We start from the raw sequence: 55657 nt of genomic DNA on the forward strand, positions 1-55657 counted from the left end.
GGGCCGGCCTGCACGCCTTGGCGCACACTTTGTACCCATGACCCCCATCGACACCTTTCATGCCGCCGTGCGGCAACTCCCGCTCGTTGCCATCCTGCGTGGCCTCACGCCTGAAGAAGCGCCGGCCGTCGGCAATGCCTTGGTCGACGCCGGCTTCCGCCTGCTCGAGGTGCCGCTGAATTCGCCCCGGCCGCTGGAAAGCATCGCGCTGCTGCGCCAGCGCTTCCCCGACGCGCTGGTCGGTGCCGGTACGGTGCTCAGCGCGCAACAGGTGCGCGATGTGCACACCGCTGGCGGCGCGCTGATCGTCTCGCCCAACTTCCATGCCGAGGTGGTGGCCGAAGCGTCGCGCCTCGGCCTGGTGAGTCTGCCGGGCGTGGCAACGCCGACAGAGGCCTTCGGCGCGCTGGCGGCCGGCGCCACCGGGCTCAAGCTGTTCCCGGCCGAGGCGGCCTCGCCGGCAGTGCTGAAGGCCTGGCTCGCCGTGCTGCCCCAGGGCACGCCGCTGATGCCGGTCGGCGGCATTTCACCGACCAACATGGACGCCTGGCGGACCGCCGGCGCGACCGGTTTCGGCATCGGCTCGGCCTTGTACAAGCCGGGCAAGAGCGCCGCCGCGGTGCGCGATGCCGCCTTGCAATTCGTCGCCGCCTGGCACGCCGCGATCCGCAACTGAAGAGGCACCTGAAGACGCACGCCATGCAAGACACCGCCCGCCCCCTCGCCCTGCCCGAGAGTCCCGACGCGCAGTACGCCGCACCGCGTGTGCGCCGCCTGCGCGAAGACCTCGCGCTGGCCCTGCGCGCCGCGGCGCACCACGGCCTCTCCGAGGGCGTGTGCAACCACTTCAGCGTGGTCCTGCCCGGCGCACAGGACCGCTACCTCATCAACCCGCGCGGCCTGCACTGGAGCGAGGTCGGTGCCGACGACATCGTGCTGATCGACGTGCGCGGCGCCGTGCTGGCCGGCCGGCACCGCGTCGAGCCGACCGCCCTCTTCATCCACGGCGCGATCCACCGCATCACCGGCCACGCGGTGGTGCTGCACGTGCATTCGCCGTATGCGACCGCGCTCACGCTCACGACCGACCGTGCACTCGACCCGACGCTGAGCCAGAACGCCATGCGCTTCATGGACCGTCTCGCCATCGACGCCGAGTACAACGGCCTCGCCCTCGACGATGCCGAGGGCGAGCGCATCGCCCGCGCGATGGCCGGCAAGGACGTGGCCTTTCTCGCCAACCACGGCGTCGTGGTGGCGGGCGCCACCCTCGCGCATGCCTACGACGACCTCTACTACCTCGAGCGCGCCTGCCTGCACCAGGTCATCGCGCAATCCACCGGCCGGCCACTCGCGCCGGTGAACACGGCCCTGGCCGCGCGCGTTGCCGCGCAGGTGCAGAGCGAGCGCGAACAGTCGGACCTGTTCTTCGAAGCGCTGCGGCGGATGCTGCCGGCGCCGGCAGCCTTCCGCTGAGCGCCCGCCGTGTTGTGGATCAGGCCGCGTAGGCCGGCGTCGCCGACGACAGGCTCTGCTTGATCTGCTTGCTGATGTCGTCGGCCAGCACCTCGAAGGCACCGGCCTCCACGCCTTCCAGCGTGACGCGCGCGACATCGGCCGGCGACGACTTGGGCGCATCGAGCCCGCGCGTCATGTCGGTGTCCATGTAGCCGACATGCAGCGCGACCACCTGCGTGCCCTGCGCGCGCAGCTCGTTGCGCAGGCCATTGGTGAGCGACCAGGCGGCCGACTTCGATGCGCTGTAGGTGGCCACGCTCGGGAACGACACCCAGGCCAGCGCCGACAGCACGTTCACGATCGCGCCGCCACCGTTGGCCTTGAGCACCGGCGCGAAGGCACTGGCCAGGGCCCATGGGCCGAAGAAGTTGACCTCGAACTCGGCACGCGCCGCGGCGATCGCATCAGGCGACGCCAGGAAGCTCGACCCCATCGAGATGCCGGCGTTGTTGACCAGCAGCGTGACGTCGCTGCAGTCGCGCACGGCGGCGGCGACTTGTTCCGCATTGCCGACGTCGAGCTGGATCGGCACCACGCCCGGCAGCGTGACGCTGGCCGGGTCGCGTGCGGCCGCATAGACCTTGCGCGCGCCGGCCGCGAGGGCGGCTTGCGCGAAGGCGAGTCCGAGGCCGCGGTTGGCGCCGGTGACGAAGACGACGGAGTCCTTGAGTTGCATGGTGCGCTTTCAGTGTGAGCAAAGGAACGAGGAAGAAGTGCGGCGCATCACGGTTGCGCCAGGCGTTGCATTAGCCGCGACGGGGTGCGCGGCCAGCCCACACGGCCGAACCAGCCACCGCCCGCGATCGCCGATGCGATGACCACGCCGTAAACGACGAGCGCCACGCCCTGCGCGACGAAGACATGGCCGAGCTCGCCGCTCAGCCGCAACGCGAGCCAGCCGCCGGCCCCGGCAACCGCGAGCCGCAGCAGGTTGCCGATCACCGGCCACAGCAGGCGCCCTGCACCTTGCGAGGCGAAGTACAGCACCAGCCCGACGCCGAAGAAGCCGTAGAGCGGCCCGACCGCGCGCAGGTACTGCGTGCCGGCCTCGAGCATCGCGGGGTCGTTGCCGAAGAGCAGCAGCCAGGGCCGCGGGAACAAGGCGGCGGCGAGGCCGATCGCCTCGGCCAGCAGAAAGGCGATGCCCGCGCCGGCCCAGGTCGCGCGCAAGGCCCGCTCGCGCTGGCCGGCCCCGATGCAGGTTCCCACCATGGCGAGCAACGGCGCGCCGAGGCCGAAGATGAGCGGCACCAGCAGGTACTCGAGCCGCGAGGCCGTGCCATAACCGGCGATGGCGCCGGGGCCGAAATGGCCGGCCAGTGCCGTCGCGATGCCGATCGACAGGTTGGTCGACACCGTGGCGATCGACGAGATCAGGCCCACGCGCAGGATGCCGCGAAAGATCGGCCAGCGCAGCCGCACGCTGGAGAACGACAGCTTGAGCAGGCTGCGGCTCGACGCCATGTACATCAGCAGCGCCACGATGCCCAGCAGGTAATAGAGCAGCAGCGCCACCGCGCCGCCCGCGATGCCCATGCCAGGAATCGGGCCCCAGCCGAAGATCAGCAACGGCGACAGCGGGATCAGCACCACCACGCCGGCGACCGTGACGTTGGCCGGCACCGACATGTTGCCGGTGCCGCGGATCACGGCCGCAAGCGAGTTGAAGATCCACACCAGCACCGCGCCGGCGAACACGACGTGGGAGTACGTCAAGGCCGCTTCGAGCGAGGCACCGGTGCCGCCCATCAGCGCATACAGCCAGCGCCCGCCGAAGAGCAGCGCGAGCATGAAGACGATGCCGAAGCCTGCGGCGATAACCATGGCATGCACCGCCACCGCGTCGGCCTCGTCGCGCCGCTGCGCGCCCAGCGCGCGCGCCACGGCGGACGCGATGCCACCGCCCATCGCGCCAGCCGAGGTCATCTGCATCAGCATGACGATCGGGAACACCAGCGCCATGCCGGCCAGCGCATCGGTGCCCAGCTTGCCGACGAAGTAGGTTTCGATCAGGCCGACCGCCGCCTGCGCGACCATCACCAGCACGTTGGGGGCGGCCAGGCGCAGCAGCGTGGGGACGATGGGCCCTTCGAGCAGCATGCGCGTGCGCGGTGCGATCGGGGGGGCCGGGCGTGCGGCGGCGGGTGCAGTGGCGGTGTTCATGGCGACCTCAGGCGCGCGACGCGACAGGTGACGAGGACCGGACGCCGCCGGACACGGCCGGGCGGCGGATGACGAGCACCAGCACCGCCGCCAGCAAGCAGGCGGCACCCGCCACATACAGCGCCGGCGTGTAGGTCAGCAGCAGGGTGCGGGCGAAGCCGGCGCCGTAGGCCGCGGTGGCCGCGCCGAGCTGGTGCGCCGCGAACACCCAGCCAAAAATCAGGCCGGCCTTCTGCGGACCGAAGGCGGCACCGGCGAGCTTGACGGTGGGCGGCACGGTGGCGATCCAGTCGAGCCCGTAGAACATGGCGAACAGGCCGAGGCCGTAGATCGTGAAGTCCGAATGCGGCAGCCAGAACAGCGACAGTCCGCGGAGGCCGTAATACCAGAAGAGCAGCTTGCGGTTGTCGTAGCGGTCCGACAGCCAGCCCGACAGGATGGTGCCGACGAAGTCGAAGGCGCCCATCATCGCCAGCACCGACGCGGCCGGCACGGCGCTCATGCCGTAGTCGCCGCACAGCGAGATGAAGTGCGTCTGCACCAGCCCGTTGGTGCTGAGCCCGCAGATGAAGAAGGTGCCGGCGAGGATCCAGAAGGTGCGGCTCGACGCGGCCTCGCGCAGCACCAGGAAGGGCGTGCGCCAGTTCATGGCCGTGGCGGGCGCGGTCGGCATCGCGGCCGCCTCCTTCGCGGTCTGGCCGAAGGGGCGCAGCCCGAGATCCGACGGTCGGTTGCGCACGAAGGCCAGTGCCAGCAGCCCGATCACGATCGCGCCGACGAACACCGGGACCACGGCGGAGCGCCAGCCCCAGTGCTCGATCATCCATGCCGCGATCGGCAGGAAGGCCAGCTGCCCGGTGGCCGAGCTGGCCGCCAGCGCGCCGACGACCAGCCCGCGGCGCGCCACGAACCAGCGGTTGGCCACCACCGCGCCCAGCACCAGCGCCGTCAGGCCGGTGCCGATGCCCAGCATGAGGCTCCAGACGATGAAAAGCTGCCAGAGCTGCGAGGCCATCGTGACCATCGCCATGCCGAAGCCGACCAGCGCGAGGCCGGTGCACATCACGGCGCGCAGGCCGTAGCGTTCCATCAGCACCGCGGCGAACGGGCCCATCAGGCCGAACAGCGCAAAACGCAGGGCCAGGGCCGACGAGACCTGCTCGGTGCTCCAGCCGAATTCCTTGCCGAGCGGCTGCATCATCGCGCCGGGCAGGCCCAGCGCCGCCGACATCATCAGCATGGTGAGGAAGGTGACGGCAGCAACGATCCAGCCGTAGTGGATGCCGCGGCGCTGCAGCCAGGCGGAAACTTGGGGGGCGAACATGGTCGTGCGGTTTGAAAGGGGACGGACGGAGAAAGCGGAAGAGGTCGGGCAGGACGTGCGAACGCGTCAGTCCGGTTCCTCCGCATCGGGCGCCAGCAAGGCCAGCGAATCGTCGATGAGCGCGTGCAGCGCGGCCACGCGTTCGATGCCCAGTTGCGCGTTGAGCTTCTGCTGCGCCGCCTTCCAGTGGCGCTGGGCTTCCTGGCGCTTGGCGACGCCGGCCTCGGTGGCCTGCACCAGGCGGCTGCGCGCATCGGCACCCGGCGCCAGCACCAGCCAACCGGCAGCGACCAGCGGCTGCAGATTGCGACTCAGGGTCGAGGGCGTCATCTTCATCCGGGCCGCCAGATCGACCGGCCGGATCGGACCCAGGGCCACGGCATGGCTCAGCAGCGAGTACTGGGTCGTCTTCAGCCCGCATTGCATCACCTCGGCGTCGTAGTGCTGGGCGAGGCGGCGCGCAAGCTGGCGCACCTTGGAACTGGTACAGCCTTGGGGTTTGACATCGGTGCTCATGGGATATTATTGTATCTGCAACTATTGCATATACATCAACAAGGAGATTCGATGGCAGACACCCTCACCCTCGACAGCTGGATCGCCGAAGAGCGCGCCGCCCTTCAGAAGCTCGAAGCCGGCCCCGGCCCGGGCGTGGCGCGCTTCGAGGCGATCGCCGGCAAGACCGGGCTCGAGTTGATGCAGGCGATGATCGACGGCGAACTCCCCTACGCCGCGATCGCCAAGACGCTGGACTTCACGATCATCGAAGTCGCTCCCGGCCGCGCGGTGTTCCAGGGCTCGCCGCTGGCACAGCACCTGAACCCGCTGGGCACGGTCCACGGCGGCTGGGTCGCCACCCTGCTCGATTCGGCCCTGGGCTGCGCGATCCACACGACGATGCCAGCCGGCCGCAGCTACACCACGGCCGAGCTGGGCGTGAACTATGTGCGCGCCGTCACGCCGAAGGTGCTGCGGGTACGCGCCGAGGGCAAGGTGATCCACTGCGGGCGGCAGTTGGCCACCGCCGAAGCGCGCCTGGTGGGTCCCGACGGCACGCTGTATGCGCATGCCACCACGACCTGCCTGGTGTTCGATCTCGTCCAACGCTGAGTCGGGCCGCTGTCCGAGGTGGCCGCGTGCGAATAACCCCGCAGCCCCAAGCTCAATCGGCGTGGGCGGCCCCCGCTGATTGACTATTATTCGTATCGGCACCGGACTGCCGATACCGCGACGGCCTTGCGCCGCCCTTGCCCCCCCAGGAGAGACATCCTTCATGACCGCCCGCCCCCTCGTGATCGGCCGCAGCACCTTGCGCGCCCTGCGTTGTTCCACCCTGGCCGCCTGCTTCGCCGGTGCAGCCCTGTCTGCGCAGGCCGCGGAATCGCTCACGCTCTACACGACACGCGAGCCGGGCCTGATCCAGCCGTTGCTGTCGGCCTTCACGGCGCAGACGCAGATCCAGGTGAACACCGTGTTCGTGAAGGACGGGCTACTCGAGCGCGTCAAGGCCGAGGGCGCGCGCTCGCCAGCCGACGTGCTGATGACGGTCGATGCCGGCAACCTGCTCGACCTGGTCGAAGGTGGCGTGACGCAGCCGGTGAAGTCGGCCGCGCTGGAAGCGGCGATCCCCGCGAACCTGCGGGGTGCCGACGGCCAGTGGTTCGGCCTGTCGATGCGCGCCCGCGTGCTCTACGCCGACAAGGGCCTGAAGCTGGGCAACTTCCGCTACGAAGACCTGGCCGATCCGAAGTGGAAGGGCAAGGTCTGTATCCGCGCCGGCCAGCATCCCTACAACACCGCGCTGATCGCCGCCATGATCGCGCACGACGGCGAGGCCAAGGCCGAGCAATGGCTGCGGGGCGTCAAAGCCAACCTGGGCCGCAAGGCCACTGGCGGCGACCGCGACGTGGCGCGCGACATCCTCGGCGGCATCTGCGACATCGGCCTGGCCAACTCCTACTACGTCGGCCAGATGAAGTCGTCGAAGGAAGGCAGCGACGCGCGCAAGTGGGGCGATGCCATCCAGGTGCTTCGGCCGACCTTCGGCCCGGCCAAGAGCGGCGGCACGCATGTGAACATCAGCGGCGCGTCGGTCGCGAAGAACGCGCCGCAGCGCGCCAACGCGGTCAAGCTGCTCGAGTTCCTGGTGTCGGAGCCGGCCCAGGCGCTCTATGCCCAGGCCAACTACGAATACCCGGTGCGCAAGGGCGTGGCGCTCGACCCGATCATCGGCCAGACCATCGGTGAACTGAAGGTCGACCCACTGCCGCTGACCGAGATCGCGAAGTACCGCAAGCAGGCCAGCGCGCTGGTCGACAAGGTCGGTTTCGACCAGTGACCGCGATGCCGCGCGGCCTGCGCGCGGCCGGCCCGCTCTGGCGCATCGCCACGCTGCTCGTGGCTCTCGGCGTGCTCGCGCCGGTCATCACGCTGGCCTGGCTGGCGCTCGGCGCCGACTTTTCCCACTGGACCCATCTGCTGCGCTACGTGTTGCCGCAGGCGGTGCTCCACACCGCCGTGCTGCTGGCGGGGGTGGGCGCGGTGGTGCTGGTGATCGGCACCGGCTGCGCCTGGCTGGTGAGCAGCTGCGACTTCCCGGGCCGGCGCGTGCTGCACTGGGCGCTGCTGCTGCCGCTGGCGATGCCGACCTACATCGTCGCCTTCGCCTACCTCGATCTGCTGCACCCGATCGGGCCGGTGCAAGGCGCGATCCGCTGGATGCTCGGCTACGACAGCCCGCGCCAGTTCCGCCTGCCCGACCTGCGCTCGATGGGCGGCGCGATCTTCGTGCTCGGCTTCGTGCTCTACCCCTACGTCTACATGACGGCGCGCGCGATGTTCATGACGCAGCCGGCCCACCTGATGGAAGCCGCGCGCACGCTCGGCGAAGGCCGCTTCGGTGCCTTCCGGCGGGTGGCGCTGCCGCTGGCACGGCCTGCACTGGCCGTCGGCCTGAGCCTGGCGCTGCTCGAGACACTCAACGACATCGGCGCTTCCGAATTCCTGGGCATCCAGACGCTCACCGTCTCGGTCTACACGACCTGGATCACCCGCTCCGACCTGGCCGGCGCCGCGCAGATCGCCTGCGCCATGCTGGTGGTGGTGCTCGCGCTGGTGCTGCTCGAGCGCCACGGACGCCGGCACCAGCGCTTCGGTTCGACGCAGCGCATGCGTGCGATGCAACCGCAGCCACTGCACGGTGCCGCCGCCTGGATGGCGACGCTGGCAACGGCGCTGCCGGTGCTGATCGGCTTCGTCGCGCCGGCCGCCTACCTGCTGTGGGAAAGCGCCAAGCGCCTGCGGCTGGGCCACGGCATTTCCCGCGGCCTGGTCAGCAGTCTGGGCAATACGCTCGCGCTGGCCCTCGGCGTCACCGTGCTGGCCCTCGCCGCCGGGCTGGTGGTGGCATGGACCACCCGCCGCACCGGCAGCGCGCCGAACCGTGCCCGCTGGCAATCACGCACCGCGACCCTCGGTTACGCGCTGCCCGGCACCGTGCTGGCGATCGGCCTGCTGACGCCTGCGCTGGCCGTCGACGCGCAACTGGCCGGCTGGTTCGGCTGGCCCGGCCTGCCGCTCATGGGTGCGGGCGTGGTGCTCGTCGTGGCCTGCGTGATTCGCTTCCTGGCGATGCCGGTCGGCGGTATCGAGTCGGGCCTGGCACGCATCCCGCCGGCGCTCGAACAGGCGGCGCGCCTGCTCGGTGAGACCGCGGCCGGCACGCTGCGCCGCGTGCACCTGCCGCTGCTGCAGCCGGCCATCGGCGCCAGCGCGCTGCTGGTGTTCGTCGATGCGATGAAGGAACTGCCGGCCACGCTGCTGCTGCGGCCCGCCAATTTCGACACCCTCGCCACCTGGCTCTATGCCGAGGCCGCGCGCGGCACCTACGAGGAAGGCGCCATCGCGGCGCTGGCCATCGTGGTGGCCGGGCTGCTGCCGGTGCTGCTGCTGGCGCGCACGCAGTTCGCCGCCGGCGCCGCCCCACGAGGCCGAAAGGAATCCCCATGAGCGCAGCCCTGCACATTGAAGACCTCCGGCTGGCCTACGACGGGCCGCGCGGCCTGCACACGGTGGTCGACGGCCTGTCGCTCGCGCTGGAGGCCGGCCGCATCGGCTGTCTGCTCGGCCCGTCCGGCTGCGGCAAGACCACGGTGCTGCGCGCCATCGCCGGCTTCGAGCCGGTGCGCGCCGGCCGCATCCGGCTGGGGGATGTGCTGCTCTCCTCGCCCGACACCCACCGGCCACCCGAGCAGCGCCGGGTTGGCATGATGTTCCAGGACTACGCCCTGTTCCCGCACCTGACGGCGGCGCAGAACGTCGGTTTCGGCCTGCGCCGTGCGACGGCTGCGGAGCGACACGCTCGGGTGGTTGCGATGCTGACGCTGGTGGGCCTGGCCGATGCAGGCGAGAGCTTCCCGCACGCGCTGTCGGGCGGTCAGCAGCAGCGCATCGCGCTCGCACGGGCGCTGGCGCCGGCCCCTTCGCTGCTGCTGCTGGACGAGCCGTTTTCCAACCTCGATGGCGCCACACGGGAGCGGCTTACCCTCGAGGTGCGCGACATCCTGCGCCGGGCCGGCCAGACCGCGGTGCTGGTCACGCACAACGAGCGCGAAGCGCAGGCCATGGCCGATCGAATCGGCACGATGCATGGCGGTCGGCTGACGCGCTGGTAGAAAAAAACAGCGGTCTTCCGTTGTACACGGCGTGTTGGCCGACAGCATCGCCCGCGGGTTTCCCCGAACATAATGGTGACTTTCCTCTCACATTGCCAACTTTTTTCTGACATTGCCGATCATCCAAGGGGTCTGCATGAAAATTCGATTTCTGACGGCGGCGGACACCCCGCTGGCCAACCCGGACAATTCCCAGCTCGAAGCGCTGCGCAGCGCCATCCTTCCTCAATCAGGCGTCCGCGAGGCCGCGACCCTCGAGGAAGCCGACGCGCTGGTGCTGCACGAGCCCTGGGCCTTCCGGGAGCGGCGCTACATCGACCGACTGGTGGCCGACCCGGTGGTCGGGCGATGGCCATACAAGGTTTACACCCTGAACAGCGACGATGCGGCCTCGGGTCTGCTGCGGGGTCTCTACACCTGCCTGCCGCGCAGCCGTTTCGACGCCCAGCTACACGCCCCGGTGCCGTTCCTGGCGCAGCCCAACGAGGAAGTGGTGGCCCAGGCCGGGACGCCCCGCCCCCCGGCGAACTACCTCGGCACCTGGCGCGGCAACCCGAAGTCGAACCGCCGACTTCGCCAGAACCTGCTCGACCTGTGTGCCCGCTGGCCCGCCTTCAAGGTCGAATCGACCGAGAGCTGGCTCAACCATGGGCCGGACGAAAAGCGGCACTATGTTGAATTGCTGCGCTCGGGCAGGTTCTCGCTCTGCCCTGGCGGCTGGGCGCCGGCCTCGATCCGCATCTTCGAAAGCATGGCGGTGGGCGTGGCACCAGCCATCATTGCCGACGAATTCGTCGAACCGCCTGGCCCCGACTGGTCTGCCGTGTCGGTGAGGGTGCCGGAAGCCGAACTTCCGTCGCTCCAGGCCAAACTCGAGGCCCGCGTCGGCGACGCACCGGCCATGGGCGATGCTGCCTACCAGGCCTGGCGCGAGCACTTCCACCCCGAGCGGATCTTTTCGTACTACGCCGACGCGCTGCTTCGCCTGATCCGCGAGAACGCCGGTGGCGGTTCGGTGGAGGAAGAGGTCGCCCGCTGGCGCTCCCACCGGATGGCCAAGCTCAACGGCTGGACGCTGCCCCAGCGCGTGGCCAACAAGCTGCACCGGATGCTCGAACCGAGCGTCGGCTGATCAGCGGGCGTGCGCCTCGACCCAGCGCACGCGGTGAATCGGCCTCTGCGATGCGCCAGTCGGGCCGGCGTCGGACAATCGGCGTTCTCGAAAAACAGCGGACCCCAAGATGCGACTCCTCCACACCATGCTGCGCGTGGGCAACCTGCAGCGCTCCATTGATTTCTACACCCAGGTGCTCGGCATGCAGTTGCTGCGCACCTCGGAGAACACCGAATACAAGTACAGCCTGGCCTTCGTCGGCTACGAAGGCAATCCGGCCCAGGCCGAGATCGAGCTGACCTACAACTGGGACACCGATCGCTACGAGATGGGCACCGCCTACGGCCACATCGCGCTCGGCGTGCCGGATGCCTACGCGGCCTGCGAAAAGATCAAGGCGGCCGGCGGCAACGTGACGCGCGAAGCCGGCCCGGTGAAGGGCGGCACCACCGTCATCGCCTTCGTGACCGACCCCGATGGCTACAAGATCGAACTGATCGAGCGCAAGGACGAGGCCGGCGGCGGCGGGCTGCGCTGAACCGGCTTCAGCAGCCCAGCAGGTCGGCCAGCGCGCCGATGTCCCGCGCGTGCAGCGTGTTGTCCGGATGTGGCGACACATCCTTCGGATGGGCCGCGCCGAACTCCTCCGGCCGCTCGATGTAGGCGGTGCGCAGCCCGCAGGCACGCGCCGCCGCGAGGTCGTCGTGGTGCGCGGCGGCCAGCATGACCTGCCCGGGTGTCGCATCGAACACCGCGGCCACGCCGAGGTAGGTGCGCGGGTCCGGCTTGTAGGCCTTGAAGACTTCGGCCGACAGCACGCAGTCCCAGGGCAGGCCGGCGTGCTTGGCCATCTCGGTGAGCAGGCCGATGTTGCCGTTCGACAGGCTGCAGACGATGTACTTCGACTTCAGCCGCATGAGGCCGGCCACCGCATCCGGCCAAGCCGGCAGCCGGTGCCAGGCCCGGTTGAGTTCGCGCTTCTGCGTCGCATCGAGCGGCGCCACGCCGAAATTGCGCAGCACGCCGTCGAGGATGCTCAGGTGTAATTCGTCCAGCAGCGTGAAGCCGCCCTCGCCCGCCGCGATGCGCGCCATCACCGCCCGCATGGCCGGCTGGTAGCCGGCGCGCCAGGCCAGCGCAAACGCACTGCCATCGATGCCGGGCAGCAGGCGCTCGGCCTCGGCCGCGATGCCGCCGTGCCAGTCGACCACCGTGCCGAAGACATCGAACGCGATGACCTTCAGGTCGTCAGGAGCGGCCCCGCACTGCATGAGCTTCAGCGCGGCAGCTTCGTTGCTTCGCGCGCCAATTGCTCGATGCGCGCCCAGTCGCCCTGCTGGATGGCGTCGGTCGGAACGATCCACGAACCGCCCACGCAGGCCACGTTCGACAGCGCCAGGAATTCCACCGCATTGCCGGCATGGATGCCGCCGGTCGGGCAGAAGGTGACGTCGCCGAACGGGCCTTGCCAGGCCTTGAGCATCGGCAGGCCACCGGCCTGCATGGCCGGAAAGAACTTGAGCTGCTGGTAGCCGTCTTCCTGCGCCGTCATGATCTCGCTGCCGGTCGCCACGCCGGGCAGCAGCGGCAGGCCGAGGTCGCGGCAGGCCTTGCCGACCGCAGACGTGTAGCCGGGGCTCACGCCGAACTTCGCGCCGGCCAGCACCGAGGCCTGCGCGTCGGACGCACTGCGGATGGTGCCGGCACCGGCCACGGCCTCGGGCACGTCGCGGGCGATGGCCTCGATGCATTGCAGCGCCTGCGGCGTGCGCAGCGTCACCTCGAGCATGCGGATGCCGCCGGCCACCAGCGCGCGCGCCAGCGGCACGGCATGCGCCACGTCGTGCAGCACGATCACCGGGATCACCGGTGCGTCGCGCATCACGTCGAGCGCGGTGAGTTTGTCTTTGTCTACAGCCACGAGCAGGCTCCTTCTTCAGCGGTGAGCGCGTTGCGGCGCATGCCGGCGAACAGTTCGCGGCCCAGGCCGCGGCCGTTGGCCATGCGTTCTTCGGGGGGCATTGTCGCCGTCTCGCGCTGCGCCCATTCGTCGTCGGGAATCAGCACTGCGAGCGTGCCGGCCACGCCGTCGAGACGGATGACATCGCCGTCGCGTACCTTCGCGAGCGGACCGCCGGCCGCCGCTTCGGGCGACACGTGGATGGCGGCCGGCACCTTGCCCGACGCGCCGCTCATGCGGCCGTCGGTGACCAGCGCCACGCGGAAGCCCTTGCCTTGCAGCACCGACAGCGGTGGCGTGAGCTTGTGCAGTTCGGGCATGCCGTTGGCCTGCGGGCCCTGCCAGCGCACCACGCACACCACATCGCGATCGAGCTCGCCGGCGGTGAAGGCCTTCTGCAGCGCGGCCTGCGAATCGAACACCCGTGCCGGTGCTTCGATCACATGGCGGTCGTCGGGCACCGACGACACCTTGATCACGCTGCGGCCGAGGTTGCCCTGCAGCAGCTTGAGGCCACCGGTGGCGCTGAACGGTGCGGACACCGGACGCGCGACCGCGTCGTTCTTCGACGGCGCCGCCGAATGCCAGTGCAGCACGCCTTCGGCCGAAGGCTCGCCCTCCATCGTCGGGATGTTGGCGAACTCGGCGATGCCCCCGGCGCGCACGGTGAGCACGTCGGCATGCATCAGCCCGGCAGCGACCAGCTCGCCGATCACATAGCCGGGGCCGCCGGCCTCCTGGAAGGCGTTGACGTCGGCGCTGCCGTTGGGATAGACCCGTGTGAGCAGCGGCACCACGTCGGACAGGTCGGAAAAGTCGTTCCAGTCGATCACGATGCCGGCCGCGCGGGCCACCGCGACCCAGTGGATCAGGTGGTTGGTCGACCCGCCGGTGGCGAGCAGCGCGGCCATCGCGTTGACGATGGCGCGCTCGTCGACCAGCCGGCCGATGGGCGGGCACTGGAACGCCGTCGCCGACGCCTTGCCGAGCACCGTGCGCACCGCCTCGCGGGTGAGCGCCTCGCGCATCGAATCGCCGGGCTGAATGAAGGCGGTGCCGGGCACATGCAGGCCCATGGCTTCGAGCAGCATCTGGTTGCTGTTGGCCGTGCCGTAGAAAGTGCAGGTGCCGGGCGCGTGGTACGCGGCCATCTCGGCTTCCATCAGGCCCGCGCGGCCGACCAGGCCCTGCGCCGCCTGCTCGCGTACCTTGGCCTTGTCGCTGTTCGACAGGCCCGAAGGCATCGGGCCGGCCGGCACGAAGACGGTGGGCAGATGGCCGAAGTGCAATGCGCCGATCAAGAGGCCGGGCACGATCTTGTCGCACACGCCGAGCATCAGCGCAGCGTCGAACATGTCGTGCGTGAGTGCGATGGCCGTGCCCATCGCGATCACGTCGCGGCTGAACAGGCTCAGCTCCATGCCTGGCGTGCCCTGCGTCACGCCGTCGCACATGGCCGGCACGCCGCCGGCGACCTGCGCGGTGGCGCCGAGGCGGCGGGCCTCGTGCTTGATGATGTCCGGATAGCCCTGGTACGGCGCGTGGGCCGAAAGCATGTCGTTGTAGGCCGTGACGATGCCGATGTTCGGCGCGCGCTCGGCGACGATTCTCAGCTTGTCGTTGCTCGGCACGCCGGCGACCGCATGGGCCACGTTGGCGCAGCCCATGCGGTCGGAACCGCGGTCGCGGTGCCCGTAGGCGTCGATCTGTTCCAGGTAGGCGGCGCGGGTGGGCGCGCTGCGTTCACGGATGCGCCGGGTGACGGCTTGGACGGTGTCGTGGAGTGGCATGCGGGGGCTGTGGAATGCGCCGGCTGGCTGGGGCTTCATCGTAAACCCTGCCCTTTCGGCGCGTGCAGGAGAAAGAAGCATGGCGCTCCTTTCCCTGCGGAGTGGAAGGCCTTACTTGCCGCGGACCTGCAACACGGCCGCGTTGACCGAATCCCAGGTCTCCTGGCCGACCGACTTGGCGATGCCACCGTTCACGGCGACGAGCTTCTCGCGCATGCGATTGGCTTCGGCGGCGGGCAGTTCGTTGACCTGCATGCCCTTGGTCTTGAGCTCCGCGAGGGCCTTGGTGGCTTCCTCGCGCGTGTCCTTGCGTTCGAAGTCGCGGCTCTTGACCGCAGCCTCCTGCAGCACCTTTTTCTCGGCCGGGCTCAGGGTGTCCCACCACTTCTTGCTGACAGTGACGATCCAGGGACTGTAAACGTGGTTGGTGACGGTCAGGTACTTCTGCACTTCGTAGAACTTGCTCGACAGCACGGTGTTGAACGGGTTCTCCTGGCCATCGACGGCGCGGGTTTCCAGCGCGGTGAAGAGTTCCGAGAACGGCAGCGGCACGGCGTTGGCGCCCAGCGCCTTGAAGCTGTCGAGGAACACGTTGTTCTGCATCACGCGCAACTTGATGTCGTTCATGTCCTCCAGCTTGTTGACCGCGCGCTTGCTGTTGGTGAGGTTGCGGAAACCGTTCTCCCAGTACACCAGGCCGACCATGCCCTTGGGCTCCAGCTTGGCCTTGACCTTCTCGCCCACCGGTCCGTCGAGCACGACGTCGGCTTCCTTCACGTTGCTGAAGAGGAAAGGCGTGTCCCACACGGCCATCTCGGGCACGATGCCCACCAGCGTGGCGGTCGAGCCGACCATCATCTCCTGCGCGCCGCCGATCAGCGCCTGCTGCATCTGCGTGTCGGAACCGAGGGCTGCATTGCCGATGCCGCGCACCTTCATCTTGCCGCCGGAAGCCTTCTCGACTTCCTGCGCGAACAGGCGCACCGCCCGCCCCTGGTTCGAGTTTTCGACCAGGCCGTAACCGAAGCGCACGATGCGCGGCTTGAAGTCCTGGGCCTGAACGGCGCCGGCGGCGGCGAGTGCGGCCACCAGGCCGGCGAGAGCAAAACGAATGCGCATGAAGGTCTCCTGAGTAAAAAGGGAACGAGAAGAAAGAATTGAGGGAAGCGCGGAACCGGGCCTCAGGTCAGCCACGCCAGCGGCGTGGTGATGAGCGAGGGGAACAGCACGAACAGCACGGCGAGCAGCACATACATGAGCAGGAAGGGCGTGGTGCCCTTGATCACGGTTTCCATGCGCAGATTGCCGACGCCGGCCACCACGTTCTGCACGGTGCCGACCGGCGGCGTGATGAGGCCGATGCAGCCGACATAGATGAACATGAAGCCGAAGTACACCGGGTCGATGCCGGCTTTCACGGCCAGCGGCGCGCACACCGGCCCGAAGATCAGGATGGTGGGCGTCAGGTCCATGGCGGTGCCGACGACCAGCAGGAACAGCATCATCAGCGCCATGAACAGGATCGGGTCGCCCATCACGCCCGAGAAGCTGTCGGCCAGCAGGTTCGGCAGGTCGGCGAGCGTGATCATGTAGGCCGTCACGGTGGCGGCGCCGCAAAGGAACATCACCACGGCGGTGGTCTTGCCGGCGTTCAGGAAGACCTCGTAGAGCCCAGCCCAGGTCAGCTCGCGGTAGACGAACATCGAGACGACGAGCGCATAGACGGCGGCCACCACCGCCGCCTCGGTCGGCGTGAAGACGCCGCCCTTGAGGCCACCCAGGATGATGACCGGCATCATCATGGCCCAGAAGCTGTGCAGAAGCGCCTTCATGCGGGCGCCCCACGCCACCCGCGTCATGGCGGGCAACTGGTGCTTGCGCGCGATCCACCACCAGGCGCCGATCAGGAACACGCCCATCATCAGACCGGGGAACACGCCCGACAGGAACAGCTTGCTGATCGAGGTGTTGGTCGTCACGCCGTAGATCACGAAGGGCATCGACGGCGGGATGATCGGCGCGATGATGCCGCCCGACGCGAGCAGGCCCGCGCTGTAGCTGGGCGGATATTTCTGGTCGCGCATCATGGGCAGCAGGATGGTGGCGAGCGCGGCGGTGTCGGCAATGGCCGAGCCGCTCATCGACGCCAGCAGCACCGCGGCGCCGATGGCCACGAAGCCCAGGCCGCCGGGGATGTGACCGACGAACGCACGGGCCAGGTCGATGATGCGGCGCGACAGGCCGCCGGCATTCATCAGTTCGCCGGCCAGGATGAAGAAGGGCACCGCCAGCAGCGGGAAGTTGTCGAAGCCGGCCTGCAGGTTCTGCGCCAACAGCTGGGCATCGAAGAAGTCCAGGTGCCACATCAGGGCAACACCGGTCAGCACCAGTGCATGGGCGATCGGCATGCCGATCACCATGCCGCCGATGAGCACGATCAGGAAGATGGCGGTCACGATCATGGCGCGCTCCTCACTCGATCTCGCCGGCGCCGCCGGCGGTCGCGGGCGGCTCGCCGCGCAGGAGGTCGAACACCAGCGCCACCAGCAGGCCGGCCGCCAGCACCAGCGTGGCCGCAGCACCGATGGCCAGCGGATAGCCCAGCACCGTGCTGAAGCTGTCCATGCCGGCCACCACCTGGCCCCAGGAGCCCTTGAGCAGCAGCAGCATGCAGCCCGCCACCAGGATCTGGCTGACCCAGAACAGGCCCTTGCGCGCACCGCCCTTCAGTCGCGAAGTCAGCATGTCGAAGCCCAGGTGCTTGCCCTCGAAGGCGGCAACGATGCTGCCCACCGCCACCAGCCAGACGAACAGCAGGCGCGAGATCTCTTCGTACGACACGATGCTGGTGCCGAAGGCATAACGCAACACCACGTTGATGAACACCGCCACGACCATGCCGGCCAGCGCCAGCACCATGAAGAGTTCCGCCAGCCGCTGAAGGCGGGGTTTCGGGCGGGCCGGCAGGGTAGAAGGAGGATGGCTCATGCGATGTCTCCGGGCGATGGATCTCGCCCTGTGGGTGGAACAGGAAGGCTCCTGGAGGGCGAGGCCCAGGCTGCGACGGCATCGACCAGCGAGGTCACCGGTCGGGTGGCGTCCAGCACCAGCACCCCCGGCTCGCCGCGGGGGGATTCGAGCGTGGCGAACTGGTTGGAGACCAGGGCGGGCGAAAAGAAATGTCCAGCACGCTCGCTCACGCGCGCCAGTGCAGCGTCGTAATCGAGTTCCAGAAAAACGAAGCCGAGCCGGGGCGAGGCCTGGCGCAGGCGGTCGCGGTAGCGACGACGCAGCGCCGAGCAGGTCAGCACCACGCCGGCACCGTCGGCCGGCGCCGCCAGCAGGTCGGCCAGGCGATCGAGCCAGCCAGCTCGGTCGAAGTCGGTGAGCGGCGTGCCGACGCGCATCTTGGCAACGCTCTCGGGCGCGTGGTACGCGTCGCCTTCGTGCAGCACCCAGCCCAGGGCGTCGGCACAGGCCGCACCCACACTCGACTTGCCACAGCCCGAGACGCCCATCACCACGATGGCCGAGGGCTGAAAGGATGGGATAGCGCTGTCCATTGAAATTCAAAAAAATCGGCCCGACCGAAAGTCGGGACCGTGTGACTCGAAGGCGCCTTTCCGGCGCGTCTTACGGGGCATTTCATGGCTCAGCACCAACTGCGACCACGAAGAGCCCGCGGGCTTCTTCTTGTTAACCCTGTGAGGGATAGCGCTATCTTAGTAAACAATGGTTCTCCTTCCACTCCGGATTAACCCTTGACCGATGTGACCCGACGCTCCCGCCGATCCAGCGGCCGCATGACGCTCGACGATGTGGCCAGTGCCGCGTCGGTCAGTCCCATCACGGCCTCTCGCGCGCTGCGGGGCGAGCGCAGCGTCGACCCGGTCCTGGCACAGCGGGTTCGCGAGGCGGCCGAGCGGCTCGGCTACGTCCCCGATCCGGCGGCGCGCGCGCTGGCGTCCCAGCGCAGCAGCCAGGTGTTGGTGCTGGTGCCGATGCTGTCCAACACCTTGTTCGTGGATCTGCTGGAAGCCGTGCACCGCACGCTGTTTCCCGAGGGCTATCAGCCGTTGATCGGCGTCACCCACTACGACAGCGCGGAGGAAGAGCTGCTGCTGCGCACCTACCTGCCCCATCGGCCGGCCGGCCTGCTGGTGACCGGTTTCGACCGCAGCGAGGCCGCCCGCCAGCTCATCGGCCGCAGCGCTGTGCCCTGCGTGCACCTGATGGAGACCAGCAATTTGCCCGGCATCCCGTGCGTGGGGTTCTCGCAGACGGATGCCGGTGCGGCCATGACGCGCCACCTGCTGGATCGTGGCCGCCGCCGCATCGCCTTCTGCGGCGCACAGCTCGACCCGCGGGTGATGCAGCGCGCCGAGGGCTACCGCCGCTGCTTGCGCGAAGCCGGCCTGTACGACGCCCGGCTGGAAATGCTGAGCCCGGAGCGCTCGTCCATCGCGCTGGGCGCACGCCTGTTCGAGGAGATGCTGCAGCGCATGCCCGACATCGATGCGATCTTCTTCTGCAATGACGACATCGCCCAGGGCGGGCTGCTGGCAGCCAACCGCCTGCAGGTGCCGGTGCCGGGCCGCATCGCCATCGCCGGCTTCAACGACCTGGCGGGCAGCGACCAGATGGTGCCGCCGCTCACCACCGTGCGCACACCGCGCAGCGAAGTGGGCCGGGCTGGCGCAGGCATGCTGCTGGGCATGATGCGCGGCACGCTGTTGCCCGGCTGCGTCGAACTGGACTACGAGCTGGTCGTGCGCGGCAGCACCTGAGGCGCGCACCGCCCAAGAAAAAGCCCGATCGAAACCGGGCCTGCCTGCGAAGCGTCTGGCGCAGCTCAGTCGAGCAACTTCACCTCGACGCGCCGTGCCTCGGCGTCGTTGCCCGAACCGGCGCTGACGGCCGGCTTCTGCAGGTCGACCTTGTTGGCGGCGACGCCCAGGCCCACGAGCACGTCGCGCACCGTCTGCGCCCGCAGCTTGGCCAGCTCCTCGTTGATCTTTGCGTCACCCGTGGTGTCGTGGAATCCCGAGATCACCGCCTTGCGACCGCCTTCGACGCCCTGGATGACCAAGGCCAGCGCCTCCGCTGCCCCCGGCGCCAGGTCGGCGCTGCCGGTGGCGAAATAGAAGTTCACGACGCCGCCCACCACCCGGATGCTCGCGCCTTCGGGCACGACGGCGGTCACGGTTTCGGTGGTCAGGGTGCTGCCCCGCGCGGGCACCGGCGCCGGCGCTTCAGCCGATTCCACCTGTATGACGGGCAAGCCGCTGTCCCGCGCGCTGAGTGGCGTCGCGCCGCCCATGCCGTAATTGAAGACCGACACCCCCACCACGGTGAAGACCACGAGCGCGATCAACGCGAAAAGGAATCCGAGGGCAAAGCGCTGCTGGCTGTCCTCGTCGTTGCTGGATGACATCCGATGTTCTCCGTAGGAAAGGGGGCGGTAAATAATGGGCGGGTGATCCATGACCGCGAAATTGTAGGTGCCCCGGTCGATCCGGCCTGCGGCGACCCCGGCCCGATCGGCCTTGACCCGCTGCCGCGCGCGCTGCGCGACCCGCAGCCGATGCTCGAACGCACCATCGCCGACTGGGGTGGCCACGACGACCTTTGGCTGTTCGGCTATGGCTCGCTGATCTGGCGGCCCGACTTCGATTTCGTGGAGCGGCGGCCGGCCCAGGTGCACGGCTGGCACCGCGCGCTGAAGATGTGGAGCCGCGTGAACCGCGGCACGGTGCAGAACCCGGGCCTGGTCTTCGGCTTGCTCTCTGGCGGCAGTTGCCGGGGCATGGTGTTCCGCATTCCGGCGGCCGACGGCTTGGAGACACTCGGCCGGCTGTGGCTGCGCGAAATGCCCACCGGCGTCTACGACCCGCGCTGGCTCGACTGCGCGACACCCGGCGGGCAGGTGCGCGCGCTGGCCTTCACCCTCTCCCGGCGCAGCCCGAACTTCACCGGCGAGTTGAGCGATGCGCGCTACCGGCAGATCTTCCAGACCGCGACCGGTCGCTACGGCACCTCGCTCGACTACGCACGCCAGACGTTGCTCGAGTTGCAGCGCCATGCGATTCATGACCGGGCGCTGGCACGGTTGGTGCGACTTGCAGAAGCCGAGCTGTCGGCGTCGGCCGATTGCGGCGTCGCGCCCGGGCCGCTATACCCGGGAACGTCTGCGACGCAGACGGCCCCCGACCACCTCCAGGAGAAACCATGACCCTTCGTTTCCGTATGGCCGCCCCGGCCACGCTGGCTGCCGCCTTGTTGGCCGGTTGCGCCTCCATGTCCGGTGGCACGGGCGCCGTCGCCAACCTCGTGCCGACCGCGGCGATCACGCCGAACCCCACCCTGGGCAAGGTCACGTTCAGCTCGCTCGAGCACGGCCTGCGGGTCGCAGGCGAGGTGCGCGGCCTGCCGCCGAACACCGAGCATGGCTTTCACATCCACGAGAAGGGCGACTGCGGCGACAACGGCAATGCTTCGGGCGGCCACTTCAACCCGGCCGGCGGTGTGCATGGCAAGTTCGCCGCGCCCGGCAGCCATGCCGGCGAGTTGCCCAGCCTGGTGGCCGATGCCAGCGGCGTGGCGCGCTTTCGCGTCGACGTGCACTCGATCTCGCTCACCGACGGCGCCGCCAACAACGTGATCGGCCGGGCGCTGGTGGTGCACCGCGACCGCGACGACTTCACGACGCAGCCGGCCGGCAACTCCGGCCCGCGCATCGCCTGCGCGGTCATCGCGAAGGGTTGAGTCCCCACGCTTCCAGCAGCGCTTCGGCGGCGGCCAGGTCGGCCAGGGTATCGATGTCGGTCACGATGCCGACGTCGTCGAGCGCCAGGTCAAGCACCGCGCCGCGCGCGCGCAAGGCCTGAAGCACCGGCGCCGCGCCGCGCTCGCCAGACAAGGCCATCAACGCAGCGCGCCCACCGGCGGAGAACCCGACCGGGTGGCCGCGCCGGCCCTGGTACTGCGGCTGGACGGCCTCGGCATCGGCACGCAGTGCCGCCGCCACGGCGCGCAGGCTGGCCGGCTGCACCAGCGGCAGGTCGGCCGGCAGGATGAGCCAGCCGGCGGCATCGGCGGTCGCCCGGACCGCGGCGGCGATCGAATCGCCCATGCCCGGATGACCGGCATCCTCGAGATGCCACGGCAGGCCACTCGCGCGGACCGCGTCGAGCGTGCGCTCGCGCACCGGCCGGCCGGCGAGCGGTGCCGCCAGCTTGTGCAGCGTGCCGCCCGAAGCGCGGAAGCGCTCGCCGCGGCCGGAGGCCAGCACGATGACGGTGGGCAGGGGCGCGGCGCAGGAGGCAGTCATGCGCGGAGTATCCCGCGCCGCCGTCGGCGCCATCGGACTGCGCGGACAATCGCCCGATGACCTCTCCGAACGACACCCTCGCCGCGCTGCGCAAGAGCTACGAACGCGCCGAACTCGACGAAGTCCGCAGCGACGCCGACCCGCTGCGCCAGTTCGAGCGCTGGCTCGGCGAAGCCATCGATGCCCAGGTGCCCGAGCCGAATGCGATGACGCTGGCCACCGTCGGCAGCGACCTGCGCCCGTCGACCCGCATCGTGCTGATCAAGGGCTACGACGCCCGTGGCATGGTCTGGTACACCAACTACCAGAGCCGCAAGGGCCAGGAACTGGCCGGCAATCCGTACGCGGCGCTGCAGTTCCATTGGGTCGAACTCGAGCGTGTGGTGCGCATCGAGGGTCGTGTCGAGAAGGTCGACGCCGCCCAAAGCGACGCCTATTTCGCCAGCCGCCCGCTCGATTCCCGCATCGGCGCCTGGGCCAGCCCGCAAAGCGAAGTGATCCCCGGGCGCGAGGTGCTGGTGAAGAACGCTGCTGTCGCCGCGGCGCGACACCTGCTCGCCCCGCCGCGGCCGCCGCACTGGGGCGGCTACCGACTGGTGCCGGACCGCTGGGAGTTCTGGCAGGGTCGCAAGAGCCGATTGCATGACCGTCTGCGCTACCGGCTTGACGGTGCCTGGGTGCGCGAGCGGCTGGCGCCCTGAACGCGACAGCGTCCGGCGCGGCGCACGCCTACACCGGATCGCGCCCAGCCGGGCGGCCGGGGGGGCGGCCGCAAGTTCCTAGAATGCGCGGTCCTGCCGCTTTTGCCTCCCCCACGTGTCCGATCGCCTCCCTGTTCTCCCCCAGTACCTCCTGCCCAAGCAGGCGCTGACCTCGTTCGCCGGTTGGGTCGCCGGCAAGGAGCGCGGGGCGGTCACCACCTGGATCGTGCGGCGCTTCGTCGCCAAGTACGGCGTGAACATGGCCGAGGCGCTCGACAGCGACATTGCCAGCTACGCCAGCTTCAACGACTTCTTCACCCGCGCGCTCAAGCCCGGCGCCCGTCCGATCGCACAGGCCGACCTGGTGTCGCCGGTGGACGGCGCGATCAGCCAGTTCGGCGTGATCGACGACGACCAGATCTTCCAGGCCAAGGGCCACCATTGCACGGCAACTGCGCTGGTCGGCGGCGACGCGGCGCTGGCCACGCAGTTCGCGCACGGCAGCTTCGCCACCCTCTACCTGAGCCCGCGCGACTACCACCGCATCCACATGCCCTGCGACGGGCGCCTGCGCCGCATGATCTACGTGCCGGGCGAGCTGTTCTCGGTGAACCCGACCACCGCCCGCGGCGTGCCCGGCCTGTTCGCGCGCAACGAACGCACCGTGTGCCTGTTCGACGGCCCGAACGGCCCCTTCGTGCTGGTGCTGGTGGGCGCCACCATCGTCGGCAGCATGGCGACCGTGTGGCACGGCGTGATCAACCCGCCGCGCGGCGGCGAGGTGCGCAAGTGGCGCTACGACGAGCAGGACATCTCGCTCAAGCAGGGCGAGGAGATGGGTCGTTTCCTGCTCGGCTCGACGGTGGTGATGCTGTTTCCGCGGCCGGCACTGGTCTTCAATCCCGACTGGGCGCCGGGCCGGTCGGTGCGGCTGGGCGAAGTGATGGCCAACCACGCCACTGCCTGACCACTCTTCTGGAGCCCTTTGCCGGCGCCACTCCACAGCTACAAAACTTGTAGCACCCACCCTTTTCGGCTATAGTCGCCGACCCGCTTTGTGCGGCCACCGGCCGAGGAGACGACCCCGATGAGTTCCAAGGAAAACGCAGCCATCAACCAGTTGCTCGCGTTGCTGGAGGCCCGCTATGCCTTGCGCGTGCTGTGGGCCCTGCGGGACGGCCATGCGCAGACCTTCCGGCTGCTCCAGGACAGTGTCGGCGGCATCACGCCCAACACGCTGAACACCCGGATCAAGGAGTTGCGCGAAGCCGGCGTGGTCAGCCACGGCGGCGACGGCTACAGCCTGACCCTGAGCGGCCAGGACCTGCTCAAGCGGTTGTCGGACCTGCAGGCCTTCGCCGCCAAGTGGCAGGCTGGCCAGATCAAGAAAGCCGCCGGCGCCGCTGCCGTCGCGGCGGGCCCGGCCGGCACGGCACCGCCGCCGCCAGGCGCCTCGCACTGAGCGCGGCCGCCTGACGCTCCGGCGCGCCAGGCCCCCGGATGGCATGCCGTCCTGCGTGGCCGGCAGCGGCGCTCGTTAAACTCCCCGCCTTTCTTCCCTTCACCGAACACCAGGAGCGCCCATGCCCACCACCCCTTCCGGCCTGCAATACGAAGACACCGTCGTCGGCGACGGCGCCGAAGCCAAGCCCGGCCAGCATGTGCATGTGCACTACACCGGCTGGCTCTACAACGACGGCGTCCAGGGCGCCAAGTTCGATTCGAGCCGCGACCGCAACGACGCCTTCGCCTTCTCGCTCGGTGCCGGCCAGGTCATCAAGGGCTGGGACGAAGGCGTCGCCGGCATGAAGATCGGCGGCCAGCGCACGCTGATCATTCCGGCCGCACTCGGCTACGGCGCCCGCGGCGCCGGCGGCGTGATCCCGCCGAACGCCACGCTGAAATTCGACGTCGAACTGCTCGACGCGCACTGATCCACCCGGGAGGCCGTGCCTCCCCGGACCTTGACCGCGGGAAACACAGCATTTCCCGCCAGCGGCTTGATCAGCCGCATTTTTTTGCCTTGAAAAGCCCTCCCGCTGGCCCCAGATGGCCTGCAATCGTTTCTTTCACGGCCGATCCAACGGTTTCTCGAGCATGTCAGACCCTAAGAACCCAGAAATGAATCCGCAGACCCTTCAAGGTGAGCCCAGCCCCGAAGAGCTGGAAGCCGCGCAGTTCGCCAACGAGGCGGACGCCCAGAGCGAACTGGCCACGGTCCAGGCCGAATTGGCCACGCTGCAGGCGAAGAACGCCGAACTGGCCGACCAGTACCTCCGCGCCCAGGCCGACGTGCAGAACGCCCGCCGCCGCGCCGACGACGACATCAGCAAGGCTCGCAAGTTCGCGGTCGAGTCGTTCGCCGAAAGCCTGCTGCCGGTGACCGACAGCCTCGAAGCCGGCCTGACGATCCAGGACGCCACGCCCGAGCAGATCCGCGAAGGCGCCGAAGCCACGCTGCGCCAGCTCAAGAGCGCGCTGGAGCGTCACAAGGTGATCGAGATCGCCCCGCCAGCCGGCACCAAGTTCGACCCGCACCAGCACCAGGCCATCTCGGTCGTGCCGACGCCGGGCCAGGAGCCCAACACCATCGTTGGCGTGCTGCAGAAGGGCTACACCATCGCCGAACGCGTGCTGCGCCCGGCCTTGGTCACCGTCAGCTCGGCAAGCTGACCGCACACAAGAAACCCACAGGAAATCCCCGCGCCGTCCCTTGAATCACAGCGGGTTATCCACACGTTCACAACAACTTCATTTCAGCATTCAGGAGAAGCTTCATCATGGGCAGAATCATCGGCATCGACCTCGGCACCACCAACTCGTGCGTCTCGATCATGGAGGGCAACACGACCCGCGTGATCGAGAACTCGGAAGGCGCGCGCACCACGCCGTCGATCGTGGCCTATCAGGAAGACGGTGAAGTGCTGGTCGGCGCCGCGGCCAAGCGTCAGGCCGTGACCAACCCGAAGAACACGATCTACGCCGTCAAGCGCCTGATCGGCCGCAAGTTCGAAGAGAAGGAAGTGCAGAAGGACATCGACCTGATGCCTTACACCATCTCCAAGGCCGACAACGGCGACGCCTGGGTCGAAGTGCGCGGCAAGAAGCTGGCACCCCAACAGGTCAGCGCCGAGATCCTGCGCAAGATGAAGAAGACCGCCGAAGACTACCTCGGCGAGCCGGTGACGGAAGCCGTGATCACGGTGCCGGCCTACTTCAACGACAGCCAGCGCCAAGCCACCAAGGACGCCGGCCGCATCGCGGGCCTGGACGTCAAGCGCATCATCAACGAGCCCACCGCCGCGGCCCTGGCCTTCGGCCTGGACAAGCACGACAAGGCCGACCGCAAGATCGCCGTGTACGACTTGGGCGGCGGCACCTTCGACGTGTCGATCATCGAGATCGCCGACGTCGACGGCGAGAAGCAGTTCGAAGTGCTGTCGACCAATGGCGACACCTTCCTGGGCGGCGAAGACTTCGACCAGCGCATCATCGACTACATCATTTCCGAGTTCAAGAAAGAGCAAGGCGTCGACCTCGGCAAGGACGTGCTCGCGCTGCAACGCCTGAAGGAAGCCGCGGAAAAGGCCAAGATCGAACTGTCGAACGGCGCCGCCACCGACATCAACCTGCCCTACGTGACGGCCGATGCCTCGGGCCCGAAGCACCTGAACATCAAGCTCAGCCGAGCCAAGCTCGAAAGCCTGGTCGACGAGCTGATCGAACGCACCATCGCCCCCTGCCGCACCGCCATCAAGGATGCCGGCGTGAGCGTGTCGGACATCAACGACGTGATCCTGGTCGGCGGCATGACCCGCATGCCCAAGGTGCAGGAAAAGGTGAAGGAATTCTTCGGCAAGGAACCGCGCAAGGACGTGAACCCCGACGAAGCGGTGGCCGTGGGCGCCGCCATCCAGGGCCAGGTGCTCTCGGGTGACCGCAAGGACGTGCTGCTGCTGGACGTGACCCCGCTGTCGCTCGGCATCGAGACCATGGGCGGCGTGATGACCAAGATGATCGTGAAGAACACGACCATCCCGACCAAGTTCGCGCAGACCTTCTCGACCGCCGAAGACAACCAGCCGGCCGTGACGATCAAGGTGTTCCAGGGCGAACGCGAGATCGCCGTGGGCAACAAGGCGCTGGGCGAGTTCAACCTCGAAGGCATTCCGCCGGCCGCGCGCGGCACGCCGCAGATCGAGGTGAGCTTCGACATCGACGCCAACGGCATCCTGCACGTGGGCGCCAAGGACAAGGGCACCGGCAAGGAAAACAAGATCACCATCAAGGCGAATTCGGGCCTCTCCGAGGACGAGATCCAGAACATGGTGAAGGACGCCGAGCTCAACGCCGCCGAAGACAAGAAGAAGGTCGAACTGGCACAGGCCCGCAACCAGGCCGAAGCGATGGTCCACAGCGTGAAGAAGTCGCTGGGCGAGCACGGCGCGAGCCTGGACGCCGGCGAGAAGGAAAAGATCGAAGCCGCGATCAAGGACGTCGAAGAGGCGCTCAAGACCGAGGACAAGGCCGCGATCGACGAGAAGACCAACACGCTGATGAGCGCGAGCCAGAAGCTCGGCGAGAAGATGTACGCCGATGCGCAGGCCGCGGCCGGCGCCGCAGGGGGCCCCGGTGCCGCCGCCGGCGCGGAAGCTGCAAGCGCCCCGGCCGACGACAACGTCGTCGACGCCGAGGTGAAGGAAGTCAAGAAGGGCTGATCTGCAGCACTTCTCCAAGGCTGGATCGCCCCCCTCGGGTGGTCCAGCCTTTTCCGTTTCCTGACCCTGCTCCCGACGACGACCACGCACCATGGCCACCAAACGCGACTATTACGAAACCCTCGGCGTCCCCAAGAACGCGAGCGAGGAAGAGATCAAGAAGGCTTATCGCAAGCTCGCGATGAAGCACCACCCCGACCGTAACCAGGGTGACGCCTCGAAGGACGCCGAGGCGAAGTTCAAGGACGCCAAGGAAGCGTATGAAATGCTGTCCGACGCGCAGAAGCGGGCCGCCTACGACCAGTACGGCCACGCCGGCGTCGACCCCAACATGCGCGGTGGCCCCGGCGCGGAAGGCTTCGGCGGCTTCGCGGAAGCTTTCGGCGACATCTTCGGCGACGTGTTTGGCGGTGCGCGCGGCGGCCGCCAGAGCGGTGGACGCCAGGTCTTCCGCGGCGGCGACCTCAGCTATGCGATGGAGATCACGCTCGAAGAAGCCGCCGAAGGCAAGGACGCGCAGATCCGCATCCCGAGCTGGGACAACTGCGAAACCTGCCACGGCAGTGGCGCCAAGCCAGGCACCAAGCCCATCACCTGCACCACCTGCCACGGGCAGGGCGCGGTACAGATGCGCCAGGGCTTCTTCAGCGTGCAGCAGACTTGCCCGCAATGCCACGGCAGCGGCAAGATCATTCCCGAGCCGTGCGCCACCTGCCACGGCCAAGGCAAGATCAAGAACAACAAGACCCTGGAAGTGAAGATTCCCGCCGGCATCGACGACGGCATGCGCATCCGCAGCACCGGCAACGGCGAACCCGGCACCAACGGAGGGCCACCGGGCGATCTTTACATCGAGATCCGGCTGAAGAAGCACGAGATCTTCGAGCGCGACGGCGACGATCTGCACTGCGTGGTGCCGGTCAGCATGACGACGGCCGCGCTGGGCGGGGAGATCAACGTGCCGACGCTCAAGGGCGCGGCGGCGATCGACATCCCCGAGGGCACCCAGAGCGGCAAGCAATTCCGTCTGCGCGGCAAGGGCGTCAAGGGCGTGCGTGGCAGCTATCCGGGCGACCTGTACTGTCATGTGCGCGTCGAGACGCCGGTAAAACTCACCGAGCACCAGCGCAAGCTGCTCAAGGAACTCGACGACTCCTTCAAGAAGGGCGGCAACAAGCACAGCCCCACCGACAAGGGCTGGTTCGACAAGGCCAAGGAGTTCTTCAGCTGAACGCCTTCGGCTGACATCGCCTTGGAAGGGCGGCCTGCGGGCCGCCCTTTTGTTTGGTGCTATGGATATGCGTGGAAATACGGTCGACCGCAGCAGCTGCCGAATCGTTCATGGTTTGAGGGTGGAACTTTGGCATTGCGCTGTTGTTCTGAAAGAACAGACCACACGCGGGTGCGTTCTTTGCTTTATGCTGAATCAGCAGTTTGAGCAGTTTGGTCAGGGAGTTTTTGCAGGGCACCACGCTGTGCGCAAGCGCCTACAAAGCGGTTGCGGTCGGCGCATGTTCTGCGGCAGATCCGGGGCTTCGGCCTCTTTGACTCGATGGAGGTTTGTCCATGGATGTGATCAGCAACTTTGCCGCCCGCTACGACCGCACGCGAGAAGAAGTCATCTCGCTGCAGGAGTACCTCGACATCTGCAAGCGTGAACCGGTGGCCTACGCGACCGCCGCCGAACGCATGCTTCAAGCCATCGGCGAACCGCAGCTCGTCGACACACGCAACGACCCGCGTCTCTCGCGTATCTTCGCGAACAAGGTCATCAAGCTCTACCCAGCGTTCAAAGAGTTCTATGGCATGGAAGATGCCATCGAGCAGGTGGTGTCCTACTTCCGCCATGCTGCGCAAGGCCTGGAGGAGAAGAAGCAGATCCTTTACCTGCTGGGCCCGGTGGGCGGTGGCAAGAGTTCGATCGCCGAGCGGCTCAAGCAGTTGATGGAGCAGGTGCCCTTCTATGCCATCAAGGGCTCGCCGGTGAACGAATCGCCGCTTGGCCTGTTCGACCCGACGGAAGACGGCGAGATTCTCGAGAAGGAATACGGCATTCCGCGCCGCTACCTGCAGCGCATCCTGTCGCCATGGGCAGTGAAGCGGCTCGAGGAATACGGCGGCGACATCCGCAAGTTCCAGGTGGTCAAGCGCTACCCCTCGGTGCTGCGCCAGATCGGTGTCGCCAAGACCGAGCCCGGCGACGAGAACAACCAGGATATCTCTTCGCTGGTCGGCAAGATCGACATCCGCAAGCTCGAGACCTATGCGCAGGACGACCCCGACGCCTACTCGTATTCTGGTGGCCTGTGCCTCGCGAACCAGGGCCTGCTCGAGTTTGTCGAAATGTTCAAGGCGCCGATCAAGGTGCTGCATCCGCTCTTGACCGCCACCCAGGAAGGCAACTTCAAGGGCACCGAAGGCTTCGGCGCGATTCCCTTCGACGGCATCGTGCTGGCGCACAGCAATGAGAGCGAGTGGAAGGCCTTTCGCAACAACAAGAACAACGAAGCTTTCCTCGATCGGATCTACATCGTCAAGGTGCCCTACTGCCTGCGCGTCTCCGAAGAGATCAAGATCTACGAGAAGCTGGTGCGCACCTCCTCGCTGTCGGAGGCGCCCTGCGCCCCCGGCACGCTGCGCATGATGGCGCAGTTCTCGGTGCTCACGCGCCTGAAGGAGTCGGAGAACTCGAGCATCTTCAGCAAGATGCAGGTCTACGACGGCGACAGCCTGAAGGACACCGACCCCAAGGCCAAGTCGCTGCAGGAATACCGCGACTACGCAGGTGTCGACGAAGGCATGAGCGGCGTGTCGACGCGCTTTGCCTTCAAGATCATTTCGAAGGTTTTCAACTTCGACAGCAGCGAGGTCGCGGCCAATCCGGTGCACCTGATGTATGTGCTCGAACAGCAGATCGAGCGCGAGCAGTTCCCGCCGGAAACCGAACAGAAATACCTGGCGTACATCAAGGAACACCTGGCGGTGCGCTACGCCGAGTTCATCGGCAAGGAAATCCAGACCGCTTACCTCGAGAGCTACAGCGAGTACGGCCAGAACATCTTCGACCGCTACGTCACCTACGCCGACTACTGGATCCAGGACCAGGAGTACCGCGACGTCGACACCGGCGAAGTGTTCGACCGCGTGGCGCTCAACGGCGAACTCGAGAAGATCGAGAAGCCCGCCGGCATCTCGAACCCGAAGGACTTCCGCAACGAGATCGTCAACTTCGTGCTGCGTGCGCGCGCCGGCAACGCCGGCCGCAATCCGGCCTGGACCAGCTATGAAAAGCTGCGCACCGTGATCGAGAAGAAAATGTTCTCGAACACCGAAGAGCTGCTGCCCGTCATCAGCTTCAACACCAAGAGCAGCGCCGACGAGCAGAAGAAGCACCAGGACTTCGTCGCGCGGATGGTCGAGAAGGGCTACACGTCCAAGCAGGTTCGGCTGCTGTGCGAGTGGTATCTGCGCGTTCGCAAGAGTTCTTGAGTTTGATGTCGCGCTCCGGCGCGGAGGTGTGACACCTTGGCCATGCTGCAACAGATCATCGATCGACGGTTATCGGGCAAGAACAAGTCGATCGGCAATCGAGAGCGCTTCCTGCGGCGCTACCGGGGCCAGATTCGCGACGCAGTGCGGCGTGCGATCAGCGGACGCAACATCCGCGACCTCGAGCGCGGGGAAGACATCACCCTGCCCAAGCGCGATGTGTCCGAGCCGGTGTTCGGGCATGGCCCCGGCGGCAACCGCGAGTACGTGCACCCGGGCAATCAGGAATACCTCAAGGGCGATCGCATCAAGCGGCCGCCCGGTGGTGGCAGCGGCGGGGGCCAGGGCAGCGGGGAAGCCGGCGACAGCGGCGAAGGCGAGGACGACTTCGTCTTCAAGCTCACCCGCGAAGAGTTCATGCAGGTCTTCTTCGAGGACCTCGCCCTGCCCCATCTGATCCGCACGCAACTGGCCGAAGTCCCCGAGTGGAAGAGCCATCGCGCCGGCTTCAAGAGCGACGGCAATCCGAGCAGCCTCCATGTGGTGCGTTCGATGCGCGGTGCACTGGCCCGGCGCATTGCGCTGGGCGGCGAAGACCGCGTCGCGCTCCTGCGCATGCAGACCGAACTGCTGCAGTTGCGGACCCAACCCGGTGCGCATGAGCCGCCGCTGGCCGACCGCATCGCCGATCTGGAAGCGCAGATGATCGAGCTGCGCCGCACGGCCAAGCACATTCCCTACATCGACCCGATCGACCTGCGCTACCGCAACCGGGTCCGAGTGCCGGTGCCGAGCGCCAAGGCGGTGATGTTCTGCCTGATGGACGTGTCGGGCTCGATGGACGAAGCGCGCAAGGACATGTCCAAGCGCTTCTTCATGCTGCTGTACCTCTTTCTTACCCGGCACTACGAGAAGATCGAACTGGTCTTTCTGCGCCACCACACGCAAGCGCAGGAAGTGAGCGAGGAAGAGTTCTTCCACGCCACCGAAACCGGCGGCACCGTGGTGTCGAGCGCGCTGGTGCTGATGGACGAGATCATCCGCGCGCGCTACCCCAGCGGCGAATGGAACATCTACGGCGCGCAGGCCAGCGACGGCGACAACTGGCACCAGGACAGCGGCCGCTGCCGCCAGATGCTCGAAGAATCGATCCTGCCGATGGTGCGCTATTACGCCTATGTGCAGGTGGCCGACGCCGAGCAGAACCTGTGGCAGGAATACGCGCAGCTCGAAGGCGTGCGGCTCAACTTCGCGATGCGCAAGGTGGCGAACGCGCAGGACATCTACCCCGTGTTCCGAGAGCTGTTCAAGAAGGAAGGAGCGCAGGCATGAGCGAGACCACCGCGACCACCGAGACGGCCGAGACCAGCGCCGTGCCGGCATCGTCTTCCGCGGGGCGCGCGGCCACGCCGCTCCCCAGCCCGTCGGACTGGACCTTCGACCTGATCGAGACTTACCACCAGGAGATCCGCAAGACGGCGGAATCCTTCAAGCTGGACACTTATCCGATCCAGCTGGAGATCATCACGGCCGAGCAGATGATGGACGCCTATGCCAGCGTCGGCATGCCGGTCATCTACCGCCACTGGTCGTATGGCAAGCAGTTCATCTCCACCGAGAAGAACTACCGGCGCGGCCACATGGGCCTGGCCTACGAGATCGTCATCAACTCCGACCCCTGCATCGCTTACCTTATGGAAGAGAACACCATGGCGATGCAGGCGCTGGTGATCGCGCATGCGGCCTATGGGCACAACAGCTTCTTCAAGGGCAACTATCTGTTCCGGATGTGGACCGACGCGTCGTCCATCATCGACTACCTGGTCTACGCCAGAAACTACATCACCGAGTGCGAGGAGCGCCATGGTGTCGATGCCGTCGAAGAGTTGCTCGACTCTTGCCACGCGCTGATGAACTACGGCGTGGACCGCTACCGCCGCCCGCAGAAGCGCTCGCTCGCACAGGAAATCACGCAGCGCGCCGAGCGCGAACACCATCTGCAGCAACAGGTGAACGACCTGTGGCGCACGCTGCCCCGCCGCATCGAGGCGACGGCCGATGCCGATGCCACGCGCCGCTTCCCGGCCGAGCCGCAGGAGAACCTGCTGTACTTCATCGAGAAGAACGCGGCCCTGCTGGAGCCCTGGCAGCGCGAGGTGGTGCGCATCGTGCGCAAGGTGGCACAGTATTTCTACCCGCAGCGCCAGACGCAGGTGATGAACGAAGGGTGGGCCACCTTCTGGCACTACACCCTGCTCAACACCATGTACGACAAGGGCCAACTGGCCGACGGCTTCATGATCGAATGGCTGCGCTCCCACACCAGCGTGGTCTACCAACCGCCCGTGGGGCATCGGGCCTACAGCGGCATCAATCCGTATGCGCTGGGCTTCGCGATGTTCACCGAACTGCGCCGCATCTGCGAGAAGCCCACCGAGGAAGACCGTCGCTGGTTCCCCGACTATGCGGGCACCGACTGGGTCACGACACTCGACCATGCGATGCGCAACTACAAGGACGAGAGCTTCGTCGGTCAGTTCCTGAGCCCCAAGACGATGCGCGACTTTCGCCTGTTCGCGGTGCGTGACCACGCTGAGGACCCGGAACTCGAAATCGCCGCGATCCATGACGACAACGGCTACCAGGCGCTGCGCGAATCGCTTTCGCGCCAGTACGACATCGGCAGCCGCGAGCCCGACATCCAGGTCTGGAACGTCGACCTGCGTGGCGACCGCTCGCTCACGCTGCGCCATGTGCAGCGCAACGGCCAGCCGCTGCGCGACGACACGCACGAGGTGCTCAAGCACGTCACGCGCCTCTGGGGCTTCGATGTGCGGCTCGAAAGCGTGGACGCGCAAGGCCGCGTGACGCTGCGCGAGACGGCCTCGGCGCCGCGCAATCGCTGAGCCCGTGCTTCAGCGCGGCGGCGTGAGCGCCTTGCGTGCGGCCAGGGCCGCCTCCCGCGCGCCGCAACCTTCGATGTGGTCGTTGACCAGGCCCATGGCCTGCATGAAGGCGTAGACCGTGGTCGGCCCGACAAAACTCCAGCCGCGCTTCTTCAGATCCTTCGACATCGCGATCGATTCGGTGGAGGTCGTGAAGCTGCGCAGTTCGGCGAGCGTCACGCGCTTCGGGCGCGAGGCCGGCGCGGGCTCGAAGCGCCAGGCGTAGGCGGCCAGCGAGCCGAATTCCTCGCGCAGCGCGAGCACGCGCTTCGCATTGTTGATGGTCGACTCGATCTTGCCGCGGTGACGCACGATGCCGGCGTCGGCCAGCAGGCGCGCGACATCGGCGTCACCGAAACGCAGGATGGCTTCGGCCTCGAAGTTGGCGAAGCCGCGCCGGAAGTTCTCTCGCTTGTTCAGGATGGTGATCCAGCTCAGCCCGGCCTGGAAGCCTTCGAGACACAGCTTCTCGAAAAGCCGGCGCTCGTCTGTCACCGGGAAACCCCATTCATGGTCGTGGTAGTGCTGGTAGGCCGGCGTGGCCTCGCACCAGCGGCAGCGCGGTGCACCATCGGCACCGCTGAACAGGCCTTCCGCCAACACCTTTTCCTGCGCTGTACCCATGCGGACGGCTTCCTGTAACGCTGGCATGTCCTGCTTCATGGTTCGTGTGCCGCGGCCTGGGCCAGGCATCGCCGCGTCAGCCGGCTTCGTGGAGCCGCACCAGCGCGTCCATGGCCAGCGCGTAGCCCTTGACGCCGAGGCCGACAATGATGCCGCGCGCCACGGGCGAGATGAAAGAATGGTGGCGGAAGCTCTCGCGCGCATGGACGTTCGAGATGTGCAGCTCGATCACCGGCACACCGGCGCCCTTGATGGCGTCGTGCAACGCCACCGAGGTGTGCGTGTAAGCACCCGCGTTCAGCACCACGCCGAGCATGCGGCCGGCAGCGACCTCGCGGCCGGCTTCGTGCAGCCAGTCCACCAGCGCACCTTCGTGGTTGGTCTGCCGGCATTCGACCGCCACGCCCAGCCGGGTGCCGGCCTCGGCGCACAGGCCTTCGACATCGACCAGCGTCGCGCTGCCGTATTGCGCCGGCTCCCGCGTGCCGAGCAGATTCAGGTTGGGGCCGTTGAGGACGAGGATCTTTTTCATGGGCGGGGCGCCGAGGGCGACAGAGAAGTCAGCGCCCATTATGGTGCGCCCGCCGGCGCGAAGCGCGGCCTCAGGCCGGCATCGCCTGTTGCGCGATCAGGGCCACGATGGTGTGCGGCTCATACCGCAGGGCGGCGGTGGCACAGGAGCCCAGGGCGTCGCCTTCGAAACGCAGCTGCACACGCGGAAAGTAGTCGCCCAGCGAGGCTGCCGCGTCACTCAGGCAGCGCTCGAGGGTGTCGAACGCCGCCCCACCATCGATGCCGTCCAGCCCGCGGGTGCTGATGCGGTAGGTGAAGCCGGTCGGCGCGCTACGAATGTCGATCAGGGGTTTCATGCGGGAAGAGAGATGCGGCGAAGGTGCATCGATCGCGCCGATGTTCCCAACTCCCGGCCAGCACGTAAATAGTCCATTTGGACCCCCCGACTTCGCGCAGAATCGCCGGCACGCCATGCTGCCCGCCCGAATCCTGCTGATCGACGACCACGCGCTGTTTCGCTGTGGGCTGCGCATGGTGCTCGGTGCGGCCATTGCCAGCCTGGAGGTGGCGGAGGCCGCATCGCTGGAGGAAGCGATGCAGTGCACGATGGCGCCCGCCCTGGTGCTGCTCGACGTGCAACTGCACGGGCTGAACGGCATCGAGGGCATTGCGCTGGTCAAGCGCAAGTGGCCCGACGCGGCGGTGATCATGCTGTCTTCCCAAGCCGAAGCGCAGACCATGGCGCTGGCGCTGCAACGCGGTGCCACCACCTTCGTCTCCAAGGCGGCAACCGCCGACACCATCCTGTCGGTCATCGATCAGGTGCGCCGGGGCCTGGCCCTGCCCTCTCCGGCGAACGGGATCCAGCCGGCGCTGGGCGCTCTGGGCGCCGTCGAGCCCGACGCCCAGCGCCTCACGCCGCGCCAATGCGAAGTGCTCGACCTGCTGTGCCAGGGCCTGTCGAACAAGGTGATCGGACGGCGACTGAATCTGTCGGAGAACACGGTGCGCGGCCATGTGCAGGCGGTGCTGGCCACCCTGCAGGTGTCGAGCCGGTCCGAGGCCGGCTTCGCCGCACGGCGCCGAGGCCTGGTCGCCTGATGCCTGTGCAACGCTGGCTGGCCGACGACCGGACGCTCACCGAGCAACTGCGGCTCCAGTTGGGCCACGTGGGCAGTTCGGTGGTGCCGACGCTGCTGCTCGCGCCGCTGCTGGTATGGACATTGGCGAATGCGCGCAACGCGCTGTGGCTCAACGCCTGGTGCGCGGCGATCGTGGGGATCAAGCTCTTCTACGCCTGGGATGCGGAGCGCACGCTGCGCACCGGGCTCGCCACCACGCATCCGCATCGCGTGGTGCTGCGCCAGATGGCGCTGAACGCCATCGATGCGGTCGCGTGGGGGGCGCTCGCCTGGATCACGCTCGACGACAGCAGCGTCGCGGGCAGCATCCTGGTCGTCGCCGTGCTTGCGGGTGTGGCCGGCAGTTCGATGTCGTCGCTGGCGCCGGTGCTGCCGGTGTTCATCGCGTTCGCCCTCTTCGAATTCGCCACCCTCGGCACCAAGCTCTGGCTGCTGAGCAACCCGGCCTACAACGCGCTCGGCATCGCGGGCGTGCTCTACATCGCGACGCTGATGGGCCAGGCACGCAGCAGCGCACGGGCCGCGCGCGCGGCGATCGACCTGCGCTTCGAGAACCTGGGGCTCATCGAGCAGCTGCGTGTCAGCACCGCAGAGGCGCAAGCGGCGCGGGTCGAGGCGGAGCAGGCCAGCCTGGCCAAGTCGCGCTTCCTGGCTGCCGCCAGCCACGACCTGCGCCAGCCCATCCATGCCCAGGGCCTGTTCCTCGAAGTGCTGGCGCGCACCCGACTCTCGACCGCCCAGTACGACGCACTGGCCAACGCCCGTGCCACCTGGCAGGCCTCGGCCGAGATGCTCGACACCCTGCTCGATTTCTCGCGCATCGAGGCGGGCGTGGTCGAGCCGCAGATCGAGCCCTTCCCGCTGCAGCCGCTGCTCAACAAGATCGAGAACGAACTGGCGCCGCAGGCCGACGCCAAGGGCATCGTCTACCGGTCGATCGACACCGAGATGGTGATCGACTCCGACCCGGCGCTGGTCGCGCTGGTGCTGCGCAACCTGGTGTCCAACGCGATCCGCTACACCGAGCGCGGCGGCGTGTTGGTGGCCTGTCGCCGGCGCGGCGGGCGGGCCGTGCTGGAGGTGTGGGACACCGGCATCGGCATCGAGCCCTCGCAGCAGCAGGCCGTGTTCCGCGAGTTCCACCAGCTGGGCAATGCCGAGCGGGACCGGCGCAAAGGCCTCGGCCTGGGTCTGGCCATCGCGCAGGGATTGGCTCGCGCCCTGCAGCAAGAGCTGACCCTCTCTTCGCGGCCCGGCCGCGGCAGCGTGTTCCGCCTCGGCCTGCCGGTCGCACCCTGGGGCGCACCGACGCGCCGCCTTGCCACGATGCCGGTACAGGCCCAGGTCTTCAACGTGCGGGTGCTGGTGATCGACGACGACGAAGCGGTCCGCACCGGCATGCGCCAACTGCTCACGGCCTGGGGCTGCGATTGCGCGGTGGCGGACTCGATCGAGGAAGCGCTGGCACTGGCACACATTCAGCCGCCCGCCGTGGTCATCAGCGACTACCGTTTGCGTGGGCTGCGCACCGGCGCCGAGGCCATCGCCGCGCTCCGAGCGGTGCACGGCCAGGCGCTGCCGGCGCTGCTGATCACCGGCGACACCGCCCCGCAACGCCTGCGCGAGGCGCGCGCCACCGGCGTGCCGCTGCTGCACAAGCCGGTGCTGCCGGCGCAGCTTTACCACGGGCTGCAGTGCGTGCTCAACGGCGCCGAGCTCGAGTCGAACTTCGCGCTGCTGGAGCACCTGCCGCGCTCGGCCAGCGTGTCGGTCTAAGCACGGGGCAGCTTCCGTCGGGTGCGGCGGGGCCAGGCCGCGACACCGCGGCCGCGCGATGCGAACCGTTTTAAGCTTGGGGGTCCGCGGCCGAACCGCCACCCCCATTCCTCAAGGACCTTCGCATGAAAACCAAAGCCGCCGTCGCCTGGCAATCGGGCCAGCCCCTGACCATCGAAACCGTCGACCTCGAAGGGCCGAAGTTCGGTGAGGTGCTGGTCGAGATCAAGGCCACCGGCATCTGCCACACCGACTACTACACGCTCTCGGGCGCCGACCCGGAAGGCATCTTCCCGGCCATCCTCGGCCACGAAGGTGCGGGCATCGTGGTGGATGTCGGCCCGGGCGTGACCACGCTCAAGAAGGGCGACCACGTCATCCCGCTCTACACACCGGAATGCCGCCAGTGCAAGTTCTGCCTGTCGCGCAAGACCAACCTGTGCCAGCTGATCCGCGGCACGCAGGGCAAGGGCCTGATGCCCGACGCCACCAGTCGCTTCAGCATGGACGGCAAGCCCATCTTTCACTACATGGGCACTTCGACCTTCAGCAACTACACGGTCGCACCGGAAATCTCGCTGGCCAAGATCCGCGAAGACGCGCCCTTCGACAAGGTCTGCTACATCGGCTGCGGCGTGACCACCGGCATCGGCGCCGTGATCTTCACGGCCAAGGTGGAGGCCGGCGCGAACGTGGTGGTGTTCGGCCTCGGCGGCATCGGCCTGAACGTGATCCAGGGCGCGAAGATGGTGGGTGCCGACAAGATCATCGGTGTCGACCTGAACCCGGCGCGCGAAGCGATGGCCCGCAAGTTCGGCATGACGCACTTCCTGAACCCGAAGGACATCGAGGCGGCCGGCGGCAACATCGTCGACGCCATCGTGCAGCTGACCGACGGCGGTGCGGACTACAGCTTCGAGTGCATCGGCAACACCAAGGTGATGCGCCAGGCGCTCGAATGCACGCACAAGGGCTGGGGCCGCAGCATCATCATCGGCGTGGCCGAAGCCGGTGCCGAGATCAGCACCCGCCCGTTCCAGTTGGTCACTGGCCGCCACTGGGAAGGCTCGGCCTTCGGCGGCGCGCGCGGCCGCACCGACGTGCCCAAGATCGTCGACTGGTACATGGAGAACAAGATCAACATCGACGACCTGATCACGCACACCATGCCGCTCGAAGACATCAACAAGGGCTTCGACCTGATGAAGCGCGGCGAGTCGATCCGCGGCGTGGTCCTGTATGACTGAAGCGATGCTCGGCCCGCTGCGCCGCGTCCGTGCCGGCGTGCTGGACATCGCCTTCCACGAGAGCGGCCCCGAGGGCGGGCCGCCCGCCGTGCTGCTACACGGCTTTCCCTACGACGTGCACGCCTACGCCGAGGTGGTGCCGATCCTCGCCGACGCGGGCTGCCGCGTGGTCGTGCCCTACCTGCGCGGCTTCGGCCCGACGCAGTTCGTCGATGCGGCCACGCCGCGTTCAGGCGAGCAGGCCGCACTGGCCAGCGACCTGCGCGTCTTGCTCGATGCGCTGGCCATCCCGAAGGCCGTGCTGGCCGGCTACGACTGGGGCGGTACGGCCGCCTGCGTGGCCGCGGCGCTGTGGCCCGAGCGCTGCACCGGGCTCGTGTCCTTCAACAGCTACAAGGTGCAGGCCATCGCGCATGCCGACGAACCGGCGCCGCCCGAGAACGAGTTCCGCTACTGGTACCAGTGGTACTTCCACACCGAACGCGGCCGCGCCGGCCTCACGCAGAACCGGCGTGATCTGTGCCGCCTGCTGTGGCGGCTCTGGTCGCCGACCTGGGCCTTCGACGACGCGACCTGGGAACGCACGGCACCCGCCTTCGACAACCCGGATTTCGTCGACATCGTGATCCATTCCTACCGGCACCGCTACGGCAAGGCCGAGGGCGACCCGGCCTATGCAGACCTCCAGGCGGCACTCGCCAAGATGCCCGAGATCCGCGTGCCGTCGATCACTTTCGATGGCGACGACGACGGCGTGATGTCGCCTGCCGGTACGGCCGACCAGGGCCATCACTTCACCGGTCCGCGCACGCACCACACCTTGCCCGGCGTGGGCCACAACATGCCGCAGGAAGCACCCCGCGTGTTCGCCGACGCGGTGCTCGAACTCCTGTCCCCAGATCGCCAATGACCGCCTCCCTCAAGACCCTTTCGGAACACCGCTGCTTCGGCGGCACGCAGACCTTCCACGAACACGCCTCCAGCGAAATCGGCCTGCCGATGCGCTTCTCGGTCTTCCTGCCGCCGCAGGCCGCCGACGGCCCGGTGCCGGCGCTGATCTTCCTCGCCGGACTGACGTGCAACGAAGACACGTTCATGGTCAAGGCCGGCGCGCAGCGTCTGGCGGCCGAACTCGGCCTCGCGCTGGTCGCGCCCGACACCAGCCCACGTGGCGCCAACGTGCCCGGAGAAGCGGAGAGCTGGGACTTCGGCGTCGGCGCGGGCTTCTACCTCGATGCGACCGAGGCGCCGTGGGCCACACACTGGCGCATGGAAAGCTACCTCGTCGGCGAACTGCTGCCGCTGCTCAGCACGGCCTTCCCGATCGATCCGCAACGCATCGGCCTCAGCGGCCATTCGATGGGTGGCCACGGCGCGCTCACGCTGGCGCTGCGGCACCCGGGCCTGTTCCAGTCGCTGTCGGCCTTCGCGCCGATCTGCGCGCCCACGCGCTGCCCCTGGGGCGAGAAGGCCTTCACCGGCTACCTGGGGGCCGACCGCACGCGCTGGATCGAACACGACGCCACGGTGCTGATGGAAAACCAGCCGGTCGCGCCCTACCCCGCCGGCATCCTGATCGACCAGGGCCTGGGTGACAAATTCCTCGCCGAGCAACTGCACCCGCACCTGTTCGAAGCCGCATGCCACGGCGTCGGCCAACCGCTGACGCTGCGCCGCCACGAGGGCTACGACCATGGCTACTACTTCATCCAGAGCTTCATGGCCGACCACCTCGTCCATCACGCCCAGTTGCTGAAGGCCTGAGCATGGCCGGGCTCGCCGACAGCCTGCCGGAGGTGTTCGAACGGCTCGGCCGCGTGCAAGCACGGCGCATGTTCGGCGGCCACGGGCTGTTCCACGAGGGCCGCATGATCGGCCTGGTGGTGCGCGAAACGCTCTACCTCAAGGCCGACGCCGAAAGCGCCCACCATTTCGACGCGCTGCACGCGCCGGCCTTCTGCTACGAGCGCCAGGGCAAGACGATGCAGATGTCGTACCGCGAGGCGCCCGCCGACCTCTTCGACGACCGCGAACTCGCGGCCCTGTGGGGCCGCCGTGCCTGGGAAGCGGCGATGCGCTCCGGACAGGCGCCCCGGCCCCGACGCCCCAAGGCGTCGAGGTCGGCACCGAAGACAAAGAAAGCACCATGAACACCGCACCGCCACCCTTGCCGACCCGCGAAGAGATCGCCGCCTTCGACGTTTTCGCCAGCCTCACGCTACAGGACATCGACGTGGTGAGCACCGCGACCCAGGCCGAGAAGGCGCTGGCCGAACTGGGCGCATTGAACGTGGTCGGTTTCGACACCGAATCGAAACCTACCTTCCTCAAGAACGAAATCTCGACCGGGCCGCACACGGTGCAGTTCGCCTCGCTCGACCGGGCCTGGGTGTTCCAGGTGCATGACCCGGTCTGCCGCACAGCAGCGGCCCACTTGATCGCATCGAGCGCGCTCGTCAAGGTCGGCTTCGGCCTGGCCGGCGACCGCACGCAAATCCGCCGCACGCTGGGCGTCGAGCCGCAGGCGGTGGTCGACCTCGACACCGTCTTCAAACGCCGCGGCTACCGCGATGCGGTCGGCGTCAAGTCGGCCATCGCGCTGCTGTTCGGCCAGCAGTTCGTCAAGTCGCGCAAGCAATCGACCTCCAACTGGGCCGCCCATCGGCTCTCCGAAGGCCAGGTGCGCTACGCCGCGAACGACGCCTACGCGGCGATGTGCGTGATGAACAAGCTGGGCCTCGATGCGGCCAGACTCGTGCCGATGCCGCTGTCGAGCTGAGGGGCGGCCTCTCACTACAATCCCGCCCCTTCTCCTGTTTCCCGAAATCGCGCACCCATGGACATCGCCGTCAACGAAGAACTCAAGGCCTACATCGACCCGCTGACGCCGGACGAATACGAATCGCTGGAACGCAGCCTGCTGGCCGAGGGCTGCCGCGATGCGCTCGTGCTGTGGGGCGATGTGCTGGTCGACGGCCACAACCGCTACGGCATCTGCCAGAAGCACGGCCTGCCGTTCCAGACGGTGCAGAACGCGCGCTTTCGCAGCATCGACGACGTGCACCTGTGGATGATCGACCAGCACCTGGGCCGGCGCAGCGTGTCCGACTTCCAGCGCGGCGTGCTGGCGCTGCGCAAGCGCGAGATCGTGGCCGAGCGGCGCGCCCGCGGTGCAGTGCCCGCGACCTCGGACACCAGCGCCGACGAGGGCCCGCCCTTCGACGTCGACGAGGCGCCGCCGGCACCGATGAACAGCCGCGAGGCCATCGCCCGCGCCGCGCGCCTGAGCAGCAGCCAGGTCGTGATGATCGAGAAGATCCAGAAGCAGGCCGCGCCGGAACTGGTCGAGGCCGTGAAGGCCGGAACCATCTCGATCAACGCGGCCGCCGCCGTCGCCAGCCTGCCCGCCGAGGAGCAGAAGGCCGCGGTCATCGCCGGCAAGGACGAGCTCAAGCAGGCGGCCAAGCGGGTGCGCGACGCCAAGCGCAAGCCGCGAGAACCGTCGGCCGATAATGCCGCGCCATCCGACGTCGAGGACGGTATCGACGAGGTGCAGACCCTGCGCCACCGCGTCGCGGAACTCGAAACCGAGAACGCGGCGCTGCGCCGTCAGGTGGCCGACCTGCTGGCCGGTTGACAGCCGACCGCGCGCCTCAAAAATCGAAGCTCGCCGACATCAACCAGGTGCGCGGGGCGCCCACCGAGATGAAGTTGCGCCCAGCGATGGTCCAGTAGGTGTCGTCCAACAGGTTGTGGATACCGGCGCGCAGCGTGACCGGTGTGCCCCCCATCTTGGTCGCGTAGCGCGCACCGATGTCGACGCGGTGCCACGACGGCACGCGCTGCGTGTTGGCCAGGTCGACGTAGGCACTGCCGGTACGGATCAGGCGCCCGCTCAGGCTCAGGCCCGGCACTGCGGGCAGGTCGTAGTCGACGCCGAGGTTGACGTTGAACTCCGGCACGCCGATGGCCTTGTTGCCCTGGTTCACGCCACCGGCGGTCTGGGTCATGCGGCCGTCGGTCCAGGCCGCGCCGCCGAGCAGCCGCAGGCCGCGCGAGATCTCGCCGAAGGTCTCGAGTTCGACGCCCTTGTTGCGCTGCCGGCCGGCGTCGCGGAAGACCCGGTCGGTGTCGACGAAGGCGGTCGACTTCCGGATGTCGAAGTACGCGGCAGTGAGCCCGTAGGTACCACGGTCCCATTTGACGCCGAACTCGTGCTGCCTCGACACGTAGGGCGCGAGCCGCTCACCCGCGTTGACCGAGCCGGCCGGTGCGATGGTGCCCTGCGCCAGCGACTCCGCATAGTTGCCGTACACCGACACGCCGCCACCGAGCTTGTAGAGCGCGGCCACCGTGGGCGTCAGCTTGGTCTGGTCGTATGTTCCCGAACGGATCTGCTGATGCCGCGCCGCCAGCGTGACGAGCAGACGGTCGTCGAACATCGACAGCGTGTCGGCGACGGCATAGCTGTCGAGCCTGAGTGCCGGGCTGTCCACGCCCGGCACGTCGGGCACGCCATTGGCGAACGGGTTGGGCACGTCGACATACGAATAGATGCTCGCGTCCACCGGCGTCGGCAGCCGCACCGATTGCGAGCGCAGGTCCTGCAGTTGCTGGCGCTGCGACACAGTGCTCAGCGCCAGCCTGTGCTTCACGCTGCCGGTCTGCAGCTCGCCGCGCACGCCGACGTCGGTCACCTCGTTCACCTGCTTCCAGAGCAGGCTGCTGCCGCTGGTATAGCGCACGCGGCCGGCACCGTCGATGGTCGTCTGGTCGATGTACATGCGCTCGGGCGGATCCTCGGTCATCCGACCGTGCCGCGCGTAGGCGGTCCAGCCGTCGGCGAAGTCCCATTCGCCGCTCAGCAGGCCGAAGGTCTGGCGGATGTCGAGCACTTCCCACGACGGCTTGGGGTGCACCTTCGGATCCGGTGGTTCGGGCAGCGACGCGCCCGCCTGCAGCAGCCAGTGGTTGAAGAGCGGCGACGACTTGCGGCGCGTGTAGCCCGCATCGAGCACCACGCGCGTCTTGTCGCCGCGCCAGTCGAGCGCGATCTGCGGCGCGACCAGCCGTCGGTCGGCGCCGTCGTAGAGCTTGCCGTCTTCGGCCGTGACGTTGAGGCGCATGCCCAGTCTGTTGTCGGGGCCGAAGCGCTGGCCGATGTCGACGTGCGTGCCGAACAGCGACTCGTCGTTGGCCGACAAGGTGACCGAGCGCACCGGCGTGTCGGTGGCGCGCTTGGGCACGAGGTTGAAGCCGCCGCCCACCGTGCTGCCGTAGCCCGACGCCCCCACCAGACCGGCCGCCGGGCCCTTCAGCACCTCGAGGCGCTCGTAGTGGCGGATCGGGATGTTGCTGTACGCGAACAGGCCCTCGAGGCCATCGAACAAGTAGGCGTCGCTGTTGGTGAGGAAGCCGCGGATCGAGCTCTGGTCGAGCGGCGAGGTGGCCGACAGGCTGGTGCGGATCGATGGGTCGTTGGCGACCATGTCGTTCACGTTGCGCGCGCCCTGGTCGCGGATGAATTCGCTGGTGAAGGACTTGGTGCTGAAAGGCGTCTCGAAGACATCGCCGTTGCCCAGCATGCCGATGCGGCTGCCGCGCGCGACCTGGCCGCCGGCGTACACCGGCGGCAGGTTGCCCGGCAGCTCGGCCTTGGCAATCACGTTGACGGCATCGAGCGTGCGCTCGCCGCTGCCCGAGGGCGCGGCTGGCACTGCGGCGGCGGCCTTGCGCAGCGAGTAGCCGCCACCCGGCTGGGCCAGCGCCTGGACGCCGGTGCCCGCGAGCAGCAGCGACAGGCCAGCGGTGGTGGCGTGCGAGCCGCTCAGCCCGCGCGTGCTGACGCCAGCGACGAGTGCCGGGTCGTAGCTCAGGTTGACGCCGGCGCTGCGCGCGAATCGGTTCAGCGCGACGTCGAGCGGGCCAGCGGGCACGTCGAAGGCGTGCACCTGCGTGCCGGCCGGCAGGGCCGTGCCGCCGGCGGCCTGCGCGTGCGCCGGTGTCGGCAGCACGGCGGCCAGCGCCAGGCCGAGCGCGAGGCCGTGCAGCGCCATGGTGATCCGCGTGCGCGGAAAGACCGGGAAAGTCGGGCATCGGTCGACGGACGCGGTGCGAGGCGGGGAAGCAGTCATGTGTCAGGGTCGGTCGGTGGATGAAGCTCCCGTACCGGGAGCGCTTTCATCAGGGAGGCCGGACGAGATGTCCCGATCCCCTCACCTTTCTCGAAGAAATTTGCGGGGCGCTGCGCTCAGGCCGCGCGTGCAGGACCGACGCTGACCCAGAAACGCGTTCGGTAGGTCACCGCGATGGGCATCGTCTGCAGCAGGAACTGCAACGCCTGGTCGGTGTTCTTTATGTGGAAGACGCCCGACACGCGCAGCGCCGCCACCTGGGCATCGCAGTCGATGCGGCCGACGCGGTAGCGCGCCAGCTCCGCCAGCAGCTCGCCCAGCGCGATGTCGCGCCCGACGATCACACCGTCGGCCCAGGCGTCGTCCTCGAATGACGGCGCGGCCGCCGCGGCTGTGCCATCGGCCGCCAGGTACTGCCGCTCGCCGGCACGCACCACCGCGGCAGGCGCGGCGTCGACGGCATGCGCCGGATGCAGCGCGACGGCGCCCTCCTGTACGCTGATGCGGGCACGGTCCGCATCGAGCCGGACCACGAAGCGCGTGCCCAGCGCCTGCAGCGTGCCGAAGCGCGTGTGGACCCAGAACGGCCGCCGGGTCGGCGAGACCGCGTCCGCGCCGGTCGTCACCAGGATCTCGCCGCGCCGCAGCACCAGCGCGCGGCGGTCGCCCGCCATCTCGATGCCGACCGCGCTGTCGGTGTTGAGCACCAGCACCGTGCCGTCGGCCAGGCGCAGCGTGCGTTGCTCGCCGGTGGCGGTGCTCGCGTCAGCCAGCAGGCGCTGCCAGGGCGCGTGCGCGCGCACCATCCAGCCCAGCGCCACGGCGGTGCCGGCGGCGGACAGCAGCTTCATCGTGCGGCGCCGGCCGGCTTCGCGACTCTGCAGCGTCTGCAAGGCCAGCTGCGGCGGCACGCGCGTGAACTCGTCCTTGAGCGTGCCCATGCGCTGCCAGGCTTGGCGATGCAGCGGATCGGCCTGCAGCCAGGCCTCGAAAGCCTTGCGCGTGCCGGCACCCGCGCGGTTGTAGTCGAGCTTGATCGACCAGTGGATCGCGGCGTCGATCACCGCCTCGGGCAGACGTTCGGGGCGAATGGCGCTCATCGCGTGCAGGGCCTGCTCACGCTTCGAAGCGCAGCGCGTAGCAGGCGCGCAGCGCCTTAGCCACGTAGCGCTCGGCCGTGGCCAGCGATACGCCCAGGCGCTCGGCGATCTGCGGGCAGGTCAGGCCCTCGAGCTGGGCCCAGAGGAAGGCCCGGCGCACCGGCGGCTTGAGGGCGTCGAGCACGCGATCGATGGCGATGAGCGTTTCCAGGAAGATCAGCCGGCTCTCGGGCGATGGCGCTTCGGCCTCGGGCAGGGCGGCCAGCGTGTCGAGCCAGGCGCGTTCGAGTTCGCGGCGGCGCCAGTGGTCGATGACCAGGCCGCGCGCGATGGTCGACAGCCAGGCGCGCGGCTCCTGCACGCGCGCCGGCTGCTGCCGCCCCAGCACGCGCATGAACACGTCCTGCGCGATGTCGGCGGCGTCGAAGGTGTTGCCGAGTCGCCCGCGCAGCCATCCCTGCAACCAGCCGTGGTGGTCGCTGTACAAGACGTGCACTTCCTGCTGCGTGGCTGCGTCGACGGCCGGCATGCGGCACCCTCCTCGGCGGCGGCCGTGCGCAAGGGCTTGGCCTGAGTTTCGATAATGAGAACTGTTCTCATCTTAAGGGATGCGAAGGCGTTCGATCAAAACAAGCTGCCTTGCCCCTGCACCCCCGGAGGTCGAAACGCCCCGAGGTCCAACGCGATGCGCTGCCGGTTGAAGCCGATGCGGTTCGTCGCCTTCTCGAAGCGCTGGCGGATCAGGTCGGCCCACAGGCCGCTGCCTTTCATGCGGGTGGCGAAGTCGGCGTCGTAGTCCTTGCCGCCGCGCATCTCGCGGATGCGCGCCATGATGCGGCCGGCGCGCTGCGGGTAGTGCAGCTCGAGCCATTCCTTGAAGAGAGGCGCGACCTCCCAGGGCAGGCGGATCACGGTGTAGAAGGCGCAGCGCGCGCCGGCGTCCCACGCGGCTTCGAGCACCTGTTCCATGTCTTCGGTGACGAAGGGAATCTGCGGCGCCACACTCACGCCCACCGGCACGCCCGCCTCGGCCAGCGTGCGGATGGTGCGCAGCCGGCGGTGCGGCGCGGCGGCACGCGGCTCGAGCTTGCGAGCCAGGTCGCCGTCGAGCGTGGTGACGGTGACGTACACCGCGGCCAGCCGGTCGGCCGCCATCGGGGCGATCAGATCCAGGTCCAACTCGACCGCACTCGACTTGGTCACGATGCCGAAGGGGTGGCGCGCCTCGCGCAGCACCTCGAGCACCGACCGAGTCAGCCGCAGCTCGCGCTCGATCGGCTGGTAGCAGTCGGTGGCGGTGCCAATGGCGAGGTGGCTCGGCCGGTAGCTCTTGCGGGCGAGTTCGGCGCGCAGTACCTCCGCAATATTGCGCTTGGCGATCAGCTTGGTTTCGAAATCGAGGCCGGGCGACAGGTTGAGGTAGCTGTGCGTCGGCCGGGCGAAGCAGTAGATGCAGCCGTGCTCGCAGCCGCGGTAGGGGTTGAGCGAGCGATCGAAGGGGATGTCGGGCGAGTCGTTCTCGCTCAGCACCGACTTGACGTCTTCGAAGCGGACCTCGGTCTGCATCGGCGGCAAGCCCTCGGCCGCCTCGTCCTGCAGCGTGTTCCAGCCATCGTCGAACTCGTCGCGCACGTCGCGCTCGAAGCGGTGCGGCAGCCGACTGGCGGCACCGCGGCCCTTGAGGGCCTGGAGGGGGATGATGTGGTCGGCCATGGAATACTGTAATTAAATACAGTATCGCGCATCGGCTCCTGTGTGAAAAGAGGCCGTGGGCCCGTCGGTCGCGTCAGGAGTGGGCAGCGTCACGCCCGCTGCGGGCAGACGGACGGCCGGCACCGAGCAAGGCGCCGAAGGCACTGGTCCAGAAACCCGGCGCCGGGTCCTTGTCGGCACGGCGGTCCTTGATCGGCTTGTCCACTGGCGCGGGCTGTACCTTGGCGGCGGGCACGCGCGGCGGCGCAACGTACACCGGGCCACCGCAACGCGCCTCGCACTCCTGCATCTCGCGGGCCAGACGCATCATCCGCGCCGACGCGCCGGGCTCCCGGCGGCGCAATGCCACCAGACCTTCGAGATAGTCCTTCGTCAGGCTTTCCCATTGGGAAAAAGCGGACCCCATGGGAATGGTGTCGTCTTGCATGTGATCCTCTCGTCCAGAGTCGTGTCGATCGGCGGCACCCCGTTGGATGCCTACCAAAGACTTATCGGCAGGACCCGCCGAGTCTTGAGGCATTTCGACACGTTTGAAGCAGGGATCAGGGGATCGAGCGACGCTTGTTCGGTCAACCCCTGAGGCGCAACCGCCAAACAATGCTGTCGCAGCACCGAACTCAGTCAGTTCTTGGGGCGCCAGGCACTGAGAAATTCCGCCGTCTTGTCGCGCGGTTGCCAGGTCACGACGACGGTTTCGACGTTGCTGCCCTTGGAGGCCGAGGCGGCCCTTCCCGCGTCGAGGCCGGCGCGCGCCCCGTCGTCGCACGCTGCCAGACACAACACCAACACCATCAGGCCCGCAGCTGCAGTCCAGGAGTTCTTCACAACACATCTCCGGTTCAGCGGACAGCCACCCAGGCTGCCGTCACTGCCGGCGATGATAGGTCGAAATGTTAACCTTTAGTACTCTTTTGTGTAAAAAATGTTACACACAAGTATTCATTCTTGTCGAAAGCGCCCTGGCGGGCCGGGTCGGCGAGGCCTGTGTCCCGGGCTAGAACTCGGCATCGAGTTCGTCGATCTCCTCGGGTTCCTGACGGGCGGCGGTCACCCATTCCTGCATCGCAGGCAGCGCCATGATGTGCTTGCAGTAGGCGGCGCAGTCGCGGTCCAGCGCCACGTCGTAGCTCAGGAAGCGGGTCACGACCGGCGCATACATGGCATCGGCGATGCAGGGCTGCTTGCCGAAGAGAAAGGGCCCGCCGTAACGCGTGAAGCACTCGCGCCAGATGGTGATCACCCGGTCGATGTCGGTTTGTGCGCGCGACCAGATCTTGAAGTTGGGGAAGTGGCCCTTGATGTTCATCGGCAGCGAAGCGCGCATCGCACTGAAGCCGGAGTGCATCTCGCCGCTGATCGCCCGGCAGTGGGCCCGAGCCTTGGCGTCGGCGGGCAGCAGGCCGGCCTTGGGCTTGATCTCGTGGAGGTACTCGCCGATGGCCAGCGTGTCCCAGACGGTAATGGCGCCATGCTGCAGCGAGGGCACCAACATCGACGACGACAGCAGCAGCATCTCGGCCTTCATGGCCGGATCGTCCGGCGAGATCACCTTCTCGCTGAAGTCGAGCCCGGCAAGCCTGCACATGAGCCAGCCACGCAGCGCCCAGGCGCCATAGTTCTTGCTGCTGATGGTGAGGACGGGTTTGGCCATTGCGCTGCTCCTGGGGTTGCCAATCGTTCCATGCCAAGTGCAAGGCCTGTGCCACCACCGGCCGGCCGGGGGCGCGCTGGCCCGCAAATTGCCTTCGGCCAGCCCATGCTGTACCGGGCCTACCAAAACCAGAGCGATCTGATGTCTCCCACGAGGCTCGCGGCCCAGTTCATGGGGCAGGCCATGTGGGCCGGTGCCGGCCCGCAGAGCGCCAGCCGCAAGATGGCGGCCGCCTTCGAGGTCTTCTCGCGCATGCGGCTGACCCACACTCGTCCCGCCTACCGCATCGACGAGGTGATGGTCGACGGCGAGCCCGTCGCGGTGCATGAAGAGGTCACCTTGGTCGCCCCCTTCGGCACCCTGCTGCATTTCCGCAAGGACACCAAGGCGGTGCATCCGCCGGTGCTGCTGGCGGCACCGTTGTCGGGCCATTTCGCCACGCTGCTGCGCGAAACGGTGCGCACGCTGCTGCGTGACCACGACGTCTACCTGACCGACTGGCACAACGCACGCGACGTGCCGCTGCGCCATGGCGGCTTCAGCCTGGACGACTACACGACGCAGCTCATTTCCTTCCTCGAAGCCATCGGGCCGGGCGCGCACATGATGGCGGTGTGCCAGCCCTGCGTGGCCGCGCTGGCCGCCACCGCCTTGATGGCCGAAGACGACAACCCCGCCGCGCCGAAGAGCCTGACACTGATGGCCGGCCCGGTCGACTGCCGTGTCAACCCGAGCGGCGTGAACACCCTGGCGACCAGCAAGCCCATCGAGTGGTTCCGCAAGAACCTGATCAGCCACGTTCCCTTTCCCCATCCCGGGATGATGCGGCGCGTGTACCCCGGCTTCCTGCAGCTCACCGCCTTCATGAGCATGAACCCCGAGCGGCACAAGGAGCAGTTCAAGAAGCTGTACCAGCACATCATCGATGGCGAGACGGAGAAGGCGGAGACGATCCGCAGCTTCTACGACGAGTACCTGGCGGTGAACGACCTGCCGGCCGAGTTCTACCTGGAGACGGTGGAACGGGTGTTCCAGACCTATGACCTGCCGCGCGGCAAGCTCACGGTGCATGGCCGACAGGTCAACCCCGCGGCCATTCGCAACACCGCACTGATGACGGTCGAGGGCGAGCGCGACGACATCTGCTCGGTCGGCCAGACGGTGGCTGCGCAAGACCTCTGCACCTCCATTCGGCCTTACCTGAAGACGCACCACCTGCAGGCCGGTGTCGGCCACTACGGCGTGTTCAGCGGCAGCAAGTGGAACACACAGATCTACCCTCGCGTGCGCGAAGCCATCCACGCCGCCGCCCAACTCGCGTGAGCCCGCCGGGCCCGACATAGCTCCTGTCCGACAGCACGAAGGGCGCTCGGCGGCCCGCGGCTGCGGCCTCGTGGCGTAGGCTCAGGCCTGCAAGCTAGCAAGGCGCCGGATGGTCCGGAGCAGAAGGAAAGCACCCGTGCACATCATCGAACACCCTCGCCTCAGCGAGCATGACGTCTGGCTTTTCCAAGAGGGCACCCACGCAAAACTGCACGACACGATGGGCTGCCACCTGCAGCCCGACGGCGGCGCAACGTTCGCGGTGTGGGCACCCAACGCGCGCGCCGTGTCGGTGATCGCCGACTGGAACGGCTGGAGCGACAGCGCCATGCAACTCGAAGCGCGGCCCGACGGCAGCGGGGTGTGGGAAGGCTTCGACGCCGACGCGACCCGCGGCGCGGTCTACAAGTACCGCATCTTCTCCGCGCAGGACGGCAACGTGCTCGAGAAGGCCGACCCCTTCGCCTTCTATGCCGAGCCGCCGCCCGCCACCGGTTCGCGCGTCTGGTCGCTGGAGCACCGCTGGCAGGACGATGCCTGGATGAAGGCGCGCGGGCCCAAGAACGCGCTCGACGCACCGATGTCCGTCTACGAACTGCACGCCGGCTCCTGGCAGCGGCAGGACGGCGAGATGCTGGGCTGGCGCGAGCTCGGCGATCGGCTGGCCGACTACATGGTCGACATGGGCTTCACCCACGTCGAGCTGATGCCGGTGACCGAGCATCCCTTCTACGGCTCCTGGGGCTACCAGACCACCGGCTACTTCGCGCCGACCTCGCGCTACGGCACGCCGCAAGACTTCATGGCTTTCGTCGACCACATGCACCAGCGGGGCATCGGCGTGCTGCTCGACTGGGTGCCCTCGCACTTTCCGACCGACGCGCACGGCCTGTCCTTCTTCGACGGCACGCATCTCTTCGAGCACGCGGACCCGCGCCAGGGCTTTCACCCCGAGTGGAACTCGAGCATCTTCAACTACGGCCGCAACGAGGTGCGCAGCTTCCTCATCTCGTCGGCGCTGTTCTGGTTGGAGCACTACCACCTCGATGGACTGCGGGTCGATGCGGTGGCCTCGATGCTCTACCTCGACTACGCGCGCAAGCACGGCGAGTGGATCCCGAACGTGCACGGCGGCCGCGAAAACCTCGAAGCCATCGGCTTCCTGCGCGACCTGAACAAGGCGGTGTACCGCGAGCATCCCGACACGGTGTCGGTGGCGGAAGAATCCACCGCCTGGCCAATGGTCTCGCGCCCCACCGACATGGGCGGGCTGGGTTTCGGCATGAAGTGGAACATGGGCTGGATGCACGACACGCTGGCCTACTTCGCGAAAGACCCGATCCATCGCCGGCATCACCATCACCAGCTCACCTTCTCGCTGGTCTACGCCTTCAACGAGAACTTCGTGCTGCCGTTGTCGCACGACGAGGTGGTGCACGGCAAGGGCTCGTTGATCAACAAGATGCCCGGTGACAGCTGGCAGCAGTTCGCCAACCTGCGCGCGCTCTTCGGCCTGATGTGGGCGCACCCCGGCAAGAAGCTGCTCTTCATGGGCGGCGAGTTCGGCCAGCGCCGCGAATGGACGCACGACGGCGAGCTCGAATGGTGGGTCACCGGCCAGGAAGGCCATGGCGGGCTGCAGCACTTCGTGCGCGAGCTCAACCGCGTCTACAAGTCGGAGCCCGCGCTCTATGAAGTCGACTTCTCGCCGGAGGGCTTCGAATGGGTGGAGGCGGACGATGCCGCCGACAGCGTCTTCGCCTTCCTGCGCAAGGCGCGCGATGGCGCACCAGTGCTGGTGGTGTGCAACCTCACGCCGCTGCCGCGCACCAACTACCGCCTGGGCGTGCCGCTGGCCGGCGCCTGGCGCGAACTGCTCAACAGCGATGCGCGCGACTACGGCGGCGCCGGCTGGGGCAACCTGGGCGAGGTCGAATCGTCCCCGCTGCCGGCGCAAGGCCGCAACCATTCGCTCACGCTGACCCTGCCTCCCCTTTCCACCTTGATCCTGAAGCACGAGCCCCATGCCTAAGAGCCCTCCGCAGAACGCCGTGAAGACCGCGAAAACCGCCCTGGGCGCCAAACCTGCCGCCTCGCCTCCGAAGGTGGCACCCGCGGTGGCCGCAACACCCGCCGCCGCACCGGCTATTCCGGAGACCCAGACCGCCGCACTGCTGGCGCGTCCGCACAGCTTGCCGAAGGAAGGTCGCATCCGCGCCGTCATCGACGCGGTGCTGCCCAACGTGGACGGCGGCCGCTTCGCGGTCAAGCGCATCGCGGGCGAGCCTTTCGAGGTCACCGCGCACTGCTTCACCGACGGCCACGACGTGCTGCGCGCGGTGGTGCAGTGGTGGCGCGAGGGCGACACGCAGGTGCACGAGACGCCGCTGACCCTGCTCAACAACGATGTGTGGAAAGCCAGCTTCACGCCGCCGGTACCGGGCCGCTACAGCTACACCGTGCTGGCCTGGGTCGACGGCTTCGCGTCGTGGCGCCACGAACTCACGCGCCGGGTCGACGATGCCGACATCCGCATCGCCGCGCAGGTCGGTGCGATCGAGATCGCCGCCGCCGCCGGCCGCGCCCGCGGCGACGACGCGGCCCAGCTCACCCGATTGGCCAGCGAGCTCGACCGCGCCGCCGCCGACACGGCCATGAGCGGCACCGCGCTGAAGGCCTTGGCGCTGGACGATGCGCTGGAGGCCCTGGCCTCGCGCTACCCCGACCGCCGCTTCGAGGCCCGCTACGGCGCCGAGCTGTCGCTGGCGGTCGACCGCGAGCGCGCCCGCTTCAGCAGCTGGTACGAGCTGTTCCCGCGCTCTGCGGGCACCGTGCCCGGCCGGCACGGCACCTTCAAGGACGTGGAAGCACGCCTGCCCGCCATCCAGAAGATGGGCTTCGACGTGCTGTACTTCCCGCCGATCCACCCGGTCGGCCGGGTCGATCGCAAGGGCAAGAACAACGCCCTGAGCACCGAGCCCGGCGACGTCGGCAGCCCCTGGGCCATCGGCGCCGAGGAAGGCGGACACAAGGCGATCCTGCCGGAACTCGGCACGCCGGAAGACTTCCGCCAGCTGGTCGCGGCCGCCGGCCGGCACGGCCTGGAAATCGCACTGGACATCGCCTTCCAGTGCGCGCCCGACCATCCCTATGTGAAGGAGCACCCCGGCTGGTTCCGCTGGCGGCCGGACGGCACGGTGCAGTACGCGGAGAACCCGCCGAAGAAGTACCAGGACATCTACCCCTTCAACTTCGAGTGCGATGACTGGCAGGGGCTGTGGACCGAACTCAAGAGCGTGCTTGACCACTGGATTGCCGAGGGCGTCACGATCTTCCGCGTCGACAACCCGCATACCAAGGCCTTCCCGTTCTGGGAATGGGCGCTCGCCGAGGTCAAGCGCGAGCACCCGGACATCCTCTTCCTGGCCGAGGCCTTCACCCGGCCGAAGGTGATGCACCGCCTGGCCAAGCTGGGCTTCAGCCAGTCGTACACCTACTTCACCTGGCGCAACACCAAGCAGGAACTGATCGAGTATTTCGCCGAACTCTCGCAGGGGCCGGGGCACGATTACTTCCGCCCCAACGTGTGGCCCAACACGCCGGACATCCTGCACGAGCAACTGCAGATCGGCGAGGCGCCGATGTTCCGCCTGCGGCTGGTACTGGCCGCCACGCTGGCCGCAAGCTACGGCATCTACGGCCCGGCCTACGAGTTGCTCGAGCACAAGCCGCGCCACGCAGGCAGCGAGGAGTACCTCGATTCGGAGAAGTACCAGCTGCGCACCTGGGCCACCGAGATGCCGCACAGCCTGGCGCCCTTCATCGCCCGTATCAACCGCATCCGCCATGACAATCCCGCGCTGCAGACCAACGCGACGCTGCGCTTCCTGCCGGTCGAGAACGACCAGCTGCTGGCGTATGTCAAGGCCTCCGACGACGGCAGCAACGTGGTGATCACCGTGGTGAACCTCGACCCGCACAACGCGCAGGCGGGCTGGATCGGCCTCTCGCCGGAATCGATCGGCGTCGCACCGGGCCAGTCCTACCAGGTGCACGACCTGCTGAGCGACCAGCGCTTCCTCTGGCAGGGCGAATGGCACTACGTGCGGCTCGATCCGCAGCACACGCCGGGCCATGTGCTGCGGGTGCGCCGCCGCACCCGCGACGAGAACGACTTCGAGTACTTCCTGTGAAAAAAAAAGAGGCCCCGTGGTCATGAACGCCCCCCTTCAAGCCCCCCATGTGCAGCCGCCGGCCACGGCCGCCAACGTGCCCGCCCTCACCCTCGAAACGCCGGAGATCGACACCAGCGACGACCCGCAGTGGTACCGCGATGCGGTGATCTACCAGCTCAACGTCAAGGCCTTCTTCGATTCGAACAACGACGGCATGGGCGACTTCAAGGGCGTGACCGCGAAGCTCGACTATGTGAAGGAGCTGGGCGTCAACACCATCTGGCTGATGCCCTTCTATCCTTCGCCGCTGCGCGACGACGGCTACGACATCTCCGAGTACGAGAGCGTTCACCCGCAGTACGGCACCATCGAGGACTTCAAGGAGATGCTCGACGCCGCGCACGCGCGCGGCCTGCGGGTGATCACCGAGCTGGTCATCAATCACACCTCGAACGAACACCCCTGGTTCAAGGCGGCACGCGCGGCGCCACCCGGCTCGCCCGAACGCAACTTCTATGTGTGGAGCGATACCGA

At 67.9% G+C, this 55657-nt stretch carries 57 protein-coding genes (2 of these 57 only partly in view); 34 read left to right on the forward strand and 23 right to left on the reverse strand.

All coding sequences use genetic code 11. The annotated features are described in order from the left end of the window. The 3 genes in view from ACSFBE_RS14965 to ACSFBE_RS14975 are tightly spaced (at most 23 nt apart) and all read left to right on the forward strand, a layout consistent with a single transcriptional unit that may run on beyond the window. Positions 1-41, forward strand: partial view of a 2-dehydro-3-deoxygalactonokinase gene (locus tag ACSFBE_RS14965; RefSeq protein WP_435491190.1) — the final stretch only. Its footprint begins 844 nt before the window's first position; 41 of the gene's 885 nt are visible here — the last part of the coding sequence; the start codon falls outside the window, past its left edge; it ends in the stop codon at positions 39-41. Further along, a complete protein-coding gene (locus ACSFBE_RS14970; protein ID WP_435491191.1) occupies positions 38-676 on the forward strand; it encodes a 2-dehydro-3-deoxy-6-phosphogalactonate aldolase in 639 nt (212 codons plus the stop codon). The genes ACSFBE_RS14965 and ACSFBE_RS14970 overlap by 4 nt, the downstream gene beginning before the upstream one ends. Positions 677-699: 23 nt before the next feature. Next, a complete protein-coding gene (locus ACSFBE_RS14975; protein WP_435491192.1) occupies positions 700-1476 on the forward strand; it encodes an aldolase in 777 nt (258 codons plus the stop codon). A 19-nt stretch (positions 1477-1495) separates the two neighbouring features. Here ACSFBE_RS14975 and ACSFBE_RS14980 read toward each other — a convergent pair whose 3' ends face one another. From ACSFBE_RS14980 to ACSFBE_RS14995, 4 genes are all read right to left on the reverse strand, one after another. After that, a complete protein-coding gene (locus ACSFBE_RS14980; RefSeq protein WP_435491193.1) occupies positions 1496-2194 on the reverse strand; it encodes an SDR family oxidoreductase in 699 nt (232 codons plus the stop codon). Between the two features lie 47 nt (positions 2195-2241). Continuing rightward, a complete protein-coding gene (locus ACSFBE_RS14985; protein WP_435491194.1) occupies positions 2242-3681 on the reverse strand; it encodes an MATE family efflux transporter in 1440 nt (479 codons plus the stop codon). 7 nt (positions 3682-3688) lie between these two features. Then, entirely contained in the window at positions 3689-5005 is a 1317-nt protein-coding gene (locus ACSFBE_RS14990) for an MFS transporter (protein WP_435491195.1), read from the reverse strand. Between the two features lie 66 nt (positions 5006-5071). After that, positions 5072-5521 carry a MarR family winged helix-turn-helix transcriptional regulator gene (locus ACSFBE_RS14995; RefSeq protein WP_435491196.1) on the reverse strand — a complete coding sequence of 150 codons (450 nt, stop codon included), beginning with the start codon at positions 5519-5521 and terminating at the stop codon, positions 5072-5074. Positions 5522-5572: 51 nt separating this feature from the next. Here ACSFBE_RS14995 and ACSFBE_RS15000 point away from each other — a divergent pair, with 51 nt between their 5' ends. From ACSFBE_RS15000 to gloA, 6 genes are all read left to right on the forward strand, one after another. Then, the gene (locus ACSFBE_RS15000; protein WP_435491197.1) at positions 5573-6115 is read left to right on the forward strand and encodes a PaaI family thioesterase; all 543 of its coding nucleotides are present in this window, start codon (positions 5573-5575) and stop codon (positions 6113-6115) included. Positions 6116-6278: 163 nt separating this feature from the next. Then, on the forward strand, positions 6279-7343 hold the full coding sequence (locus ACSFBE_RS15005) for a Fe(3+) ABC transporter substrate-binding protein (RefSeq protein ID WP_435491198.1): 1065 nt from the start codon (positions 6279-6281) through the stop codon (positions 7341-7343). 5 nt (positions 7344-7348) lie between these two features. After that, the gene (locus ACSFBE_RS15010; RefSeq protein WP_435491436.1) at positions 7349-9013 is read left to right on the forward strand and encodes an ABC transporter permease; all 1665 of its coding nucleotides are present in this window, start codon (positions 7349-7351) and stop codon (positions 9011-9013) included. Continuing rightward, on the forward strand, positions 9010-9678 hold the full coding sequence (locus tag ACSFBE_RS15015; protein WP_435491199.1) for an ABC transporter ATP-binding protein: 669 nt from the start codon (positions 9010-9012) through the stop codon (positions 9676-9678). Before ACSFBE_RS15010 ends, ACSFBE_RS15015 begins: the two co-directional genes overlap by 4 nt. Before the next feature lie 136 nt (positions 9679-9814). After that, a complete protein-coding gene (locus tag ACSFBE_RS15020) occupies positions 9815-10810 on the forward strand; it encodes an exostosin domain-containing protein (RefSeq protein ID WP_435491200.1) in 996 nt (331 codons plus the stop codon). A gap of 109 nt (positions 10811-10919) precedes the next feature. Next, complete coding sequence (gene gloA / locus ACSFBE_RS15025) at positions 10920-11330, forward strand: lactoylglutathione lyase (RefSeq protein WP_435491201.1); 411 nt, start codon at positions 10920-10922, stop codon at positions 11328-11330. Between the two features lie 7 nt (positions 11331-11337). Here the strand turns inward: gloA and ACSFBE_RS15030 are convergent, their stop codons facing one another. From ACSFBE_RS15030 to ACSFBE_RS15060, 7 genes are all read right to left on the reverse strand, one after another. Further along, positions 11338-12063, reverse strand: a complete 726-nt coding sequence (locus ACSFBE_RS15030) for a haloacid dehalogenase type II (protein WP_435491202.1) — start codon at positions 12061-12063, stop codon at positions 11338-11340. Between the two features lie 5 nt (positions 12064-12068). Then, positions 12069-12713, reverse strand: coding sequence for a bifunctional 4-hydroxy-2-oxoglutarate aldolase/2-dehydro-3-deoxy-phosphogluconate aldolase (gene eda, locus ACSFBE_RS15035; RefSeq protein WP_435491203.1), 645 nt, complete (start codon positions 12711-12713; stop codon positions 12069-12071). Then, positions 12704-14542, reverse strand: coding sequence for a phosphogluconate dehydratase (edd, locus tag ACSFBE_RS15040; RefSeq protein ID WP_435491204.1), 1839 nt, complete (start codon positions 14540-14542; stop codon positions 12704-12706). Before edd ends, eda begins: the two co-directional genes overlap by 10 nt. A gap of 111 nt (positions 14543-14653) precedes the next feature. Continuing rightward, positions 14654-15661: a TRAP transporter substrate-binding protein gene (locus tag ACSFBE_RS15045; RefSeq protein WP_435491205.1), complete on the reverse strand. Its 1008-nt coding sequence runs from the start codon at positions 15659-15661 to the stop codon at positions 14654-14656. A 62-nt stretch (positions 15662-15723) separates the two neighbouring features. Then, the gene (locus ACSFBE_RS15050) at positions 15724-17004 is read right to left on the reverse strand and encodes a TRAP transporter large permease (protein ID WP_435491206.1); all 1281 of its coding nucleotides are present in this window, start codon (positions 17002-17004) and stop codon (positions 15724-15726) included. 10 nt (positions 17005-17014) lie between these two features. Continuing rightward, positions 17015-17530, reverse strand: a complete 516-nt coding sequence (locus ACSFBE_RS15055) for a TRAP transporter small permease (protein WP_435491207.1) — start codon at positions 17528-17530, stop codon at positions 17015-17017. Beyond that, positions 17527-18105 (reverse strand): gluconokinase, encoded by a 579-nt coding sequence (locus ACSFBE_RS15060; protein ID WP_435491208.1) that lies wholly within the window; start codon positions 18103-18105, stop codon positions 17527-17529. Before ACSFBE_RS15060 ends, ACSFBE_RS15055 begins: the two co-directional genes overlap by 4 nt. A 198-nt stretch (positions 18106-18303) precedes the next feature. On the opposite strand from ACSFBE_RS15060, the gene gntR reads away from it, so the two are divergent. Further along, on the forward strand, positions 18304-19329 hold the full coding sequence (gene gntR, locus ACSFBE_RS15065; protein ID WP_475539681.1) for an HTH-type transcriptional regulator GntR: 1026 nt from the start codon (positions 18304-18306) through the stop codon (positions 19327-19329). Between the two features lie 65 nt (positions 19330-19394). Here the strand turns inward: gntR and ACSFBE_RS15070 are convergent, their stop codons facing one another. After that, on the reverse strand, positions 19395-19976 hold the full coding sequence (locus ACSFBE_RS15070) for an OmpA family protein (protein WP_435491210.1): 582 nt from the start codon (positions 19974-19976) through the stop codon (positions 19395-19397). Between the two features lie 120 nt (positions 19977-20096). Here ACSFBE_RS15070 and ACSFBE_RS15075 point away from each other — a divergent pair, with 120 nt between their 5' ends. Both ACSFBE_RS15075 and ACSFBE_RS15080 read left to right on the forward strand, forming a co-directional pair. Beyond that, on the forward strand, positions 20097-20774 hold the full coding sequence (locus tag ACSFBE_RS15075; RefSeq protein WP_435491437.1) for a gamma-glutamylcyclotransferase: 678 nt from the start codon (positions 20097-20099) through the stop codon (positions 20772-20774). Continuing rightward, on the forward strand, positions 20771-21307 hold the full coding sequence (locus ACSFBE_RS15080) for a superoxide dismutase family protein (protein WP_435491211.1): 537 nt from the start codon (positions 20771-20773) through the stop codon (positions 21305-21307). Before ACSFBE_RS15075 ends, ACSFBE_RS15080 begins: the two co-directional genes overlap by 4 nt. Here the strand turns inward: ACSFBE_RS15080 and ACSFBE_RS15085 are convergent. After that, complete coding sequence (locus ACSFBE_RS15085) at positions 21291-21872, reverse strand: NTP transferase domain-containing protein (protein WP_435491212.1); 582 nt, start codon at positions 21870-21872, stop codon at positions 21291-21293. The genes ACSFBE_RS15080 and ACSFBE_RS15085 overlap by 17 nt on opposite strands. A gap of 56 nt (positions 21873-21928) precedes the next feature. Here ACSFBE_RS15085 and pdxH point away from each other — a divergent pair, with 56 nt between their 5' ends. The 10 genes from pdxH to ACSFBE_RS15135 all read left to right on the forward strand — a co-directional run bounded on the left by pdxH (position 21929) and on the right by ACSFBE_RS15135 (position 33686). Next, positions 21929-22573: a pyridoxamine 5'-phosphate oxidase gene (gene pdxH / locus ACSFBE_RS15090; protein WP_435491213.1), complete on the forward strand. Its 645-nt coding sequence runs from the start codon at positions 21929-21931 to the stop codon at positions 22571-22573. A 115-nt stretch (positions 22574-22688) separates the two neighbouring features. Continuing rightward, positions 22689-23540, forward strand: a complete 852-nt coding sequence (gene asd, locus ACSFBE_RS15095; RefSeq protein WP_435491214.1) for an archaetidylserine decarboxylase — start codon at positions 22689-22691, stop codon at positions 23538-23540. Positions 23541-23660: 120 nt separating this feature from the next. Next, a complete protein-coding gene (locus tag ACSFBE_RS15100; protein ID WP_435491215.1) occupies positions 23661-24035 on the forward strand; it encodes a winged helix-turn-helix transcriptional regulator in 375 nt (124 codons plus the stop codon). A gap of 121 nt (positions 24036-24156) precedes the next feature. Then, on the forward strand, positions 24157-24507 hold the full coding sequence (locus ACSFBE_RS15105) for an FKBP-type peptidyl-prolyl cis-trans isomerase (RefSeq protein ID WP_435491216.1): 351 nt from the start codon (positions 24157-24159) through the stop codon (positions 24505-24507). Positions 24508-24670: 163 nt separating this feature from the next. Beyond that, positions 24671-25246 (forward strand): nucleotide exchange factor GrpE, encoded by a 576-nt coding sequence (grpE, locus tag ACSFBE_RS15110; RefSeq protein ID WP_435491217.1) that lies wholly within the window; start codon positions 24671-24673, stop codon positions 25244-25246. 107 nt (positions 25247-25353) lie between these two features. Beyond that, on the forward strand, positions 25354-27291 hold the full coding sequence (gene dnaK / locus ACSFBE_RS15115; protein ID WP_435491218.1) for a molecular chaperone DnaK: 1938 nt from the start codon (positions 25354-25356) through the stop codon (positions 27289-27291). Positions 27292-27382: 91 nt separating this feature from the next. Beyond that, positions 27383-28522, forward strand: a complete 1140-nt coding sequence (gene dnaJ / locus ACSFBE_RS15120; RefSeq protein WP_435491219.1) for a molecular chaperone DnaJ — start codon at positions 27383-27385, stop codon at positions 28520-28522. Positions 28523-28857: 335 nt separating this feature from the next. After that, positions 28858-30780: a PrkA family serine protein kinase gene (locus ACSFBE_RS15125; protein WP_435491220.1), complete on the forward strand. Its 1923-nt coding sequence runs from the start codon at positions 28858-28860 to the stop codon at positions 30778-30780. Positions 30781-30822: 42 nt separating this feature from the next. After that, complete coding sequence (locus ACSFBE_RS15130) at positions 30823-32112, forward strand: YeaH/YhbH family protein (protein ID WP_435491438.1); 1290 nt, start codon at positions 30823-30825, stop codon at positions 32110-32112. After that, positions 32109-33686: a SpoVR family protein gene (locus ACSFBE_RS15135; protein ID WP_435491221.1), complete on the forward strand. Its 1578-nt coding sequence runs from the start codon at positions 32109-32111 to the stop codon at positions 33684-33686. The genes ACSFBE_RS15130 and ACSFBE_RS15135 overlap by 4 nt, the downstream gene beginning before the upstream one ends. A 9-nt stretch (positions 33687-33695) precedes the next feature. On the opposite strand, the gene ACSFBE_RS15140 is transcribed toward ACSFBE_RS15135, so the two are convergent. The 3 genes from ACSFBE_RS15140 to ACSFBE_RS15150 all read right to left on the reverse strand — a co-directional run bounded on the left by ACSFBE_RS15140 (position 33696) and on the right by ACSFBE_RS15150 (position 35218). After that, positions 33696-34376, reverse strand: coding sequence for a DNA-3-methyladenine glycosylase I (locus ACSFBE_RS15140; protein WP_435491222.1), 681 nt, complete (start codon positions 34374-34376; stop codon positions 33696-33698). Positions 34377-34425: 49 nt separating this feature from the next. Next, positions 34426-34881, reverse strand: coding sequence for a type II 3-dehydroquinate dehydratase (gene aroQ, locus ACSFBE_RS15145; RefSeq protein ID WP_435491223.1), 456 nt, complete (start codon positions 34879-34881; stop codon positions 34426-34428). A 70-nt stretch (positions 34882-34951) separates the two neighbouring features. Beyond that, complete coding sequence (locus ACSFBE_RS15150; RefSeq protein ID WP_435491224.1) at positions 34952-35218, reverse strand: hypothetical protein; 267 nt, start codon at positions 35216-35218, stop codon at positions 34952-34954. 115 nt (positions 35219-35333) lie between these two features. Here ACSFBE_RS15150 and ACSFBE_RS15155 point away from each other — a divergent pair, with 115 nt between their 5' ends. The 8 genes from ACSFBE_RS15155 to ACSFBE_RS15190 all read left to right on the forward strand — a co-directional run bounded on the left by ACSFBE_RS15155 (position 35334) and on the right by ACSFBE_RS15190 (position 42664). Further along, the gene (locus tag ACSFBE_RS15155) at positions 35334-35963 is read left to right on the forward strand and encodes a response regulator (protein WP_435491225.1); all 630 of its coding nucleotides are present in this window, start codon (positions 35334-35336) and stop codon (positions 35961-35963) included. Then, complete coding sequence (locus ACSFBE_RS15160) at positions 35963-37780, forward strand: ATP-binding response regulator (protein WP_435491226.1); 1818 nt, start codon at positions 35963-35965, stop codon at positions 37778-37780. The genes ACSFBE_RS15155 and ACSFBE_RS15160 overlap by 1 nt, the downstream gene beginning before the upstream one ends. A 125-nt stretch (positions 37781-37905) precedes the next feature. Then, entirely contained in the window at positions 37906-39027 is a 1122-nt protein-coding gene (locus ACSFBE_RS15165; protein ID WP_435491227.1) for an S-(hydroxymethyl)glutathione dehydrogenase/class III alcohol dehydrogenase, read from the forward strand. A 4-nt stretch (positions 39028-39031) separates the two neighbouring features. Continuing rightward, complete coding sequence (locus tag ACSFBE_RS15170; protein ID WP_435491228.1) at positions 39032-39937, forward strand: alpha/beta fold hydrolase; 906 nt, start codon at positions 39032-39034, stop codon at positions 39935-39937. After that, on the forward strand, positions 39934-40791 hold the full coding sequence (fghA, locus tag ACSFBE_RS15175) for an S-formylglutathione hydrolase (RefSeq protein WP_435491229.1): 858 nt from the start codon (positions 39934-39936) through the stop codon (positions 40789-40791). The genes ACSFBE_RS15170 and fghA overlap by 4 nt, the downstream gene beginning before the upstream one ends. A gap of 2 nt (positions 40792-40793) precedes the next feature. Then, on the forward strand, positions 40794-41177 hold the full coding sequence (locus ACSFBE_RS15180; RefSeq protein ID WP_435491230.1) for a TfoX/Sxy family protein: 384 nt from the start codon (positions 40794-40796) through the stop codon (positions 41175-41177). Further along, on the forward strand, positions 41174-41806 hold the full coding sequence (locus tag ACSFBE_RS15185; protein WP_435491231.1) for a 3'-5' exonuclease: 633 nt from the start codon (positions 41174-41176) through the stop codon (positions 41804-41806). Before ACSFBE_RS15180 ends, ACSFBE_RS15185 begins: the two co-directional genes overlap by 4 nt. A gap of 57 nt (positions 41807-41863) precedes the next feature. Further along, positions 41864-42664, forward strand: a complete 801-nt coding sequence (locus tag ACSFBE_RS15190) for a plasmid replication/partition related protein (RefSeq protein ID WP_435491232.1) — start codon at positions 41864-41866, stop codon at positions 42662-42664. 16 nt (positions 42665-42680) lie between these two features. Here the strand turns inward: ACSFBE_RS15190 and ACSFBE_RS15195 are convergent, their stop codons facing one another. From ACSFBE_RS15195 to ACSFBE_RS15225, 7 genes are all read right to left on the reverse strand, one after another. Then, positions 42681-45161 carry a TonB-dependent siderophore receptor gene (locus ACSFBE_RS15195; RefSeq protein WP_435491233.1) on the reverse strand — a complete coding sequence of 827 codons (2481 nt, stop codon included), beginning with the start codon at positions 45159-45161 and terminating at the stop codon, positions 42681-42683. A 116-nt stretch (positions 45162-45277) separates the two neighbouring features. Continuing rightward, on the reverse strand, positions 45278-46261 hold the full coding sequence (locus ACSFBE_RS15200; protein ID WP_435491234.1) for a FecR domain-containing protein: 984 nt from the start codon (positions 46259-46261) through the stop codon (positions 45278-45280). 16 nt (positions 46262-46277) lie between these two features. After that, positions 46278-46790, reverse strand: coding sequence for a sigma-70 family RNA polymerase sigma factor (locus tag ACSFBE_RS15205; RefSeq protein ID WP_435491235.1), 513 nt, complete (start codon positions 46788-46790; stop codon positions 46278-46280). 95 nt (positions 46791-46885) lie between these two features. Continuing rightward, complete coding sequence (locus ACSFBE_RS15210) at positions 46886-47974, reverse strand: PA0069 family radical SAM protein (protein WP_435491236.1); 1089 nt, start codon at positions 47972-47974, stop codon at positions 46886-46888. 73 nt (positions 47975-48047) lie between these two features. Next, positions 48048-48401 (reverse strand): hypothetical protein, encoded by a 354-nt coding sequence (locus ACSFBE_RS15215; RefSeq protein WP_435491237.1) that lies wholly within the window; start codon positions 48399-48401, stop codon positions 48048-48050. 194 nt (positions 48402-48595) lie between these two features. Further along, complete coding sequence (locus ACSFBE_RS15220; protein WP_435491238.1) at positions 48596-48799, reverse strand: hypothetical protein; 204 nt, start codon at positions 48797-48799, stop codon at positions 48596-48598. A gap of 169 nt (positions 48800-48968) precedes the next feature. Then, positions 48969-49625 (reverse strand): glutathione S-transferase, encoded by a 657-nt coding sequence (locus tag ACSFBE_RS15225; RefSeq protein ID WP_435491239.1) that lies wholly within the window; start codon positions 49623-49625, stop codon positions 48969-48971. A gap of 105 nt (positions 49626-49730) precedes the next feature. Here ACSFBE_RS15225 and ACSFBE_RS15230 point away from each other — a divergent pair, with 105 nt between their 5' ends. The 4 genes from ACSFBE_RS15230 to treS all read left to right on the forward strand — a co-directional run. Beyond that, positions 49731-50948 (forward strand): polyhydroxyalkanoate depolymerase, encoded by a 1218-nt coding sequence (locus tag ACSFBE_RS15230; RefSeq protein WP_435491240.1) that lies wholly within the window; start codon positions 49731-49733, stop codon positions 50946-50948. A 136-nt stretch (positions 50949-51084) separates the two neighbouring features. After that, positions 51085-52980, forward strand: coding sequence for a 1,4-alpha-glucan branching protein GlgB (gene glgB, locus ACSFBE_RS15235; protein ID WP_435491241.1), 1896 nt, complete (start codon positions 51085-51087; stop codon positions 52978-52980). After that, entirely contained in the window at positions 52973-55141 is a 2169-nt protein-coding gene (locus tag ACSFBE_RS15240) for an alpha-1,4-glucan--maltose-1-phosphate maltosyltransferase (protein WP_435491242.1), read from the forward strand. The genes glgB and ACSFBE_RS15240 overlap by 8 nt, the downstream gene beginning before the upstream one ends. A 22-nt stretch (positions 55142-55163) precedes the next feature. After that, positions 55164-55657, forward strand: partial view of a maltose alpha-D-glucosyltransferase gene (gene treS / locus ACSFBE_RS15245; RefSeq protein ID WP_435491243.1) — the beginning only. It continues 2881 nt past the right edge of the window; 494 of the gene's 3375 nt are visible here — the first part of the coding sequence; it begins with the start codon at positions 55164-55166; the stop codon falls past the right edge of the window.

Source organism: Variovorax sucrosi, assembly GCF_051216635.1.
GTDB lineage: Bacteria > Pseudomonadota > Gammaproteobacteria > Burkholderiales > Burkholderiaceae_C > Variovorax.

Bases quoted from the DNA above. Each gene is read 5' to 3' on its own strand.
- ACSFBE_RS14975 (WP_435491192.1), top strand. From the start codon at position 700: ATGCAAGACACCGCCCGCCCCCTCGCCCTGCCCGAGAGTCCCGACGCG.
- ACSFBE_RS15000 (WP_435491197.1), top strand. From the start codon at position 5,573: ATGGCAGACACCCTCACCCTCGACAGCTGGATCGCCGAAGAGCGCGCC.
- pdxH (WP_435491213.1), top strand. From the start codon at position 21,929: ATGACCTCTCCGAACGACACCCTCGCCGCGCTGCGCAAGAGCTACGAA.
- ACSFBE_RS14985 (WP_435491194.1), bottom strand. From the start codon at position 3,681: ATGAACACCGCCACTGCACCCGCCGCCGCACGCCCGGCCCCCCCGATC.
- ACSFBE_RS15240 (WP_435491242.1), top strand. From the start codon at position 52,973: ATGCCTAAGAGCCCTCCGCAGAACGCCGTGAAGACCGCGAAAACCGCC.
- ACSFBE_RS15080 (WP_435491211.1), top strand. From the start codon at position 20,771: ATGACCCTTCGTTTCCGTATGGCCGCCCCGGCCACGCTGGCTGCCGCC.
- aroQ (WP_435491223.1), bottom strand. From the start codon at position 34,881: ATGAAAAAGATCCTCGTCCTCAACGGCCCCAACCTGAATCTGCTCGGC.
- ACSFBE_RS15210 (WP_435491236.1), bottom strand. From the start codon at position 47,974: ATGGCCGACCACATCATCCCCCTCCAGGCCCTCAAGGGCCGCGGTGCC.
- ACSFBE_RS15195 (WP_435491233.1), bottom strand. From the start codon at position 45,161: ATGACTGCTTCCCCGCCTCGCACCGCGTCCGTCGACCGATGCCCGACT.
- ACSFBE_RS15205 (WP_435491235.1), bottom strand. From the start codon at position 46,790: ATGCCGGCCGTCGACGCAGCCACGCAGCAGGAAGTGCACGTCTTGTAC.
- ACSFBE_RS15170 (WP_435491228.1), top strand. From the start codon at position 39,032: ATGCTCGGCCCGCTGCGCCGCGTCCGTGCCGGCGTGCTGGACATCGCC.
- ACSFBE_RS15050 (WP_435491206.1), bottom strand. From the start codon at position 17,004: ATGATCGTGACCGCCATCTTCCTGATCGTGCTCATCGGCGGCATGGTG.
- ACSFBE_RS15150 (WP_435491224.1), bottom strand. From the start codon at position 35,218: ATGAAACCCCTGATCGACATTCGTAGCGCGCCGACCGGCTTCACCTAC.
- ACSFBE_RS15225 (WP_435491239.1), bottom strand. From the start codon at position 49,625: ATGGCCAAACCCGTCCTCACCATCAGCAGCAAGAACTATGGCGCCTGG.
- ACSFBE_RS15190 (WP_435491232.1), top strand. From the start codon at position 41,864: ATGGACATCGCCGTCAACGAAGAACTCAAGGCCTACATCGACCCGCTG.
- ACSFBE_RS15045 (WP_435491205.1), bottom strand. From the start codon at position 15,661: ATGCGCATTCGTTTTGCTCTCGCCGGCCTGGTGGCCGCACTCGCCGCC.
- ACSFBE_RS15215 (WP_435491237.1), bottom strand. From the start codon at position 48,401: ATGCAAGACGACACCATTCCCATGGGGTCCGCTTTTTCCCAATGGGAA.
- ACSFBE_RS15140 (WP_435491222.1), bottom strand. From the start codon at position 34,376: ATGCCAGCGTTACAGGAAGCCGTCCGCATGGGTACAGCGCAGGAAAAG.
- ACSFBE_RS15060 (WP_435491208.1), bottom strand. From the start codon at position 18,105: ATGGACAGCGCTATCCCATCCTTTCAGCCCTCGGCCATCGTGGTGATG.
- ACSFBE_RS15230 (WP_435491240.1), top strand. From the start codon at position 49,731: ATGCTGTACCGGGCCTACCAAAACCAGAGCGATCTGATGTCTCCCACG.
- ACSFBE_RS14980 (WP_435491193.1), bottom strand. From the start codon at position 2,194: ATGCAACTCAAGGACTCCGTCGTCTTCGTCACCGGCGCCAACCGCGGC.
- ACSFBE_RS14970 (WP_435491191.1), top strand. From the start codon at position 38: ATGACCCCCATCGACACCTTTCATGCCGCCGTGCGGCAACTCCCGCTC.
- ACSFBE_RS14990 (WP_435491195.1), bottom strand. From the start codon at position 5,005: ATGTTCGCCCCCCAAGTTTCCGCCTGGCTGCAGCGCCGCGGCATCCAC.
- ACSFBE_RS15180 (WP_435491230.1), top strand. From the start codon at position 40,794: ATGGCCGGGCTCGCCGACAGCCTGCCGGAGGTGTTCGAACGGCTCGGC.
- ACSFBE_RS15160 (WP_435491226.1), top strand. From the start codon at position 35,963: ATGCCTGTGCAACGCTGGCTGGCCGACGACCGGACGCTCACCGAGCAA.
- ACSFBE_RS15030 (WP_435491202.1), bottom strand. From the start codon at position 12,063: ATGCAGTGCGGGGCCGCTCCTGACGACCTGAAGGTCATCGCGTTCGAT.
- ACSFBE_RS15165 (WP_435491227.1), top strand. From the start codon at position 37,906: ATGAAAACCAAAGCCGCCGTCGCCTGGCAATCGGGCCAGCCCCTGACC.
- ACSFBE_RS15155 (WP_435491225.1), top strand. From the start codon at position 35,334: ATGCTGCCCGCCCGAATCCTGCTGATCGACGACCACGCGCTGTTTCGC.
- dnaJ (WP_435491219.1), top strand. From the start codon at position 27,383: ATGGCCACCAAACGCGACTATTACGAAACCCTCGGCGTCCCCAAGAAC.
- ACSFBE_RS14995 (WP_435491196.1), bottom strand. From the start codon at position 5,521: ATGAGCACCGATGTCAAACCCCAAGGCTGTACCAGTTCCAAGGTGCGC.
- fghA (WP_435491229.1), top strand. From the start codon at position 39,934: ATGACCGCCTCCCTCAAGACCCTTTCGGAACACCGCTGCTTCGGCGGC.
- ACSFBE_RS15005 (WP_435491198.1), top strand. From the start codon at position 6,279: ATGACCGCCCGCCCCCTCGTGATCGGCCGCAGCACCTTGCGCGCCCTG.
- gloA (WP_435491201.1), top strand. From the start codon at position 10,920: ATGCGACTCCTCCACACCATGCTGCGCGTGGGCAACCTGCAGCGCTCC.
- ACSFBE_RS15010 (WP_435491436.1), top strand. From the start codon at position 7,349: ATGCCGCGCGGCCTGCGCGCGGCCGGCCCGCTCTGGCGCATCGCCACG.
- dnaK (WP_435491218.1), top strand. From the start codon at position 25,354: ATGGGCAGAATCATCGGCATCGACCTCGGCACCACCAACTCGTGCGTC.
- ACSFBE_RS15200 (WP_435491234.1), bottom strand. From the start codon at position 46,261: ATGAGCGCCATTCGCCCCGAACGTCTGCCCGAGGCGGTGATCGACGCC.
- grpE (WP_435491217.1), top strand. From the start codon at position 24,671: ATGTCAGACCCTAAGAACCCAGAAATGAATCCGCAGACCCTTCAAGGT.
- ACSFBE_RS15130 (WP_435491438.1), top strand. From the start codon at position 30,823: ATGCTGCAACAGATCATCGATCGACGGTTATCGGGCAAGAACAAGTCG.
- ACSFBE_RS15020 (WP_435491200.1), top strand. From the start codon at position 9,815: ATGAAAATTCGATTTCTGACGGCGGCGGACACCCCGCTGGCCAACCCG.
- ACSFBE_RS15125 (WP_435491220.1), top strand. From the start codon at position 28,858: ATGGATGTGATCAGCAACTTTGCCGCCCGCTACGACCGCACGCGAGAA.
- ACSFBE_RS15135 (WP_435491221.1), top strand. From the start codon at position 32,109: ATGAGCGAGACCACCGCGACCACCGAGACGGCCGAGACCAGCGCCGTG.
- ACSFBE_RS15100 (WP_435491215.1), top strand. From the start codon at position 23,661: ATGAGTTCCAAGGAAAACGCAGCCATCAACCAGTTGCTCGCGTTGCTG.
- ACSFBE_RS15105 (WP_435491216.1), top strand. From the start codon at position 24,157: ATGCCCACCACCCCTTCCGGCCTGCAATACGAAGACACCGTCGTCGGC.
- edd (WP_435491204.1), bottom strand. From the start codon at position 14,542: ATGCCACTCCACGACACCGTCCAAGCCGTCACCCGGCGCATCCGTGAA.
- ACSFBE_RS15015 (WP_435491199.1), top strand. From the start codon at position 9,010: ATGAGCGCAGCCCTGCACATTGAAGACCTCCGGCTGGCCTACGACGGG.
- ACSFBE_RS15070 (WP_435491210.1), bottom strand. From the start codon at position 19,976: ATGTCATCCAGCAACGACGAGGACAGCCAGCAGCGCTTTGCCCTCGGA.
- ACSFBE_RS15055 (WP_435491207.1), bottom strand. From the start codon at position 17,530: ATGAGCCATCCTCCTTCTACCCTGCCGGCCCGCCCGAAACCCCGCCTT.
- ACSFBE_RS15185 (WP_435491231.1), top strand. From the start codon at position 41,174: ATGAACACCGCACCGCCACCCTTGCCGACCCGCGAAGAGATCGCCGCC.
- ACSFBE_RS15085 (WP_435491212.1), bottom strand. From the start codon at position 21,872: ATGACTGCCTCCTGCGCCGCGCCCCTGCCCACCGTCATCGTGCTGGCC.